Origin of the sequence: Rhodococcus sp. UNC363MFTsu5.1 (assembly GCF_000686785.1) — a bacterium.
In the GTDB taxonomy this organism is placed as follows: domain Bacteria; phylum Actinomycetota; class Actinomycetes; order Mycobacteriales; family Mycobacteriaceae; genus Rhodococcus_G; species Rhodococcus_G maanshanensis.
In genome coordinates this window covers 113033-168785 of record NZ_JMLO01000004.1, presented here as the reverse complement: position 1 = coordinate 168785, position 55753 = coordinate 113033, and the positions used below count along the sequence as shown (strand labels likewise).

Annotated in this window: 65 protein-coding genes and 1 tRNA gene (2 of these 66 cut by a window edge); 51 read left to right on the top strand and 15 right to left on the bottom strand. The window is 68.9% G+C overall.

Going from position 1 to position 55753, the window contains the following annotated elements; genetic code table 11:
• Positions 1–258, bottom strand: partial view of a hypothetical protein gene (locus BR31_RS31430; protein ID WP_156042397.1) — the 5' end (the start) only. It extends 273 nt beyond the left edge of the window; 258 of the gene's 531 nt are visible here — the first part of the coding sequence; its start codon is at positions 256–258; its stop codon lies beyond the left edge, outside the window.
• 501 nt (positions 259–759) lie between these two features.
• Between BR31_RS31430 and BR31_RS31830 the strand changes: the two genes are divergently transcribed.
• The 20 genes from BR31_RS31830 (at position 760) to BR31_RS0107520 (ending at position 11072) form a co-directional block, all read left to right on the top strand.
• Positions 760–1476, top strand: coding sequence for a hypothetical protein (locus tag BR31_RS31830; protein ID WP_051637056.1), 717 nt, complete (start codon positions 760–762; stop codon positions 1474–1476).
• Positions 1473–1664 carry a helix-turn-helix domain-containing protein gene (locus tag BR31_RS32575; protein WP_027500433.1) on the top strand — a complete coding sequence of 64 codons (192 nt, stop codon included), beginning with the start codon at positions 1473–1475 and terminating at the stop codon, positions 1662–1664. The genes BR31_RS31830 and BR31_RS32575 overlap by 4 nt, the downstream gene beginning before the upstream one ends.
• The gene (locus BR31_RS32380; protein ID WP_269321314.1) at positions 1661–1789 is read left to right on the top strand and encodes a hypothetical protein; all 129 of its coding nucleotides are present in this window, start codon (positions 1661–1663) and stop codon (positions 1787–1789) included. The genes BR31_RS32575 and BR31_RS32380 overlap by 4 nt, the downstream gene beginning before the upstream one ends.
• Entirely contained in the window at positions 1786–2175 is a 390-nt protein-coding gene (locus BR31_RS0107605) for a hypothetical protein (protein WP_027500432.1), read from the top strand. Before BR31_RS32380 ends, BR31_RS0107605 begins: the two co-directional genes overlap by 4 nt.
• Before the next feature lie 164 nt (positions 2176–2339).
• Positions 2340–2525: a hypothetical protein gene (locus tag BR31_RS0107595; protein ID WP_027500431.1), complete on the top strand. Its 186-nt coding sequence runs from the start codon at positions 2340–2342 to the stop codon at positions 2523–2525.
• On the top strand, positions 2525–2824 hold the full coding sequence (locus BR31_RS0107590; protein ID WP_027500430.1) for a hypothetical protein: 300 nt from the start codon (positions 2525–2527) through the stop codon (positions 2822–2824). The genes BR31_RS0107595 and BR31_RS0107590 overlap by 1 nt, the downstream gene beginning before the upstream one ends.
• The gene (locus tag BR31_RS0107585; protein ID WP_027500429.1) at positions 2821–3294 is read left to right on the top strand and encodes an RNA methyltransferase; all 474 of its coding nucleotides are present in this window, start codon (positions 2821–2823) and stop codon (positions 3292–3294) included. Before BR31_RS0107590 ends, BR31_RS0107585 begins: the two co-directional genes overlap by 4 nt.
• A complete protein-coding gene (locus tag BR31_RS32375; RefSeq protein WP_269321313.1) occupies positions 3291–3413 on the top strand; it encodes a hypothetical protein in 123 nt (40 codons plus the stop codon). Before BR31_RS0107585 ends, BR31_RS32375 begins: the two co-directional genes overlap by 4 nt.
• Positions 3413–3682: a hypothetical protein gene (locus BR31_RS0107575; protein WP_156042396.1), complete on the top strand. Its 270-nt coding sequence runs from the start codon at positions 3413–3415 to the stop codon at positions 3680–3682. The genes BR31_RS32375 and BR31_RS0107575 overlap by 1 nt, the downstream gene beginning before the upstream one ends.
• Positions 3675–4229 (top strand): hypothetical protein, encoded by a 555-nt coding sequence (locus BR31_RS0107570; protein WP_027500427.1) that lies wholly within the window; start codon positions 3675–3677, stop codon positions 4227–4229. Before BR31_RS0107575 ends, BR31_RS0107570 begins: the two co-directional genes overlap by 8 nt.
• Positions 4226–4525: a hypothetical protein gene (locus BR31_RS32115; RefSeq protein ID WP_231496403.1), complete on the top strand. Its 300-nt coding sequence runs from the start codon at positions 4226–4228 to the stop codon at positions 4523–4525. The genes BR31_RS0107570 and BR31_RS32115 overlap by 4 nt, the downstream gene beginning before the upstream one ends.
• Positions 4522–5433 carry an ATP-binding protein gene (locus BR31_RS0107560; RefSeq protein ID WP_027500425.1) on the top strand — a complete coding sequence of 304 codons (912 nt, stop codon included), beginning with the start codon at positions 4522–4524 and terminating at the stop codon, positions 5431–5433. The genes BR31_RS32115 and BR31_RS0107560 overlap by 4 nt, the downstream gene beginning before the upstream one ends.
• Complete coding sequence (locus tag BR31_RS0107555) at positions 5433–6878, top strand: DNA cytosine methyltransferase (RefSeq protein ID WP_027500424.1); 1446 nt, start codon at positions 5433–5435, stop codon at positions 6876–6878. The genes BR31_RS0107560 and BR31_RS0107555 overlap by 1 nt, the downstream gene beginning before the upstream one ends.
• A complete protein-coding gene (locus BR31_RS0107550; RefSeq protein WP_027500423.1) occupies positions 6878–7078 on the top strand; it encodes a hypothetical protein in 201 nt (66 codons plus the stop codon). Before BR31_RS0107555 ends, BR31_RS0107550 begins: the two co-directional genes overlap by 1 nt.
• Positions 7075–7350: a hypothetical protein gene (locus BR31_RS0107545; RefSeq protein ID WP_027500422.1), complete on the top strand. Its 276-nt coding sequence runs from the start codon at positions 7075–7077 to the stop codon at positions 7348–7350. The genes BR31_RS0107550 and BR31_RS0107545 overlap by 4 nt, the downstream gene beginning before the upstream one ends.
• 1 nt (position 7351) lies before the next feature.
• The gene (locus BR31_RS27820) at positions 7352–8440 is read left to right on the top strand and encodes a DNA translocase FtsK (protein WP_051637055.1); all 1089 of its coding nucleotides are present in this window, start codon (positions 7352–7354) and stop codon (positions 8438–8440) included.
• 48 nt (positions 8441–8488) lie between these two features.
• Positions 8489–9058 (top strand): helix-turn-helix domain-containing protein, encoded by a 570-nt coding sequence (locus BR31_RS31425; protein ID WP_156042395.1) that lies wholly within the window; start codon positions 8489–8491, stop codon positions 9056–9058.
• The gene (locus BR31_RS0107530) at positions 9058–9555 is read left to right on the top strand and encodes a single-stranded DNA-binding protein (protein WP_027500420.1); all 498 of its coding nucleotides are present in this window, start codon (positions 9058–9060) and stop codon (positions 9553–9555) included. Before BR31_RS31425 ends, BR31_RS0107530 begins: the two co-directional genes overlap by 1 nt.
• 28 nt (positions 9556–9583) lie before the next feature.
• Positions 9584–10126: a hypothetical protein gene (locus BR31_RS0107525; RefSeq protein WP_156042394.1), complete on the top strand. Its 543-nt coding sequence runs from the start codon at positions 9584–9586 to the stop codon at positions 10124–10126.
• Between the two features lie 160 nt (positions 10127–10286).
• Positions 10287–11072 carry a hypothetical protein gene (locus tag BR31_RS0107520; protein WP_027500418.1) on the top strand — a complete coding sequence of 262 codons (786 nt, stop codon included), beginning with the start codon at positions 10287–10289 and terminating at the stop codon, positions 11070–11072.
• Between the two features lie 15 nt (positions 11073–11087).
• On the opposite strand, the gene BR31_RS30510 is transcribed toward BR31_RS0107520, so the two are convergent.
• Positions 11088–11999 carry a TIR domain-containing protein gene (locus tag BR31_RS30510; protein ID WP_027500417.1) on the bottom strand — a complete coding sequence of 304 codons (912 nt, stop codon included), beginning with the start codon at positions 11997–11999 and terminating at the stop codon, positions 11088–11090.
• 535 nt (positions 12000–12534) lie between these two features.
• Here BR31_RS30510 and BR31_RS31420 point away from each other — a divergent pair.
• From BR31_RS31420 to BR31_RS32370, 29 genes are all read left to right on the top strand, one after another.
• Positions 12535–12711, top strand: a complete 177-nt coding sequence (locus tag BR31_RS31420; RefSeq protein WP_156042393.1) for a hypothetical protein — start codon at positions 12535–12537, stop codon at positions 12709–12711.
• A gap of 454 nt (positions 12712–13165) precedes the next feature.
• Positions 13166–13492: a hypothetical protein gene (locus BR31_RS0107505; RefSeq protein WP_231496402.1), complete on the top strand. Its 327-nt coding sequence runs from the start codon at positions 13166–13168 to the stop codon at positions 13490–13492.
• Complete coding sequence (locus tag BR31_RS0107500; RefSeq protein WP_027500415.1) at positions 13473–14996, top strand: hypothetical protein; 1524 nt, start codon at positions 13473–13475, stop codon at positions 14994–14996. The genes BR31_RS0107505 and BR31_RS0107500 overlap by 20 nt, the downstream gene beginning before the upstream one ends.
• Before the next feature lie 15 nt (positions 14997–15011).
• A complete protein-coding gene (locus BR31_RS27810) occupies positions 15012–16286 on the top strand; it encodes a phage portal protein family protein (RefSeq protein WP_051637054.1) in 1275 nt (424 codons plus the stop codon).
• Between the two features lie 2 nt (positions 16287–16288).
• A complete protein-coding gene (locus BR31_RS30505; RefSeq protein WP_027500414.1) occupies positions 16289–17749 on the top strand; it encodes a phage protease in 1461 nt (486 codons plus the stop codon).
• The gene (locus BR31_RS0107485; RefSeq protein WP_027500413.1) at positions 17749–18186 is read left to right on the top strand and encodes a hypothetical protein; all 438 of its coding nucleotides are present in this window, start codon (positions 17749–17751) and stop codon (positions 18184–18186) included. The genes BR31_RS30505 and BR31_RS0107485 overlap by 1 nt, the downstream gene beginning before the upstream one ends.
• 21 nt (positions 18187–18207) lie before the next feature.
• Positions 18208–19143: a phage major capsid protein gene (locus tag BR31_RS0107480; RefSeq protein ID WP_027500412.1), complete on the top strand. Its 936-nt coding sequence runs from the start codon at positions 18208–18210 to the stop codon at positions 19141–19143.
• Complete coding sequence (locus tag BR31_RS0107475) at positions 19140–19649, top strand: hypothetical protein (protein ID WP_027500411.1); 510 nt, start codon at positions 19140–19142, stop codon at positions 19647–19649. Before BR31_RS0107480 ends, BR31_RS0107475 begins: the two co-directional genes overlap by 4 nt.
• Positions 19650–19663: 14 nt before the next feature.
• Entirely contained in the window at positions 19664–20035 is a 372-nt protein-coding gene (locus BR31_RS0107470; RefSeq protein ID WP_027500410.1) for a hypothetical protein, read from the top strand.
• Positions 20035–20376 carry a hypothetical protein gene (locus BR31_RS0107465; RefSeq protein ID WP_037175874.1) on the top strand — a complete coding sequence of 114 codons (342 nt, stop codon included), beginning with the start codon at positions 20035–20037 and terminating at the stop codon, positions 20374–20376. Before BR31_RS0107470 ends, BR31_RS0107465 begins: the two co-directional genes overlap by 1 nt.
• Positions 20376–20645: a hypothetical protein gene (locus tag BR31_RS0107460; protein ID WP_027500408.1), complete on the top strand. Its 270-nt coding sequence runs from the start codon at positions 20376–20378 to the stop codon at positions 20643–20645. The genes BR31_RS0107465 and BR31_RS0107460 overlap by 1 nt, the downstream gene beginning before the upstream one ends.
• Before the next feature lie 4 nt (positions 20646–20649).
• Positions 20650–20916 (top strand): hypothetical protein, encoded by a 267-nt coding sequence (locus BR31_RS0107455; protein ID WP_027500407.1) that lies wholly within the window; start codon positions 20650–20652, stop codon positions 20914–20916.
• Positions 20913–21290 carry a hypothetical protein gene (locus tag BR31_RS0107450; protein ID WP_027500406.1) on the top strand — a complete coding sequence of 126 codons (378 nt, stop codon included), beginning with the start codon at positions 20913–20915 and terminating at the stop codon, positions 21288–21290. Before BR31_RS0107455 ends, BR31_RS0107450 begins: the two co-directional genes overlap by 4 nt.
• Positions 21291–21377: 87 nt before the next feature.
• A complete protein-coding gene (locus tag BR31_RS0107445) occupies positions 21378–21944 on the top strand; it encodes a phage tail tube protein (protein WP_027500405.1) in 567 nt (188 codons plus the stop codon).
• Positions 21945–22050: 106 nt separating this feature from the next.
• Positions 22051–22404, top strand: coding sequence for a hypothetical protein (locus tag BR31_RS30500; protein WP_051637053.1), 354 nt, complete (start codon positions 22051–22053; stop codon positions 22402–22404).
• A 71-nt stretch (positions 22405–22475) separates the two neighbouring features.
• Entirely contained in the window at positions 22476–22763 is a 288-nt protein-coding gene (locus tag BR31_RS0107435) for a hypothetical protein (protein ID WP_027500404.1), read from the top strand.
• Entirely contained in the window at positions 22756–26472 is a 3717-nt protein-coding gene (locus tag BR31_RS30495) for a phage tail tape measure protein (RefSeq protein ID WP_156042392.1), read from the top strand. The genes BR31_RS0107435 and BR31_RS30495 overlap by 8 nt, the downstream gene beginning before the upstream one ends.
• On the top strand, positions 26472–27359 hold the full coding sequence (locus tag BR31_RS0107425) for a phage tail family protein (RefSeq protein WP_156042391.1): 888 nt from the start codon (positions 26472–26474) through the stop codon (positions 27357–27359). The genes BR31_RS30495 and BR31_RS0107425 overlap by 1 nt, the downstream gene beginning before the upstream one ends.
• Entirely contained in the window at positions 27356–28945 is a 1590-nt protein-coding gene (locus tag BR31_RS0107420; protein ID WP_027500401.1) for a Gp37-like protein, read from the top strand. The genes BR31_RS0107425 and BR31_RS0107420 overlap by 4 nt, the downstream gene beginning before the upstream one ends.
• A 39-nt stretch (positions 28946–28984) precedes the next feature.
• Positions 28985–30253: a peptidoglycan DD-metalloendopeptidase family protein gene (locus tag BR31_RS30490; protein WP_156042390.1), complete on the top strand. Its 1269-nt coding sequence runs from the start codon at positions 28985–28987 to the stop codon at positions 30251–30253.
• A complete protein-coding gene (locus tag BR31_RS0107405; protein WP_027500400.1) occupies positions 30250–30609 on the top strand; it encodes a hypothetical protein in 360 nt (119 codons plus the stop codon). The genes BR31_RS30490 and BR31_RS0107405 overlap by 4 nt, the downstream gene beginning before the upstream one ends.
• Positions 30610–30612: 3 nt before the next feature.
• Positions 30613–30999: a hypothetical protein gene (locus tag BR31_RS0107400; protein ID WP_027500399.1), complete on the top strand. Its 387-nt coding sequence runs from the start codon at positions 30613–30615 to the stop codon at positions 30997–30999.
• Positions 30996–31361: a hypothetical protein gene (locus BR31_RS0107395; RefSeq protein WP_027500398.1), complete on the top strand. Its 366-nt coding sequence runs from the start codon at positions 30996–30998 to the stop codon at positions 31359–31361. The genes BR31_RS0107400 and BR31_RS0107395 overlap by 4 nt, the downstream gene beginning before the upstream one ends.
• Positions 31354–32421 (top strand): hypothetical protein, encoded by a 1068-nt coding sequence (locus tag BR31_RS0107390; protein ID WP_027500397.1) that lies wholly within the window; start codon positions 31354–31356, stop codon positions 32419–32421. The genes BR31_RS0107395 and BR31_RS0107390 overlap by 8 nt, the downstream gene beginning before the upstream one ends.
• A complete protein-coding gene (locus BR31_RS0107385) occupies positions 32421–33080 on the top strand; it encodes a hypothetical protein (RefSeq protein ID WP_027500396.1) in 660 nt (219 codons plus the stop codon). Before BR31_RS0107390 ends, BR31_RS0107385 begins: the two co-directional genes overlap by 1 nt.
• Before the next feature lie 15 nt (positions 33081–33095).
• Positions 33096–35018, top strand: coding sequence for a hypothetical protein (locus BR31_RS30485; RefSeq protein WP_027500395.1), 1923 nt, complete (start codon positions 33096–33098; stop codon positions 35016–35018).
• A 40-nt stretch (positions 35019–35058) separates the two neighbouring features.
• Positions 35059–35211: a hypothetical protein gene (locus BR31_RS31415; RefSeq protein ID WP_156042389.1), complete on the top strand. Its 153-nt coding sequence runs from the start codon at positions 35059–35061 to the stop codon at positions 35209–35211.
• Positions 35212–36251: 1040 nt separating this feature from the next.
• Positions 36252–36431 (top strand): hypothetical protein, encoded by a 180-nt coding sequence (locus BR31_RS27770; protein ID WP_156042388.1) that lies wholly within the window; start codon positions 36252–36254, stop codon positions 36429–36431.
• A gap of 322 nt (positions 36432–36753) precedes the next feature.
• Entirely contained in the window at positions 36754–38796 is a 2043-nt protein-coding gene (locus BR31_RS32370) for an Ig-like domain repeat protein (RefSeq protein ID WP_051637050.1), read from the top strand.
• 519 nt (positions 38797–39315) lie between these two features.
• Here BR31_RS32370 and BR31_RS0107350 read toward each other — a convergent pair.
• From BR31_RS0107350 to BR31_RS0107330, 5 genes are all read right to left on the bottom strand, one after another.
• Positions 39316–39804 (bottom strand): hypothetical protein, encoded by a 489-nt coding sequence (locus BR31_RS0107350; RefSeq protein WP_027500394.1) that lies wholly within the window; start codon positions 39802–39804, stop codon positions 39316–39318.
• A complete protein-coding gene (locus BR31_RS0107345; protein WP_156042387.1) occupies positions 39794–40303 on the bottom strand; it encodes a hypothetical protein in 510 nt (169 codons plus the stop codon). The genes BR31_RS0107350 and BR31_RS0107345 overlap by 11 nt, the downstream gene beginning before the upstream one ends.
• Positions 40303–40794 (bottom strand): lipoprotein LpqV, encoded by a 492-nt coding sequence (gene lpqV / locus BR31_RS30475; protein ID WP_156042386.1) that lies wholly within the window; start codon positions 40792–40794, stop codon positions 40303–40305. Before lpqV ends, BR31_RS0107345 begins: the two co-directional genes overlap by 1 nt.
• Before the next feature lie 246 nt (positions 40795–41040).
• Positions 41041–41113: transfer RNA gene (locus BR31_RS0107335), tRNA-Thr, on the bottom strand.
• Between the two features lie 69 nt (positions 41114–41182).
• A complete protein-coding gene (locus BR31_RS0107330) occupies positions 41183–42376 on the bottom strand; it encodes a DNA polymerase III subunit delta' (RefSeq protein ID WP_027500392.1) in 1194 nt (397 codons plus the stop codon).
• A gap of 90 nt (positions 42377–42466) precedes the next feature.
• Between BR31_RS0107330 and BR31_RS0107325 the strand changes: the two genes are divergently transcribed.
• Positions 42467–42856 carry a VOC family protein gene (locus BR31_RS0107325; RefSeq protein ID WP_027500391.1) on the top strand — a complete coding sequence of 130 codons (390 nt, stop codon included), beginning with the start codon at positions 42467–42469 and terminating at the stop codon, positions 42854–42856.
• Here the strand turns inward: BR31_RS0107325 and BR31_RS27750 are convergent.
• The 4 genes from BR31_RS27750 to BR31_RS0107305 form a co-directional block, all read right to left on the bottom strand.
• Positions 42793–43536: a helix-turn-helix domain-containing protein gene (locus BR31_RS27750; RefSeq protein WP_037175869.1), complete on the bottom strand. Its 744-nt coding sequence runs from the start codon at positions 43534–43536 to the stop codon at positions 42793–42795. The genes BR31_RS0107325 and BR31_RS27750 overlap by 64 nt on opposite strands.
• Positions 43537–43565: 29 nt before the next feature.
• A complete protein-coding gene (topA, locus tag BR31_RS0107315; protein WP_027500390.1) occupies positions 43566–46481 on the bottom strand; it encodes a type I DNA topoisomerase in 2916 nt (971 codons plus the stop codon).
• 102 nt (positions 46482–46583) lie between these two features.
• Positions 46584–47168: a hypothetical protein gene (locus BR31_RS0107310; protein WP_027500389.1), complete on the bottom strand. Its 585-nt coding sequence runs from the start codon at positions 47166–47168 to the stop codon at positions 46584–46586.
• A gap of 138 nt (positions 47169–47306) precedes the next feature.
• Positions 47307–47510: a cold-shock protein gene (locus BR31_RS0107305; RefSeq protein ID WP_005248460.1), complete on the bottom strand. Its 204-nt coding sequence runs from the start codon at positions 47508–47510 to the stop codon at positions 47307–47309.
• A 388-nt stretch (positions 47511–47898) separates the two neighbouring features.
• On the opposite strand from BR31_RS0107305, the gene BR31_RS0107300 reads away from it, so the two are divergent.
• Positions 47899–50232: a DEAD/DEAH box helicase gene (locus BR31_RS0107300; RefSeq protein WP_027500388.1), complete on the top strand. Its 2334-nt coding sequence runs from the start codon at positions 47899–47901 to the stop codon at positions 50230–50232.
• Here the strand turns inward: BR31_RS0107300 and BR31_RS0107295 are convergent.
• The 4 genes from BR31_RS0107295 to BR31_RS27745 all read right to left on the bottom strand — a co-directional run.
• Entirely contained in the window at positions 50229–52646 is a 2418-nt protein-coding gene (locus tag BR31_RS0107295; RefSeq protein WP_027500387.1) for a lysylphosphatidylglycerol synthase domain-containing protein, read from the bottom strand. The genes BR31_RS0107300 and BR31_RS0107295 overlap by 4 nt on opposite strands.
• A gap of 13 nt (positions 52647–52659) precedes the next feature.
• The gene (locus BR31_RS0107290; protein WP_231496410.1) at positions 52660–54468 is read right to left on the bottom strand and encodes an APC family permease; all 1809 of its coding nucleotides are present in this window, start codon (positions 54466–54468) and stop codon (positions 52660–52662) included.
• 210 nt (positions 54469–54678) lie between these two features.
• The gene (locus BR31_RS0107285; protein WP_027500385.1) at positions 54679–55281 is read right to left on the bottom strand and encodes a peroxidase-related enzyme; all 603 of its coding nucleotides are present in this window, start codon (positions 55279–55281) and stop codon (positions 54679–54681) included.
• Positions 55278–55753, bottom strand: partial view of a hypothetical protein gene (locus tag BR31_RS27745; RefSeq protein WP_156042385.1) — the 3' portion only. 31 nt of this gene lie beyond the right edge of the window; the window shows 476 of its 507 coding nt (coding positions 32–507); the start codon falls outside the window, past its right edge — the gene reads right to left on this strand; it ends in the stop codon at positions 55278–55280. Before BR31_RS27745 ends, BR31_RS0107285 begins: the two co-directional genes overlap by 4 nt.

The following is a 55753-nucleotide window of genomic DNA, read 5'->3' as shown; positions in this document are numbered from 1 at the left end:
GAGGTCAGTCGCGTCCAGCAACGCGGCCTGGACACCGCCACGACTCGCCTCCTCCGCGCTGATGACCCCGAACGCTATGAGTCCGTCGATCGGATCAGCACCGAAGTGGTGCGCAATGTCGACCGCAAGCGCAGGGTCCCTTGCTTCAATCCGCCGCCGAACCGTCACGTGGTTGATCTCTAAGGCTGACGCGAGCGACCGAAGGGATGCCCCGTTGCTGACGGAGTCGACCCATCTCTGCGCGGGGGTGGTTTCCACACTCCCCAGTGTGGTGCAAATTTGCAACACCCGCAACCGCCCTCACCAGCGACTTACGTCCACAGGAGCGACATCCGGGTAATTGCATGTTGCAGATTCTCGCCACGGTGGTTACTGTTGTAACCACGCCGAGGAGGTGAACACCACGACATGCCACGCATCACCCTCAACACAGCGGCGCTCGAAAGGCTGCAAGCCCTACACGCGCTCAATGAATCAACGACCGCCAGAGCCATTGGTTGCGATCGCGCCACGCTCCGGCGCATCAAAGACGGCGCGAGCCCGTCAGCGGCCTTCATAGCCGGAGCGGTCCTCACGTTCCGAGTCCCGTTCGAATCGCTATTCGCCGTTGCCGAATGCGATGCAGTGCCCGCATGAAGAAGCCGTCAGCTGCTGCAACAGCTGACGGCCAGTGACACGAAAGGAATCCACATGTCAGAGGCCAATGGTACGGCAGTCGCACCTACGGGTGGGGCCTCGCCGTTTGACGATGCACGCGAGGTGCGATCCGATGGAACCGAATTCTGGTCGGCCCGCAAGCTCGTACAGCTGACCGAGTACGAGACGTGGCGTAACTTTGCCGCCGCGGTCGAACGCGCCAAGATCGCATGCCAGAACAGCGGATCCGCACCTCAGGATCATTTTGTCGACGCCGTCAAGATGATCGAACTCGGCAAGGGCGGCCGACGGGAGGTTGAGGACTTCGAGCTGTCCCGCTTCGGTGCGTACCTCGTCGTGATGAACGGGGATCCCCGCAAGATGGCGATCGCCGCGGCGCAGGCCTACTTCGCTATCCGCACTCGTCAGGCGGAGGTCGCTGAACGTGGGCTCGCCGATGTGATCGACCTGGCCGCAGCAAGGCTCCGCCTCATCCAGACCGCACAGGGGCTGATCGACCCCGGCCATCTTGAGGCGAAGGCTCGGATCGTCCTGGCCCGCGGTCTCGGCGACGCCCCCGAGTTGGACACGGCAACCACGCCCTTGTATGCGCAGACATACCTCGAGGAGAAGGGGCTCGACCGCACCGAGATCAAGTCGATGTCACCGGTGTTCGGGAAGCGGATCAAAGCCGCGTACGTGCTCGAGTACGGCAAGGACCCAAAGCAGTACCCACTCGAGACGGCGACTGGCCAGGTTCGGAACGTGAACGCTTACACGGAATCCGATCGACCGCTGCTCGATGCAGTGTGGGCCAAGTACTACGGGGGGGCCGCATGAACGTGCGACTGCTGACCGTCGCCCAGGCCGCTGGACACCTCGGGGTATCGACGAAGACGGTGCAGCGCATGTACCGCGCCGGCGAGGTCCCCCACGTCCGGCTCGGAACGCCGCCTCGGTGGGTGCGGATTAGCCAAACAGATCTCGACGCTTTCATCGCTCGACGCCGGATCGAGGTGGCGATGTGACCCGCAGTCCGTGGTTGATCTACCCGGCCGTCATCGTCCTGTCTGCAGCCGACGCAGTCCTCGAGTTCCAGCGGGACGCTGTCGCCGCTGCGACGCGGGCGCTGCTTCGGCTGGTGGCGGCATGACTTCCTACCGGGTCAACGCCAGGCCGGGGCGCGAGGACGCGCACGTGTACATGGTCGAGGAGTTTGTCACCGGCCGGTGGGTCGAGATCGGCGGCCCGTTCACCACATGGTCGGCCGCACAGCAGTGCATGGAGAGGAAGGCCACCGCCGGCGCGCAACGGCCAGTGCCTCTCACGCACGACGATCTGCGCGCCATGGTCTTCGCGACCGTGGCCGCGGTCCAGCGGGCACAGGCTCGCGTCGACCGGGCGCGCGACACCTACGAGGCCGCGATCTCCGATCTCGCTGAGGCCCGACTGCGGTCGGCCCGCGTGGTCGCTGAGCAGATGGCGGCCGACCGGGCGTGCGCAGACGCACAGGCCGCCGTCCGCCACAAGGTCCGGTGATCGTGCGCCGAGTCCTCGTTGCGTCCACCTCCGTCCTGGCGTTCGTCCTCGTCGGTATCGGCTGGATCCTGCAGCACCTGATCCCTTAGCTCCCACCACTTCCCAGTGTCAGCGCAGGCCACCACCTGCGCCGACCCACTGCACCCAAATTCAGGAGACCCACCGTGAAGAACACCATCACCGTCGAATCCATCTACGAGCGCGAAGGTCTCGCGCTCCCCCCGAAGCGCCGCGCCCAGCACCACCGCGGCGTACCGGTCGCGATCTTCATCGCCGCCGACTTCTCGGAGAAGTTCACCAAGCACGCGGAGCGCTCCGGCGTGCGCGCCGGATGGCTGGTGGCCGCGTGATGCGCACTGTGTCGATCCACATGCACCGCGATCCCGAGGAGGGCGTCACCCAGCGCGGCGGGGAGTTCGGCGGCGGCAACCTACTGCTCGGACTGTCCAGCACCGAGGGCGCGCCCGCCGACTTCAACGATCCCGACCAGTGGATCACCACCGGCGACCTGTTCGAGTTGATGGCCGAGACCGAGGTCGACACCGCACGGACGGCCGCCTTCTACCGCGGCTGGTACCCGGCCGTGATCGGGATCAACGGCATCGCGACCGTCCTCATGCCCGTCGATCGGATCGAGGTGGCAGCGTGACCGGGTTCTTCGGCGTCGCCGTCTACCACCCCAAGCACGAGGTCAACGTCGGCACGCTGTGGCGGTCCGCCTTCACCTACAACGCGTCGCTGCTCGCCACCATCGGCGCCCGCTACGAGCCGCAGGCATCCGACACCTGCAAGACGCCGCTGTCGGTGCCGCTGCACCACTACGACGACATCGACGACCTGATCCGCCATGTGCCGCACCGGTGCCCGATCGTCGGCGTCGAGCTCGACGCGCGCGCCGTGCCGCTGACCGACTTCGTGCACCCGGACCGAGCGATGTACCTGCTCGGCGCCGAGGACCACGGGCTGCCCGAGCGAGTGCTCGACCTGTGCCACTACGTCGTGCAGATCCCGACGCCGGCCGACTGGTCGCTGAACGTCTCGGTGGCCGGGTCGATCTTGATGCACGACCGGGTCGCGAAGTCGGCCGCTCTACGCATCGCGGCGGGGGTGGTCGCGTGAACGCCTTCGAGTACTGGCAATGGCTCAAGGTGCACCTGCTGTCCGCCGAGATGCTGTGGATGTACGCCACCGGCGGAACGTTCGGCGCTGCCTTCTATTTCGCGGCCGGGGGTGCGTGATGAGCGAGTTCATCGACGGCCACAACAAGACCGTGATCACGGTCGAGAACGGCCGCCTGTTCATCGACGGCTACCGGCGCGGCACCCGCGACCCCGAGGAGTGGCTGCCCGCCTACCGGGCGTCGCACCCGGTCGACGACATCCGCGAGGACATCGAAGACCTGACCGCCGACCCGGGCACCGACGACGGCGCCGTGGACCGCGCCTACGACCAGCTCCGCGACCACCACCTCATCAATGACCAGAACTTCGGGAGTGACCATGACTGACCAGAAGACCACCGCGCTGCACCTGATCGCGCTCGGCCAGCTGCAGAAGATGATCAAGGCCGAGACCGACGGGCGCCGCGGCGCGCTGCACAGCGGCATGGACGAGGGCGACCGCATCACCGTCCACGTCGAGATCGACGGCGAGAAGGTGAAGCTCGGCGCCGTCATCAAGACCGACCCGACCACCGAACTCGCTGTCGTCGACCGCCTGGCACACGAGGCGTGGGCACTCGAGAACATGGGCGAGAACCACGTCACCGAGTACCAGTTCGGTGACTCGGCCGCGGTCGCCGAGGTGCTGCGCGAGCACGCACCGCACCTGGTCACCGAGGTCCGCAGGCCGTCGCCTCAGTGGCTCAACGAGGTGCTCGTGCTCGCCGGCCGCGGCGAAGGCCCCGTCCCGGACGGTGTCGAGCCGGTGACGGGCACCTCAGTCCTGCAGGTGCGCCCGAATGCGGCCACCGTGCCGACCACGATCCCCGAGCTGTGGCGGCGCGACCTGCTCGACCTCGGCGAGCTCCTCGCGATCGAGGACGGTGGCGCGTGAACGAGTCTCCCCGCGCGCCACTGTCCGGGTCGTGGTCGATGCCCGACACCCTCACTGGGCTCGCCGCGCCGCCGCGACGGCCGACCGGCGTCTACATCCGCCGCACCCGCCCCGGCCGGGTTCACCCGCAGTACATCGACTGCAGCGTCCTCCCCGCTGGGCGCGACGCCGACGGGACGTACTGGTGGGTCCCGGTCCCGGTCGTCGACACGTGGATCGACCCCAAGACCGACCGAATCCTGTACGACCACCTGCCGCCCGACTCGGGCATTCAAGGAATGGAGGTTTCCCCGTGATCGCATTCGAGCCCGCAACGAAGGACGAAGCGAAAGCCCGCATCGCGCTGTGCGGTCCGCCCGGGTCCGGCAAGACGTACACCGGCCTCGCGCTCGCGTTCGGCCTCGGGAAGCGCGTCGTCGTCGTCGACACCGAGCGCGGCACCGCGTCGAAGTACGTCGGTGTCAACGGATGGCAGTTCGACCGCCACAACGCGGTCCGCTACTCGCCTGCCTCGCTGGTCGAGATCCTCGGCTCCGCGGCCGGGCAGTCGTACGACGTGCTGCTCCTCGACTCGTGGTCGCACTACTGGGAGGGCGTCGACGGGATGCTCGAGCAGGTCGACCAGCGCGCCAAGAGCGGCAACAGCTTCTCTGGCTGGAAGGAGGCCCGGCCCGACGAGCGCCGCATGATCGACGCGCTGCTCGCGTACCCCGGGCACGTGATCGTCACGATGCGGTCCAAGGTCGAGTACGTCGTCGAGGTAGACGAGCGCGGGAAGAAGGTGCCGCGCAAGGTCGGGCTGAAACCGATCCAGCGCGACGGCATCGAGTACGAGTTCGACATCGTCGGTGACCTCGACCTCGGCAACACACTGACTGTCAGCAAGACGCGGATGCCGACGCTCGCGCACGCCGTCATCGACGAGCCGGGTTTGGCCCTCGCCGAGCAGGTCCGCGAGTGGCTCGAGGACGGCGTCGAGCGCCCGACCGTCGCCGAGTGCCGGGACCGCGTGCTGGCTGACGACCACACGGCCGCGTCGATGCTCGCCTTGCACCGCGAGCTCGAGGGGCAGCTGATGCTCGGCGCGCCGACGACCAACGCCGAGGGCGAGCCGACGACGCTGCGCGACCTCGTCATGGTGCGCGGTCTAGCGCTGCGCGACGCGGAGAAGGCCGCGGCCGCGCCAGCTGAGGGCGGTGCCTGATGCTGACAATGACCGATCTCTTCTGTGGCGCTGGCGGATCCAGCACCGGCGCCACCGCCGTGCCCGGCGTCTCGGTGCGGATGGCCGCGAACCACTGGCCGCTGGCGATCGAGACCCACAACACCAACCACCCGAACACCGACCACGCGTGTGCCGACATCTCGCAGGTCGACCCGCGGCTGTTCCCGACCACTGACATCCTCTGGGCGTCGCCCGAGTGCACCAACCACTCGCAGGCCAAGGGGCGCAAGCGGAACGCCGACGCCACGCCGGACCTGTTCGGCGAGGTGCTGCCCGACACGGCGGCCGAACGGTCCCGGGCGACGATGTGGGACGTACCGCGGTTCGCCGAGCGGCACCAGTACGCGGCGATCATCACCGAGAACGTGGTCGACGCCGCGAAGTGGATCATGTTCCCGTCCTGGCTCGACGCGATGGATCGCCTCGGCTACGACCACCACATCGTCTACCTGAACTCGATGCACGCGAAGGCGGCCGGCGACCCGGCGCCGCAGTCCCGGGACCGCATGTACGTGGTGTTCTGGCGCAAGGGGAACCGCACGCCGGACCTCGAGCGCTGGACCCGACCGCGCGCCTACTGCCCCTCGTGCGACGAGGTCGTGACCGCGATGCAGGCCTGGAAGAAGCCGACCCGCTGGGGCCGGTACCGCGCCCAGTACGTGTGGCGCTGCCCGAAGGTCGCGTGCCGCAACGGGATCGTCGAGCCGGGCTGGCTGCCCGCGGCGGCCGCGATCGACTGGTCACTGCGCGGCGAGCGGATCGGCGGCCGCGCGAAGCCGCTCGCGCCGAAGACGATGGCGCGCATCGAGGCCGGGCTCGCGAAGTTCGCGGGCCCGTTCACTGCCGAGGTCGCGGGGAACACCTTCGAGCGGCGCCCGGGCGTGCGGACCTGGTCCACCGACGACGTGCTCAAGACGCTGCACACGACGCCGTCCAAGGCGCTGCTCGTCCCGGTCGAGGGCCGCGACGGCAAGGAGGCGCGCACCGCGGGCGAGTCGCTGCGCACCATGACCACCCGGAACGAGACCGCGTTCGTGGTGCCGCTGCGCGCGAACAACACCCCGAAGTCCGTCGGCGACCCGTTCGACACCTTCGCGGCCGCAGGGCTGCACCACGCGATGGTCACGCGCCACAACGGCAGCCGCGGCGACGGCGCCGAGATGTCGACGCCGATCGGCGAGGAGCTACGCACGCTCACCACGACCGGCGGCCAGTCACTCACCACATGGGAGCAGCCGAAGGTCGAAGACTGCCTGTTCCGGATGCTCGAGCCCCACGAGATCGCGGCCGGTATGGCGTTCACCCCGGGATACAAGATCCTCGGCAACAAGCGCGAGCAGGTCCGGCAGGCCGGAAACGCGGTCTGCCCGCCCAACGCCCGCGACCTCGTCGCCGCGGTCGCCGAGTCCCTGGCGGTGGCCTGATGGCCATCACCCTCGCCCAGGCCCGCGACAACCGCGGCGAACTGGTCGCCTACCGCAGCCCCGCCACCCGCGAGATCACCGAGCACGGCCGGATCGCGGGGGTGGCGGGCCGAATGGTGCTCGTGCGCTACAGGTCCAGCCCCGACCCGATCCCCACCCACCCCGACAACCTCGATCTGAGAACGGAGCAGACGCGATGACCACCCGAGCAAGGTTCTGCACCTCCTGCGAGGCGCCGATCTTCTTCGCGACCACCCCGGGCGACGAACAGATGCCCGTCGAAGTCGAGCCCCGCGCCGACGGGAACGTGCACGTCACGTTCTCGGACCCGCCGACCGCCCGCGTCGTTGGCCGCGGCCAGGCCGAGGGCATGCGCGCCGCCGGAATCCAGCTCTACCGCAGCCACTTCGCGAGCTGCCCGAAGGCGAACCAGCACCGCCACAACCCGCGCACCACGAGAAAGGGCCGCTGACATGGCCATCACGATCGGAACGAAGGCGCTCGTCGACCTGCTCACCGACCTCGTCGCAACCGCGTCCGACGTCCGCGGCGTGCACCTGCGCACCGTGCGCGGCCCGGACGGCGACGAGCCCGGCGACACCACCCTGCTCGTCGGAACCTCGACGAACGGCGCCGTGCTCGGCCACACCTGGACCCAGTGCACGGGCGAGCTACCGCCGATGATCTGGCCGACCGCGAGCTGCGACCTCGTGATCGGCGCGCTCAAGCGGCTCGGCAAGGGCGACAAGCTCCACGCGGTCGACGTCTCCCTCGACGGCGACACAGTGACCGTGGTCGAGACGGCGACGCTGTTCGACGACGGCGCCCGCGTCGAGTTCCAGGTCGGCGACCTCGAGCCGTGGCCGGGCGACCGGCTATGGCGGATCCTCGCCGGCCCGCCGTTGCCGACCCCGCGCGATGAGCGGGGCGACGACCTGCCCTCGACGCCGCGGACCACGTGGGCGCCGGGCGCTCTCGCGACGCTGCTGCAGATCGCGACCCGCCGCAAGGAGGCTCTGCACCTGTTCGAGACGCACTCGAACCAGATTCACCGCGCCCAGATCGGGGAGCGGTGGGTCGGGGCGGTCGCTCCGCTGAGGGCGTGGGATCACGACGACCCGGAACAGCCGAACACCGATGTGCACCTCGAGCGGCCGGACGAGCTCGACCTGTCCTGGCTAGCCGAGTACCGGGGTGGCGTGTTCGTCGGCGCCCCGGTGTTTCCGGACGAGAAGAAGGCCGCCAAGTCCGAGCCGGTCGAGCAGCCGCCGCTCGACCCGACCATGGATGCGCCGCCGGCCGCCGAGTCGCGCGACCTGGTGGCCGCGGCCGCCGAGCTGGTCGTCGCCGCTCGGCTCGGATCGGGGTCGATGCTGCAGCGCAAGTTGAACATCGGGTTCGCCCGCGCGCAGGAGCTGCTCGACGACCTCGCCGCGCTCGGGATCGTCGACTCGGGTGCTGGCGGTGTGTCCCGCGCCCGGGAGGTTCTCGTCGATGAGGCCGCTATGCGGGCCCGGCTCGCCGCCCGAGAGGGCCGACCAGGCGAGCACGACAGCGAGTGATGTTGAGGTCAGGCCCAATCGGGGCGAGAAGGAAGGAGGTGCGGCGGCGTGGCGTGGCAGTTGGTGAAGGAAGTGCTCGACGGCGCGCCGCCGCAGCTCGGCCCGTCAGAGCGTCTCGTGCTCGTCGCGCTCGCCGAGTGGGCGGACGTCGATCAGCGGGTGTGCTGGCGGACCTCGGGCGAACTGGCCGCCCGGGTGGGTGTCTCCGAGGACGGTCTGCGGAAGGTTCTGCAGCGCCTCGCGAAGTGCAATCTCGACCCGCGTCTGCCGATCTCGTTCGCCGCGTCGGGATCTCCCGTGTTCGCTCACAAGGGGCGCGCGACGACGTTCCGCGTCCCGTTCATGACGGCATGGACTGACCCGAAAGGCGGGACCGAGGTACCGCCTTTGAATGATCCACAGGCTGTTAGCAATTCATCCACAGGCGGGACGGGAGTACCGGCTTTGTTCGATGCAAAGGCGGTACTCCCGTCCGCAAAGGCGGTACCCCAGTACCTCAAAGGCGGTACTCCAGTACCGCCCAGTCCTTCCGAAACCAATAGAAACCAATCCCTTCCGCGCGAGCAGGGTCCGAGTTATCCACAGCCGCGGGACATCACAGCGAAGGAAGCAATCTGATGGCAGGCGACACCACACTCACGATCATCGGCAATCTGACGGCCGATCCGGAGCTCCGTTTCACCCCGGCCGGGGCCGCGGTCGCGAACTTCACGGTCGCGTCGACCCCGCGGTCGTTCGACAAGAACGCCAACGAGTGGAAGGACGGGGCCGCGCTGTTCATGCGCTGCAACGCGTGGCGTGAGATGGCCGAGAACATCGCTGAGTCCCTCACCCGCGGGTCCCGCGTCATCGTGTCGGGTCGGCTGAAACAGCGGTCGTACGAGACGCGTGAGGGCGAGAAGCGCACCGTCATGGAGTTGGAGGTCGACGAGATCGGCCCCTCGCTCAAGTACGCCACCGCGAAGGTCAACAAGGCCCAGCGCTCCGGCGGCGGCAGCGGCGGCGGGTACGCGGGCAACCAGGACCGCGGAAGCCGCGGCCAGGCAGATGACCCGTGGGGCAGTGCCCCGCAGTCCGGTGGGTTCGGCGGCAGCAACGACGAACCCCCGTTCTGACCCGCCCAGCCGATACCAGGAGACCGACATGCCAAACCCCACACTTACCGTGCTCGGCGTCGACCCGGGCGGCCGCTCGACCGGCCTGTGCCTGATCGACGGCCGAGACGTCATCGCCCACCGCACCGTCGAGAACGCCGCCGAGAAGATGCTGCCGATCGCGCAGCCCTACATCGCCGACGTGCTCAACGCGATCGCCGAGATGTACCCCAGCCCCAACGACAGCCAGATGCACTACTCGCTGCCCGTGCTCGCCGTCGAAGACGTGGTGCGGCCGAGCTGGCACATGAAGGGCCGCGCCGCCGTCGACCCCTCCGCACTCCTCGCCACCGCCGCGGTGCTCGGCGCGGTCCTCGCGTTCGACCCGCACGCCCATCCGGTGCAGGTGCGGCCGAGCCGCAACGGATCCCGCCCACTCGGCGAGTACCCGGCCACGCTCGTCTCCGCGGCCGAACGGCGCGGAGACGGCTGGCAGCACCGCATCGGCAGCGGCCAGCTCCGCCACGCCCGCAGCGCCTACGACGTCGCACTCGCCGGCGCCGCCCAACACCTGAACGGAGCGATCAAATGACCGACACCCCCAAGCCCACGCGCATGCCGTCGCCGATCCCACCCGGCCAGTGCTGGACCCGAAGCGGCCGCCACACCTCGTCGTCCGGCCCGGGCCCCGTCCGTTGTCGGAACTGCGGCGCGAAACTCGACGCCCCCACCCTCCCGAAGGCGGCCGACCGATGATCACCGACACCGACCACTTCTACCTCGACCGCTCCGCCCGCAGCCTGCTCTCGACCCGCCTCGGTGAGATCCGCGACTGGCTCGTCGACGAACTCGACAACGCCATCACGCGGCAGACCGCGTTCGGCAGCGGCCAGGCCACCCGGCACGGCCAGAACGACGACCCGGCCGACGTGTTCGACCTCAACGCATCCGACGTCGCTCACGACCTTTTCGGTACCCTCCGCGCGTGGACCTACCACGTGTGCACAGAGCGGCAGCTGCCGTGGCCGGGCGAAGGCCGCGCCTCACACTTCGCCGGATGGCTCGACGGACACCTCATCGACCTCGCCCTCACAGAGCAGGCCCCAACCGCCGTCGACGAGATCACCGACGCATGGAAGCGCGCCAAGTCTGCCATCGACACCCCCGGCGGCCGAGAGTTCGCCGGACCCTGCCAGAGCCCCGCCCAGCCCACCGTCACCTGCGCTGGCGTCTACGTTCGCCGCGGCACCGACACCTACACCTGCCGCGCCTGCGGCATCGCTTGCGACATCCCCGCGATGAAATCCAAGCTGCACGACGGATTGCTCGAGCGCGCCTACACCGCACGCGAACTCGCGACCGCACTGTCCGTTGAGGTCGGCGACACCGTGCCGTATGAGCGGGTGCGGAACTGGATTCGCCGGGGCAAGCTCGAGGCCGTCGACGACGACCCCGGCACAGGCGCCACCACGTACAGCCTCGCGGCCGCGCTCACTCTCTACAACGCCACACCCCGACGTAGCAGGATGACCGGATGACCGCCGTCGAGGGCCCTACTGCGTCGCGAACTTGACCCCGATCCCCAGCTCCGCCAGGTCGTTCTCCACAGCCCCCAGCTTGGTGACGTACTCATGACTCATCTCGACCGCAGGCAAAGAGACCTTCGCCCGGACTCCCCCGTCTCCGGTGCGCACGAACACAAGGCCGGTGTACTCGATCCCGTAATGCTTCAGAGTCGCTTCGACGTGGGTACGGGCCCGAGCAGACTGCTGTGCAAACAGCTCTTTCGGCGTCGAATCGGCGACGGGATCAGCGACCGGTTCCTGGGGCCTGGTAAACCGCGGGCGGGGCGCTCTCACATGCCGTTCCAGCCCGTCCACCTTGTCGAGGAGTTCTTTGAGCAGGGCGGTGTCAGTCACCTCTGGCGCAGGGGGTTGTACCCCTGCAAGCTTCATCGCCTCCGTGATAGCGGACTCGAAATCTGGCCATGACCACTCGAATCGTGTCTCGACCATGGGCCAGTTGGTCCCGGCGACATCGCTTACGGCCTTGAGGAGTTCGCGGACGCTTTCTTTGTCGACCGCGCGTTCGGCACCGGCTTCCTCCGTCTCGGGCTTCCTAGTCAGCATGATGCCCTGGAACTGACGAATGGGGCCCTCGATCTGGTAGAAGGAGTCGAAGTTGACCAGCACCGGGACCACGCGGGAGGTCCGGCCTTCGAACCGTTTGGACAATGCGCCGGCCTCGAAGTTCAGCCAGGTACTGTGCTGGTTTTCGGTGGTGACGACAATGATGCCGAACTCGCTGTTGTTGAGGCGGTCCTCGATCACCTGCAGCGCTCTGGTGCCTGCCTGGATGTCAGTGTCGGACATCCAGGGGTCCACTCGGTCGAGCATCTGGGGAAGCCAGTCACGGATCACGCGTGTGACCTCTCGCGCGAAGTCGCCCGACCAGCTGGTGAACACTTTCAAATCGCCGTCTGCCGTGCGGGGGAGCGTACAGCCGCAATCGCTCAGACCAGGCTCAGCCGAGGCGATCGCCGCCGCCTACTCCGATCACCCCGACTACCAGCAGGCGTGGCGTCAACCAACGGACTGACCAAGCCCGGATGCTAGGCTGGCGCCGGCAGGAGCGAGAGTTGTACCCACAACTCCGCTCCTTTCGGCATTCTTGCCCACCATCCACCCCACGCCCTGCGCTGAGCCGCCCAGCACCCCGCACACCCGGGTGCGGAGCCTCGCGCACCGCGAGGGGAGCCCCAGGCCGCTCGCCAGCGCCGGGGCGGCCCGGTCACCCTTCCTCGCGCTCACGGCGCGGGTGACCGGGCTCCGAACCTCCCCCACCCCAGGGGATCAGACTTCGCCCACGTCAACGTCACCCTGGCACACGAAGCCCAACACCTGGCTTACGGAACGTGCGACCGGGACCGAAGCGCCCCCCACGACCCCACCGTTCGGGTGAGGTGCAGCTGCGCAGGCGAACCCAACCTCAGGAGGTCACATGGACCCACTCGTCCGATGGATCACCGGCATCACCGGCCAGGTGCTCCGCGAGATCGCCGACGCCATCGACAGCCGCGGCCCGGCCACCACCGAACAGCCGGTCGTCGTGCACATCGCACATCTGACCATCAACGAAGCGCCGACGCGGAAGCTGTTCGGGCGCAACCCCACGTAGATGGCCGGCAACACCACTGCGAAGGGCCTCGGGTGGGAACACCAGAAGCAACGCGACCGACTACTCCGCGCGCACACCGACGGCACGCTGTGCTGGTGGTGCGACCAACAGATGTACCGCGACGCTGCCCGCAACTGGGACGAGCGACCACTAGCCGCCGACCACTCACTCGCACGAGCACACGGCGGCACCAAGGCTGACCGACTACTCCACTCGACCTGCAACAACCAGCGCGGAGACGGCGCGAGAGACCACCTACGCCCCGCGGCCACAGGCCAACCCGTCGAGGACGCAAAGACCGCGCACGAGGCCCTCGGGACCCGCGCAATGCCCTGGCCATGACCCACCCCCAATATTCCTGAGGGGGTGGGGTCCCTGACTGCCATTCCGGTAGTCAGGAGTTTTTTTACAGGGGGCCGGAAACGCTACGAGCAATCGCGGGGAGGTGGCCCCAGTGACAGAGACATTCGGCGCCGCCGGGACGCGGCTGCATGAGGCACTCACCGACGACGGGGATTCGTTCGCGATCGGCGTGCTGGTCATCGAGGCCAGCCGGATCGCTGACCGTCTTGCCGAACTCGAGCGTGTCCTGTCGGGCGACAACGAGCTCTGGATGCGGCTGACGGCTGGGCGCGACGGCGTGCTCGAGGTCCGGGTCGATTCGCCGCTGCAGGAGGCCCGGCAGCAGGCGAGCGTGCTGCGGCAGTTGATCGCGGAGGTTCGCAGGCAGAAGGGTTTGGCCGGACCGGAGCAGGGCCCCGATGGTCTCGACGATCTGTGACGATTTCCCCACGCTGACCGGCCGCCAGGAGCCCCACCACCTTTCGGTATTCGACGGCGACGCCACGCACGGTGAGAAAGCCGTCGAACTGGGGCGACGAGCCGGGTCGATCGCGATGCCGTGGCAGGTCGATGCCCAGCACGCGATCCTGTCGAAGACGCCGGCCGGTCGCTGGACCCACCCCACGTGCTGCCTGATCTGCCCGCGACAGAATGGCAAGTCGGAGATCCTGATTCAGCGGTGCCTGTACGGGCTGTTCAAGCTCGACGAGACGATCATCTACACGGCGCAGCGGTGGAAGACCGCTCGCGACGCGTGGCGCCGGATGAGGTCCCTGATCAAGGGCCGCCCCTGGCTGGAGAAGCGTGTCGTCAAGGCGAACTGCTCGCAGGGCGAGGGAATCATCGAACTCGCGTCCGGCGCGGTGATTTCGTTCGGCACCCGCTCGAACGACACCGGCCGCGGCCTGACGGACGTCGACCTGATCGTCTACGACGAGTCGTACAACCTCACCGACGGCGAGCTGGCGGCGATGGCCTTCGTGCAGATGGCTGCGACGAACCCGCAACGGATCTTCGCGTCCAGCGCAGTGAACCAGGAACAGCACGCGAACGGCGAGGTCCTCGCATCGGTCCGCGTGCGCGGGCTCGCGCGAGAACCGAAGCTGTACTTCGCCGAGTACATGGCGCCCGAGGAGATGCCGCGCGACGCCGAGGAGACCTGGCGCTACGCCAACCCGTCCTACGGGGTGATCCAGACCGCCGACAAGATCCTCGACATCATGAACAACCTGGCGACCCCGGCGGGCCGCAAGGGATTCGACGTCGAGGCGCTAGGTCGCGGAGACTGGCCCGTCCTGAAAACCGAGACCGAGCTGTTCTCGGTGATCAAGCAAGACCACTGGGAAGCGACGACCGACGTCGCGCCGCAGCTCGTCGGACCGATCGGGATCGGCATCGACCGCACCATGGATCGAAAGTGGTGGATCCTCGCCGCGGCACAACGCACGACCGCCGGCCGGATCCATGTCGAAATCGGCTACTACCGCGCAACGTCGCAATCCGAATTCATCGACTACACCGTCGATCTCGTGACGCTGTGGGATCCATGCGCGTTGGCCATCAACAAGAAGTCGCCGGCCAATGTGCTCGAGGCGCCGCTACTCGACGCACTGATCGAGCCCGTCATGACGTCGGCGCCGCAGATGGTCACCGCGTGCGGCGACTTCCTCGACGCCACCGTCGACGGATCGCTCAGCCACACCGGGCAGCCGATCCTGACGGAGGCGGTGGCCGGCGCGGTGAAGCGGACACTGCCGGCCGGCGACTGGGCGTGGAGCGTTCACGACAACCTCGCGGCGCTCATCGCCGCGACGCTCGCGAGATGGGCGCTGGTCACTTACGGCGCGGCCGCGATCACCGCACCGGCGGCCGCGCCGGTCGCGGGCACGCGCGACCAACAGGACTACGACGACAGTTTCGACGCGCTGACTGCCGCGTTCTAGAGACAGGGGTGAGCTATGGCCGACACCAACCACGCTGCACCCACCGCGGAGATCGGCTACGTCAACGGCAGCGCTGACGGCTGGCTGCAGTGGGACGACGACGAGCGCGTGCCCGAACTGCAGTGGCCGCAGGCGGTGCACACGTATTCGCGGATGCTCAAGGAGGACGGCCGGGTCTCGTCCGTGATCCAGGCGATCGGCCTGCCGATCCGGCGCACCGCGTGGCGCATCGACCCGAACGGGGCCCGCGACGAGGTCACCGCCTTCGTCGCCGACAACCTCGGTTTGCCGATCGCCTCGGCTGAGCCCGTGGGTCGCCCACGATCGAAAGGCCGGTTCTCCTGGGGTCAACACCTGCAGGCGGCACTGCTGATGCTGCCCTACGGGCACAGCTATTTCGAGCAGCGCTATCGCGTCGTCGGCGAGGGCCGCACAGCAAGGTTCCACCTGCACAAGCTCGCGCCGCGGCCGCAGAAGACGATCGCCAAGATCACCGTCGCGCTCGACGGCGGGCTCGAGTCGATCACGCAGAATCCGCCAGCTCGGGCCGGGACGGTGGTCGCCGGTATCGAGGAACGCGAGATTCCGGTGTCGCGCCTCGTGGCCTACGTCCGTGACCCCGAGCCCGGAGTATGGACCGGAAGTTCGCTGCTCCGTCCGGCCTACAAGCACTGGCTGCTCAAGGACGAGATGATGCGGATTCAGGCCGCCACCGCTCGGCGGAACGGCATGGGTATCCCGGTCGGCACCGCGGCAAACGAGGGCGACCAGGTCGAGGTCAATCAGATGCAGAAACTCGCGTCGGGCCTGCGCGGCGGCATGGCCTCGGGCGTTGGACTGGCCAAGGGTCAAGAGCTCGCACTGCTCGGCGTGCAGGGAAACCTGCCCGACATGCAGCAGTCGATCGAGTACCACGACAAGCAGATCGCGCTCGCCGGTCTCGCGCACTTCCTGAACCTCGACCGCGGCGGAAGCTACTCCCTCGCTTCGGTGCTCAATGACACGTTCGTGCAGTCCGTGCAGACATTCGCCGAGTCGATCAGCGACATCGCGAACGCGCACATCGTAGAGGACCTCGTCGACATCAATTTCAGACCGGACGAGCCAGCACCGCGGATCGTGTTCGACGAGATCGGATCTCGCCAGGATGCGACCGCGGCGGCGCTCGCCATGCTCGTGCAGGCCGGACTGCTCGAGCCCGACGAGGCCCTCAAGATCAGCGTCCGTCAGATGATCGGCGTCCCCGCCGCGCGGCCCGACCCGCCAGCTGCCGAGGAAGGAGTCGCGTGAGCATGACGGACACTGAACCACCCCTCCCCGTCCCAGCGGCACCGCCGCTCTCACACCTGCCGAATGTCGAGCTGATGCACGCCGGAACGTGGTCGGCGAGCACCGGCGTCCACACGTTCACCGCCGACGACTTCGCGTACGCGGTCGCTGCGCTGGACTGTCCCGCGGTGCGGCGGCCGATCATCAAGCTCGGCCACACCGACCCGCGATTCGACGGCGAGCCCGCCGTCGGGTGGATCGACAACCTCGCGGCCGTGAGCGAAGGCCGCGCGCTCAAGGGTGACCTCGTCGGTATGCCGGGCTGGCTTGCCACCCCGGACGCGAACGGGCACACCGTGATCGCGTCCGCGTTCCCCGACCGGTCGATCGAGGGCCGCTGGAACAGCACGTGCGCGCTCGGCCACGTGCACCCGTTCGTCCTGACCGGTCTCGCGTTGCTCGGTGTCGAGCATCCCGCGATCGGCACTCTCGAGTCCCTGCAGGACGTCGGCGTCATGTACGGCGTCGTCGCTGCCAGTAGCGAGCACAGCGGGATCGCTGTCTCCGTCCAGATGAAGGGGTCAGCAATGCCCAATCCGAACCCGACAACCGTCGCGGCTGGCGTCACCACTGAGGACGTCCGCCGCGCCTACTACGACGAAGCGCCCTGGTCGGTGTGGATCGAGGAGATGCAGCTCGAGCCGCTCGAGCTGATCGTGCTCGACGACTCGACCGGCCAGCGTTCGCGTGTTCCGATCACTGTCTCGGGCGATGGCACCGATGGCGTCATGTTCGGTGACGCGGTCCCGGTCGTAGTCCGGTACGAGGACGTCCCCGCCGACCCCGCGGCAGATGCGGCGGTCGCAGCGTCTGCCGCTCACACCATTCGGTACGCCAGCCGTACCGAGTCCCGCCTCGGCGTCGCGCCGACGGCATCCACCACAACCCGAGTCGCTGCGGCGGCCGGGACACCCGAAGGAGGTTCTGCCGTGGAACTCACCGACGAGCAGATCACCGCCCTCCGCGAGGCTCTCGGTCTCGCTGAGGACGCCGACGCCGCCGCGATCGTGACGGCCGTCGAGGAGCTCGCCACCGCGCCCGACGCCGCCGCTGGCGCTGGCGCTGGCACCGCGGCCGCCGCGTCGCGTCTGCCCGACGGCGTCGTCGTCATCGAGCGCGACGTGCTCGCTTCGCTCGAAACCCGTGCGTCCCGTGGCGATGCCGCAGCCGCGCGGCAGGAGCGTGAAGACCGCGAACGCGCCGTCGACGCCGCACTCGGCCGCGGAGCGATCACCCCGGCCCGCCGCGATCACTGGCTGACCCTGATGTCAGCCGACCCCGAGGGCACCACCGCCCTGCTCGAGGGCCTGCCGTCCGAGCTGGCTGTGCCGCTCGCCGAGGTCGGTCACGGCCAGGGCGATGACGTTTCCGCCTCTGCGGCCGCCGTCCGCGAGTCCGCCGTCTACCAGAACTGGAGCCTGTAATGAGCGCCATTCCCCAGGTCACCAAGGCCGGTCCGAAGTCGTTCACCCCCGCGGAGCTGATCCTCGGCGGCCAGCTGGTCGAGGCGCGAGCCGCGAGCCGGATCGGCGTCGCCGCGGCCGGAAGCACGAAGGTGCTCGGCGTCGCGCTGACCGACGCGCAGAACCCCGACACGTTCACCGGTGAGCCGGTGCTCGTCAACGGCCGCCCGGTGCTCAACGCCGCGGTGCTGCCCGGCGTTGTCGCTGTCGCGTACGGCGGGATCGAAACGCCCGTCGTCTACGCCGCGGCCGCGGTGTTCGGCGACCGCCTGATCGCCGCGGCAGGCGGCAAGGTCACACCCGCCGGCGCCACCCCCGACGCTCGCACGATCGTCGGTATCTGCACCGCCCCGACCGGAGTTGCGGCCAACGCCACCGGTCTCATGCGGACCCTCTGAGCTCACCCGAAAGGACAACAGATGACTACCAGCGTGCTGAGCATCAGCGACGGCCCCGCGATCACCGTGTCGCAGCTCGTCGGCAATCCGATGATGATTCCGACGAAGATCATGGACCTGCTCAAGAACAAGTTCATCTCCGAGACGCTGCTGCGCAACGCCGGATCCAACGGCAGCAGCCTCGTCGGATACAGCGAGTCCACCCCGCTGTACCTCGGCAGCGACGTCGAGGAAATCGCCGAGTTCTCCGAGATCCCCGTCGGCGCCGGCCAGGTTGGCACCCCGCGGATCGCCGTCGCCGTCAAGAAGGGCAAGGGCGTTCGCGTCTCCCGTGAGATGAAGGACGAGAACCGCGTCGACGACGTGAACCGTCAGATCACGCAGCTGACGAACACCATGATCCGGGCGGACGAGCGCGCACTGCGCGCGCTGCTGATGAACCCCGCAATCCCGTCCATCGCCGCGTCGGCTGCGTGGAACACCGCGAACGGCAAGCCGCGCCACGACATCGCCAACGCGATGGAGGTCGTCGGCTCGGCCTCGCGCACCGGCGTCCAGGATGACGACGAGGCGTACGGGTTCGAGCCCGACACCGTCGCCCTGCCGTCCTCCATCGCGCCCGTGCTCATGGACAACGACGATTTCCTCAAGGTGTACACCGATTCGCTCGCCCCCGAGTCGATCGCGTACACCGGCCGTCTACCGAAGGACGTCCTCGGCATGGCCGCGCTCAGCTCACGGGCGTGGGCCAAGGACCGCGTGCTGGTCATCCAGCGCGGAGTCGCCGGCTTCTACAGCGACACCCGGCGCCTCGAGTCCACCGGGCTCTACGCCGAGGGCAACGGCCCCAACGGCGGCCCGACCGAGTCGTGGCGCTCGGACACCACCCGCAAGCGCGCGATGGGCCTCGACGAGCCGCTCGCCGCCTGCTGGATCACCGGGGTGACCACACCGTGACCGCACACGAAGCCGTACACGAAGCAACCGCCGGCGAATACCTGCTCGTCGCACTGCAATGGGACCAGATCACCTCAAAGCCCGGTCAACCCACGGACTTCCGCCGGTTTCGCCGCGGCGACGTTGTCGAGCTCACCGCGGCCGAGGCGCAGCGCCTGCTCAAGGCGGGCGCCGTCCGGCACATCGTGCAGCCCGAGGTCGGGCCCGACGAGATCGTCGTCGACCCCGGCGACGATGGTGCCGACGACGATCAGCGCGGCAGCACCCCTGACGAGGGCGACGGCAGTCAGGGCGGCATCCCGGCGGGCGGTGTCGAGGGCACCGCCGGCGACGACAACGCGCCGCCCGCGTCGGCGGCCGCACAGATGACGCGCCCGGCCAACGTCGCGCCGAAGCCCGTGTGGGTCGACTACGCCGTCGCCAACGGCATCGACCGCGCGGCGGCCGAGGACATGACGAAGGCCGAGATCGACGCGGAAGTCACCTCCCGCATCGGTCAGGCCTGACGGGAAGGGGCGCCATGGCACACGCGGACCACTCCGAAGTCGCTGGACAGTGGCGCCCCCTCTCGCCTGTCGAGCAGACCCGCGCAACCGCGCTGCTCGAGATGGCCGAGATCCTGATCCGCCGGAATGTCCCGGCGGATCAGGTGGCCAGCACCGAAGGGCAGAAGATCGCCAAGCAGGTTTCGGTCGAGATGGTGATCGACGCGCTCACGCCCGGCATCCACCGCGGCAAGTCGTCGTACGCGATGACCGTCGGAGGGATCGCTGACTCGGCGACTCTCCTCAACCCTGCCGCGACGATCGTGTTCTCGGAGGCACAGCGCGCACTGTTCGGCATCGCCACGCGCGCCGAACCGCGCTGGTACTTCGGTGACGGGGAGGTCTGATGTACACCGAGACCATCGTCATCCTGCGGGCACCGACCATCACCGACCGCTACAACAGCACCATCGCGGACTGGGCGAACGCAGCCGAGATCGACGTTCCGTTCCTCGTCTCGGTGCAGCCTGCCGGGTCCACCGAAGGTGGCGCCCGCCCGGTCACCGTCACCACGAACTGGCGGATCTTCACCCCGGCCGGAACGGATCTCGACCTGCTCTCGACCGACCGCGTGAAGTGGGCCGCCCGCACGCTCGAGGTCGTCGGCGACATCGGCCGCTGGCCGCATCCGATCGTGCCGGGCGCGGTGCACCACGTCGAGGTCGAGGTGCAGAAGGTGTCGGGCTAATGGCGCGGCTACCGAAGGGCGTGTTCGAGCAGGTGATGGCGAACCGTCTCGTGCAGCAGCGGATCCGCGAGGTCGCCAGCCGCAAGGCGGCGGCCGCGCGCCGGATCACCGAGGACGAGGGCGGATCCGCCGAGATCACCGTGCACTCCGGGGTTCGGCCGAAGGGCCGCGCCTACACCAACATCCAATCCAGCAGCGGTGCCGAGGAATACGGCACCGCGGAGACCACGCGGCGCCGAGCTCTCGGCCGGGCCGTGCGAGAGGGGTAGACCCATGCGCAAGATCACGTACGCGAACATGCGGGATTCGAGCCTGAACGGCACCACCGCCCGCGTGTCGGACGAGGAGGCCGCGCGCCTGGTGCAGTCCGGGCAGGCCCGGTACGAGACCGCCGACACGGTCGCATCGCAGACGGCCACGACCGCCGAGCTGGCACCCACGACCAGCGGCACCGAGTCGGCCGACGATACGGCGACCGGTGCCGACACCGCGGCCGACGAGGCGCCGGCCAGCGGACGCGGGCGCGGCACCAAGCCGTGACGCACCGCGACGTCGAGGCGATGCTGTGCGCGCACCTACCGGCCGCGCTCAGCATCCGCACTGTCGTCGAGCTCCCCCCGCGATTCGATGAGTCGCTGCCGATCATCCTGATTCAGCGGCTCCCCAGTCCTGCCACGAACCGGCCGTTCAACGGGCTGCCACTCACCGACTCGGCCGATCTCGACATCGAGTTGTACGAGACGACGATCGAGCGGATCCGCGACCTCGCCGCGCTGGTGCGCGACGAGCTGCTCGCCTGGCAGCCCGGCGGCGTGAGCGTGTCCGAGAAGGCCGCGTTCGCCAAGCGCCCCGACTACAACCCGGGCGTGCGCAAGTTCGGCGGCGTGTACACCGCGCTGGTGACACGCACCTAGGCCCACCACCACCCCACCACTGACAGCACCCCGCCCGCACCGCGCGGCGCCGGGGCGCTTCCGCATGCCCATGAAAGGGGCACCGTAATGACGAATTACGACAACGCACTCGTGCGCCTGGGCGTAACCGGCGCGCTCCGGGTCGCACCGTTCGGCAGCACCGCACCCATCGGGATGGCCGCCTACGCGGCGCCATGGGTGGACACCGGCTACATCAGCGACGAGGGCATCACCGAGAACCGCGAGACCGACACCACCCCGTTCACGCCCTGGCAGGCGAACGGCCCGGTCCGGGTCGCCACCACGAGCGAGATCATCACGTTCGAGACCGTCCTGTGGTCGACCAGCTTCGACACCATCAGCCTCTACTTCAAGACGCTGCGGGCGGCCATGACCGAGACCGCCGGCGTGGTCGAGTTCGTCGATGGCGACATCAAGCCGCAGGACCGCCGCGCGTTCGGAATCGACGTGATCGACGGCGTGTACGCCCGCCGCGCGATCGTCCCGAACGGTGAGGTCACCGAACGCCAGGGCTTGACCTACAAGAAGGACGAGCTGATCGGGATGGGCATCACCATCACCGCGTACCCGGGCGCCGAGGGCTGGTCAGTCAAGCGGTTCTTCAAGGAGGGCTGGGCCCTCCCGACCCCGTAACCCAGGGTCTCTCAGACGGCGACGGCGCGGGCGGCTCTGGTGGGTCTACGCCCGCGCCGTCGCCTTTCCAGTACCCACCGCAGGCCCACCAGATTGGTTGCAACTCATGGCTATCGACATCGACCTCGACGCGATCCTCGCCAAGCGCGAGGAGGTCACCGGATCCAAGGACCGGTTCACGTTCACCTTCGCCGGCCAGACCTGGTCGGCGATCGACCCGATCGTCGCCGACGACGACTGGAAGGACGAGCTCGCCGAGTGCGAGAGCGACCCCGACGTCGCTGAGCACTACCTCGGCACCGAGCAGTACGAGCAGTTCCTCGCCGCGGGCGGCCGCGCCGGGTACCTCGTGCTCGCCGTCCGCCAGTTCATGGAGGAGGCGACCGCTGAGACGGACGCGGGCCCTACACGGTCCTCTCGGTCCTCGGCTCGGCGCCAGAAGCGATCGAAGCGGCGCTGATCGCCGAGTACCACAAGGACTACGTCGCGGAGTTCTGGCGTCGCAAGATCACGCTGCGCCAGCTCCGCGTCTTGGTCGAACACCTGCCACCGGGCAGCGCGCTGCACCGCGTCCAGAACGAAGGCCACCAGTGGACCAACGTCGAGGCGCTGCTGTGGTCGATCGCCCACAAGCTCGACTGGCTCGACCAACGCATCGTGTGGTCGCGGCGCGTGAAGCCGAAATGGCCGAAGTGGCGGGTGTTCCCGTGGACGCGGGACGCCGTGAAGATCGGTGATCTCGGTGAAGCCACGCCCGAGCAGGCGCTCGCCTATCTCAAGTCCCAGAGTCCCCCGAAGGTGGTGAGTGACGTTGGCTGACGAAGACGTCGTGTGGGTTCCGGTACTGCCGTCGATGGACAAGTTCGGCGCCGCCTTCCTCAAGGGCGCCGGGGGTGTTGGCCGGTCCGCTGGTCAGCAGATCAGTCGAGACCTGTCCGACGGCATCGCGTCGGGCAAAGCCTCGGTGGAGAAGGCGACGGACGTGCTGGCGAAGGCGACCGACAAGGTCGCCGACGCCGCCGGGCGGGCCCGCGTCGCTGAGGCCCAGTATCAGGCGCTGCTCAACAAGGGCGTCACCGATGCTGGGCGGCTGGCGGCGGCGAAGGAGAAGGTCGCGGCGGCGCAGCGCAAGGAGATCGCGGCGCTGCGCGACGCGGACAAGGCGACCAGCGCGCTCGCCACCGCGCAGGAGCGCGCCGCCGCCGCCACCGATGAGGTCGCCGCGTCGACGACCCGCGCGGGTGGCGGGTTCAAGTCGATGTTCGCTGGCCTCGACACCGGTGCGAAGAAGCTCGCCGCGTTCACGGCGGGCGCTGCCGGGGTGGCGGGAGCCGCGGACCTGATCGGCAAGTCGATGAGCCGCGAGGCGGACATCTCCAAGATGAACGCCGCGATGGGCGCGACCGGCGCCATCGCCAAGGAGCACGGCGACGCCGCCGGAAAGCTGTACGCGGCCGGGCTCGGCGCGTCGATGTCGGACGTCACCCGCGCCGTCGACGTCGTCGGATCCTCGTTCGACACCCTCGGATTCGAAGGTGAGGCGTCCCTCGAGCAGGCCACCTCGCGGGCGATGAACTTCTCGAAGGTCTTCGACACCGACATCGCCTCGTCGGTGCAGACCGCCTCGCAGCTCGTGCAGGACGGCCTCGCGAAGGACTCGACCGAGGCGTTCGACCTGATGACCAAGAGCTTCCAATCGGTGCCCGCCGCGATGCGCGACGAGCTGCCCGAGATCCTGCAGGAGTACGGCACGAACTTCCGGGCCCTCGGGTTCGAGGGTCCGGAGACGTTCAACCTGCTCGCCTCGGCGGCGGAGAAGGGCAAGTTCGCGCTCGACAAGACCGGCGACGCATTGAAGGAATTCACGATCCGCGGCTCCGACATGTCGAAGACGTCGGTCGACGCCTACAAGCTCGCCGGTGTCGGCGCGGAGGACATGGCCGCGAAGATCGCCCAGGGCGGCGACGCGGCGCAGCAGGCGCTGCAGCAGACCGCGACCGGGCTGCTCAGCATCGAGGACCCGGTCGAGCGGTCCAACGCGGCGATCGCGCTGTTCGGCACGCCGCTCGAGGATCTGTCGGTCGACCAGATCCCCCAGTTCCTGTCGGCGCTCACCGGCGCCGACAACATCATGGGCGACTTCGCCGGGTCCACCGACCGCATGGGCGAGACCCTCAACGACAACGCGCTCTCGAAGATGGAGACCTTCAAGCGCGGACTCGAGTCGAAGGTCGTCGGCGTGCTCGGTGACGACGTGCTGCCGATGCTCGGCGAGTTCTCCACCGCGCTCAAGGGCAACGAGGGATCGCTGCTCGGCGCGCTCGCCGCGACGACCGGATTCGGTGGCGCGTTCGCCGGGCTCGAGCAGGCCAAGAGCGTGCTCGGCTCCGTCCGCGATGGCGTCGGCAGCGTCCGCGACGGGCTCGTCTCCACGAAGGACACCGCCGTCGCCACATGGTCGAAGGTCAGCGACGCCGGATCTTGGGTTGCCACGCAGGCGAAGGCGACCGGATCGTTCGTCGCGACGTCCGCGTCGGCCACCACCGAGGCGGCGAAGACGTCCGCGTCATGGGTCGGCTCGCAGGCGAAGGCCGGCGCAGGATGGGCTGCCACGCAGGCCAAGGCCGCGGGCTCGTTCGTCGCGACCTCGGCGTCCGCGACGGTCGAGGCTGTGAAGTCGTCGGCCGCGTGGGTCGCATCGAACACCCGGACCGCGGTGTCCTTCGTCGCGACGAAGGGCGCGATGGCTGCGACGACGATCGCGACCGGTGCGATGACCGCGGCGCAGTGGCTGCTGAATGCGGCCCTGAACGCGAACCCGATCGGTCTGATCATCGTCGCGATCACCGCGCTCGTCGCCGCGGTCGTGCTCGCGTACAAGAAGAGCGAGACCTTCCGGAACATCGTCCAGGGGGCCTGGCAAGGCATCCAAGCGGCGGTGTCGTTCGCCTGGGACAACGTGCTGCGGCCCGCGCTCGAGAGCTTCACCGGGTTCCTCGTCGGGGTCGGCGAGAAGGCAACGTGGCTGTACAACAACGCGATCAAGCCAGCGTTCGACGGGATCAGCTCGACCGTGTCGTGGGTCTACGACAACGTGCTCTCGCCGATCCTCGGCAAGGCGGGCGACGCCTTCTCCGGACTGGGCGCAGCGGCCGGCGGTGTCGCCGACGCGATCCGCGGCTCGTTCTCCGGAATCGTCGACATCCTCAAGGCGCCGATCCGCATGATCGGCCAGCTGCTCGCAGCATTGCCCGACAAGATCGGTCCGTTCTCCGTCCCTGGTGTCAGCTCGCTCAAGTCGTGGGGGCAGACCCTGCAGGCGCTGCGCTCCGGTGGCCCGGTCGCCGGCCGCCGCGCGAACGGCCTTCTGTTCGGCCCGGGTACCGGAACATCCGACTCGGTGGTCGGGCTCGATGCCGCAGGTGTGCCGACCGCTCGTGTGTCGGCTGGCGAATGGGTCACCCCAGAGCACGCCGTCAACGCGAAGACCATCCCCTTCCTCGAGGCGCTGCGCAACGGGTGGGTGCCGTCGGCGGACTTCCTGCGCGCGATGGTCGCCGGGGACCTGGTCGCACGGCTCCCCGGCCGTGCTGAGGGTGGCCGTATCGACGAGGCGATGGCCTACGCGCACAGCATGGATCCGACCCCGTACCTGATGGGCGGGTTCGGTCCGGGCGGTATCGACTGCTCGGCGTTCGTGGCCGCTGTGGTGAACACCGCGATGGGGCTGGATCCGTACGACTCGCGGATGAGCACGGTCAACGAGGGTGACTGGCTGACCGCCAAGGGCGCTCAGATCGGCCGCGGCGGTGACGGTGACCTTCGGATCGGCTGGTACGACAACGGCGGTGGCGCCTACGGGCACACGGCCGGGACGTTCCCGGACGGGACGAACTTTGAATCGAACGGGTCCGACGGTGTGATCATCGGCGGCCCGACCGGTTGGGACGATCCGATGTTCACCGATCACGCGTTCTTCCCGGGCTCGATGTTCCTCGGCGGTGACCCGGGTCTCGACGGGAACATCTTCGGCGGCGAGGGCGGCACGGGCGGCGGGACCGCGATCGGGACCAACACCAGCCCGTCGACGAGTGGCGGCACCACCTCTCCGATCGGCACTGCGACGTCGCCGAGCACATCGGGCGGCACCACGTCACCGAGCACGGCCATGCCGTCGTCGACGTCGAGCGGGGTGGAGTCGCTGACGCTCAAGGACCAGATCGGTAAGACCGCAGCGGGTTTCGCGACCGAGACGACGGGCGACGTGCTCGAGTTCTTCGGCCTCGGGAAGCTGATGGATCTGCCGATCATGCCGGTGTCACAACCGGCGCCGGAGATCGCTCCGAATGCCACCGGTGGACCGGGTCAGAACGAGCCAGCCCCGCCGCCTGCGGCGCCCCCGCAGGGCCCGCTGGTGTGGATCGAAAACCTGATGGCTCGAGACGACGAGGACGCGGCCAACGCGATGGGCCGCGAGGCTCGCCGCCTCGTACGTTCCGACGCGCTTCTCGGCGGATGGGGGGACTGATGCGCGACTACGGGCTCATCCCCGGCGCGGCGACGATCGTCCAGTACGTCTCGCCGGACGGGGTCGTGTTGACCCTGTCCGGCGGGCTGATGGCTGGCATCCAGGGTTTCGTGCTCGGCGACGGCCCCGAGGGGCTGGGCTCGGCTGAGGCGAAGGCGATCTTCGATGGCGCCGCCCGCCAGATCGGCGAGGACTACGTCGATTCCACCTACGAGCACGGCACCATCGACATCCCGATCCACGTGTTCGGCGACACGGTCGACGAGTTCCGTCGACGCCGCGAATGGCTGCGCACGCTGATCCCGCGCGAGCGGCAGGGGTGGCTGTGCGGCTACACCTCGGCGACCGGGTGGCGAATGATCGCCACGCGCCGCGGGTCGATCAAACCGGCGTACACGCGCGACCCGGCGGGCGCGCGAGGCGCGACATTCGACGTGCTGCTCTACGCCGACAACCCGCTCGCCCGCGCCGCCAACCACGTGCCCCGCGAGTGGGTCAACATCACGGGCGCCAGCACCAGCAGCGGATCAATGGGCCTCTACCCCGGCCCGGAAGTCCCCGCGTGGCCGGCGTTCATCTTCACCGGGCCCGGCGAGCTGCACCTGCACTACGACACCGTCGAGGCCGCCCCGGTCGACGTGGCGATCCCGTACCTCGAGCCGAACGAGGTAGTGCAGATCGACACCGAGTACGGGGCGCAGTCCCTGCGGGCGAAGAACCGGCACACCGGTGCGCGTCGGAACCTGTGGCCCCTGATGAAGGGGCAGCAGTTCCACGCCCCCGTCGGCCCGAACCGGGTCACCCGCGTCGCGTTCACCGTCAAGCGCGCCAGCGCGGCGACTCGACTGTGGGCGACGGTCGCGCAGCGACAGGAGGGACTGTTGTGAGCCGCGAGGCGTACGCGGAGTTTCAGCACGAGGCCGAGCAGGACCGCCGCACCTACGCGCACCCGCGGGCGCGGGTGAGGTTCCTGTACAAAGACCTTCGGCTGTTCGGCCCGTGCGGCGACTTCCGTGAGCTCAAGTTCTCCGACAAGAACAACGCGGCCGGCGGGCTGTCGATGAAGCTGCCCGACACCGAACACTGGCGGGAGTACTTCTACGGCCAGCCCAAGGGCGCGATGCGGCCGATCGTGGTCGACCTGCCGGGCGGGTACCGCACCCTGTGGTTCACAGTGACGTTCGGGCGGATCCGCGAGGGCCGCAAATGGTGGATCCAGGTCGAGGCCGTGCACGCGCTCGAGCACTTCAACTGGATTCGGATCTGGCCGCTGTGGTGGTCGCTGCCCGAGCTGCAGCCGAAGGAGCACATCGGTATCGGCGGCTCGGTGACCGTGCTCAAGGAGGCGCTGCAGGGCAACCTGTTCCGGCTCCAAGGGTCGCTGTGGTCGATCCCCACCGGCGACCTGTTCAAGCCGTCCACGTGGAACCTCGCCCGCAACGCGTTGTGGCCGATGATGGTCAACCCCCGCCGCATGGGGTTCCGAGACGCTTCGAAGTGGACGACGATCGCGTGCCGCATGGACGCGTTCATGGACATTGCCCAGGACGTGTGCAAGTCCGAGAACATCAGCATGACCGTCGACATCGTGTTCCCCGACGAGGATCCGCAACCTTTCCCCGAGCTCTACCACCTCGACCGGCCGACGATCATCTTCGACTTCGTCGAGAAGGGATCGCGGTTCGCGTTCAGCGGCACGATCGTCGACGGCTTCCTGCGGACCGTGCACGAGATGGTCGAGGACGCCCTCGCCTGGATCACCTACCCGATCCTCGGCGACAAGGGCTGGGAGGCGTACCAGCAGAAGAAGGAAGGCACCCTTCGCGGGCTGCCGATCGCTGTGTACCGGACCGGGAAGTGGTCGACCACGAACCGGGTCGAGCAGACCACGCACATCCCGATGGCCTCGCGGGTCACCGGCGGTGGGAAGTCACCCGGCTGGATCAACGACCTCGTCGTCAACGCCGGCAACGCGATCACCGGGTGGATCGGTCTCGCGATCGGGTTCCCGGGCCTGCAGCTGGGCGTGCTGACCGACCAGCTGCGCAACACCGTGATGGCGTTCCACTCGCAGGAGGATCTCGCCCGCGCGAACGAGGCCGGACCGACACGCTTCAAGGAGGCGTTCGTCGAGTCGCAGGGAACCGGGCTCTCGCTCAACACCTTCGCGGCGATGCAGGCCAAGCACCACGAGGTGCGCGGCTACACCTCGCAGTCGATCGACGTCAGCAACGGCGCTCCCTACTTCGTCGGGCGTGACGTCAACAAGGGCGACCCGATCGGCTACGAGCTGCCCGACGGCACCGTGCACGTCGATCACATCGAGTCGATCGACTACGAGGAGACCCCGACCACGCGGCGGCTGAGCCTGCAGATCGGCTCAGGCGAAGCCGAGCGGGAGCCCGGAGCGATCGCGCTCGGCAAGTTCCGCAAGCTCGCGAGCACCATCACGCGGGTCGCGCTCGGCGGCTGACCGCCCGCCTCACACCACAACTCGACAGAGGAGCAGCACGTGAGCAGATATTGGCCACTCGAACGGGGCCACATCGTCACCTCGGCCTATGGCCCGCGGTGGGGCGCCATGCACTACGGCATGGACTTCGGCTGGCCCGGCGGGTCGGCCGACCGACCGGTGCACGCCGTGCAGGCGGGCACCATCGTCCAAGTCGGTTGGGATCCGGGCGGCTTCGGCTGGTTCCTCGACATCGACTCCGACGACTCGCAGGGCTCGAACCTGTGGGTGTACGGGCACATCAAGCCTGAGGTCACCCTCGGCGACCGCGTCTCCGCGGGCCAGCGAATCGCGCACATCAACGGCGACAGGACGACCAACGGCGGCGTCGACCCGCACTGCCACATCGAGGTGCACCAGTGGAGCAGGCAGCCCGCTGGCCCCGGCCGGATGGATCCGGCGCCGTTCCTGGACGGCGCTGCCTACCCGGGCGAGGCACCACCGCCGCCACCCCCGCCGCGCCGCGGGATGGACGCGCAGACCCTCGCGCGCGCGATGGGCAACTCGGTGTCACCGGAGCGGTACTCCGCACTGCTGCCCGCGTTCACCGCGGCGATGCGTGAGGCCGGGTGCGCCACCGTCGAGCGCGCAGCGATGTGGTGCGCGCAGCTCGGCCACGAGTCCGCTGGACTGCTCTACATGGAGGAGATCGCCGACGGCTCCGACTACGAGGGCCGCGCCGACCTCGGCAACACCCACCCCGGCGACGGCCGCCGGTTCAAGGGGCGCGGCCCGATTCAGGTCACCGGCCGTCACAACTACACCGAGTGCTCACGGTGGGCGTACGGCCGCGGCCTCGTCCCGTCGCCGACGTACTTCGTCGACAACCCGGCCGAGCTCGCCTCTGATCGGTACGGGTTCCTCGGTCCGGTTTGGTACTGGACCGTGGCCCGGCCGCGACTCAATGCGTTCGCCGATGCCCGCAACCTCGAGGACGCCACCCGCGCGATCAACGGCGGCCTCAACGGCATCGCCGACCGCAGCACCCGCTATCAACGGTGTCTCGACATGGGCGCCGCACTACTCCCGACCGGAGGTTTCCTCATGGCCCTGACCGACCAGCAGCAACAGGAGATGTACGAGGCGATCTGCTCGCCGCAGCGTTCGCTCGTCGAACCCGAGCACCTCGACGGCGAAGAGCCCGGCGCGTTCAACTCTCCGACCTACGCGCGCACCGCGGACTACCACGCATTCCATGCGCACCGGCTCGCACAGCAGAACGCGGCCGACATCGCGCAGATCAAGCGGCAGATGGAGGCGCGGCGATGATCAAGAACGACAACGTCCGCAAGGGCCTGTACGTCGCTGCGGTCGCCATCGGTGCAGCTCTCATGGTGTTCGGGTTCATCGACCAGGACACCGCCGACCAGATGGTCAGGATCGCTGCGGGCGCGCTGCTCGGTGGTATCGGGGAGCTCGCGCGTCGCAACGTCAGGCCGCGACCTGCCGGTGTCTCGGCCGATGGGCTCGCCCAGGTCGTGACCGACGCGGTCGAACGCGCAGTGGCCGACCGAAACGGCATGGGGATCCCGGCCATCCTCACCAATTCGGCTGTGCCGGACGGCGTCAGCGTCGAGGCGATCCGCCGTTCGATCGAGCGGCAGCTCGGCCAGAGCAAGGGGTGACTGATGGCCGACGGTGACGTCGACACTGTGGAGATCCCCGACGAGGCGCTGAGGCACCCGGTCGTCATCGCGGTGATGGTGCTGTTCGTCGTGCTGGTGGTGGCTGCGCGCGCGATCCCGTACGCGCAGCGGACCATCGGTCCGGCGTGGCGGTGGGCAACCGGCCGGGACACCCGTGCGTACTCCGAACTCCTGGGCGAGGTCGAGCTGCTGCGCCAGCAGCTCGAGGCGTCGCGCACCGAGCGGGCGCTCGCCGACGAGCGGCACTCACTGGAGATCGCGGGCCTGCGCACCCAGTACGAGTCCGACATGCGCCTGATCCAAGAGCAGCTGCAGGAGACCCGCCGTCAGCTGCTCGACGCGCTGACGAAGGGGGCCCCCACACCATGAGCGAGTCCCCAGAGATCTTCGAGCTCGACGACCCGATGGTCGTCGAGCTCGGTCGGTTCCTGCGTCGGGCGCGGCTGTCCAACGGCGGCGAGACCGGCATCCCCGAGGGGCATTCCGAGCTGCTCGCCCAGGCGTGCCTGAACTGGCTCAACAACCTCGTCTTCGACGACGGCGAATGGGTGACCCGCGCCGCGATCGAGGCCACCCCGGAACTCGGTGCCGTGGAGGTGACGGTGATCGGCGACAACGAGGCGGTCAAGATGCGGCACGCCCCGACCGGGATCACCGTCGTCAACCTGACCCACGAACTCGCGTGGGCCGAGCTCAAGCAGAAGGTGAGGGAGGTGGGCGTCGATGCCTAGCGATCCGATCGAACGGCTCTCGGTGGACCTTGAGGTGTTCGGTATCCCGCAGACCCCGGGTATGCCGCCGATGACCGAGACGTACCTGCATGTGCGTCGGCGGCAGGACGGCGCCGCGGAGTCCGCGGTGCTGGGCCTGCCCGTGTACGAGGGCAAGCCGGGCCCGGCCGGGCCCGCGGGGATGATCCACCAGGGGCAGCGGACGACCGCCGAGCTCGACGGTCTGGCCCTGGTGCTCAGTCCGGCGGAGCTGAACTACACCTACCGCAACACCGACAACAACAGCCAGTGGATCTGGAACGGCACCACGTTCCAGGTGTACGCGAACGCGTATGGCGCGCAGGGTAACCGCGGGCCCGCGCCGGTGATGAACGGCGGCAACGTCACGATCGACGGCGAGGCGCAGCCGGCACCGGCCGGTGTGCATGTCGACGGCGCGGACGGCGGGCCGTACACGGTGTCGGTCGCGCTGCCCGCGCTCCCTCCGGGCCCACCCGGGCCGCCCGGACTGGCGGGCCCGATCTACACCTCGGTGGACGTCTCGCAGACCACCCCGCCGGTCGACGGCCAGATGCTCGTGCACAGCCAGGCGCTCGGCAAGTTGGTGTGGGCCACCCCGATGGTGCCGTACCTCGAGTACGTCGTGTCATCCGAATCGTTCCCCGACGCCACCAAGAACTCGGGCGACGTGCGGCACACGCTGCTCGCGTTCGAGATGCCTGCACAGCCATTCGATTGGGAGGCAGAGATCCTCGGCGGCGTCGACGTCTTCCGAGAGATCGGGCACCGGATCGACATCGAGGTGCGGCTGTCATCGGACACCAGCGGTGCGCTGATCGGCTATGGCCGCGGCTCCGACGGGAACGGCTGGGAACGGCTCGTACTCAACCCGTACTCGGCAGTGCCTCTCAACCCTGGTGTCCCGCGGACCTCGATCATCCCGGCTGGAGTGAACAACTCGATCTGGGTGACCGCGATCAAGAAGGGCGGCACCACGAAGGCGTGGGGTGTTCGCAAGGACTTCGCGAACCTGCGGATCCGCGTGAACCGGGTGTTGTGATGGCCGCGTCACTGCTGAACTTCCCGCAGCCCAACAGACTCCGACATTTCCAGCCGCCGCTCGGCGGAAACAGCCCCGATCTCGATGCGGGCCGGGAGCTGCTGCGCAGGTTCGGGCAGTCGGTCGAGGATGTTCGCGCGCGGACCGGCCTGCTCGAGGGCGTCGTCGCCTACGGGAACGTGTCGATGACCCGCAACGAGTGGGTGGTCGGCGCCCGCCCGATCTTGCGTTTCGGCCACCAGGTCGGGGAGATGAAAGGCGTCTCTATCACCCCGGCCGGTGACGGCCTGATCCTCGAGTCCGAGGGATGCTGGCGCGTCGACTGCTATTCGACCGCCGCGGGAACTGGGTTCACGGGAGATCCGTGGGTGGATCTCGACGTCGAAGTCCAAAAGCCGGTCGGCGTCCCCGGCGACCCGGTCTACGACAGGAGGCGATACACCGTATGGCTGGGCGATGGTCAGGGGTCGGTGGGTGGCCCGGTCTCGTTCGTGGTCCCCGGACCCGGGTATCGCGTGTTCGCATTCGCGGCGTCGGCCCGCTGGCGCCGGATGCTCGGCGGCACCTTGTACTCGCAGATGTCAGTCAACAAGTGGGACAACAGGACAACGCACGCGGACGCGCCCCGCGAGGTCGGCGACGGCCCCGGCGCGCCGTAGGAAGGAGGTCGAGGTATGTCGATCGAGTACCAGCACATCACGGGCGGGTGGAAGATCACCGACTACGACAGTCGCGATGACCCGGACGCGCTGCCCGAACAACTGACGCTCAAGGGCAAGGTCACGTTCCGAGCGAAGTTCGACGCATTCGACCGGTTCGAGGCGATCCGGGTTCCCGGTGCCGGGTCGGTGCCGTCGTACCTGCTGTCGCTGCGCGACATGGTGTTCCCCGTGGTCGGGGGCCGACTGCAGGACCGGCAGGCGCGAGACGGCGTGTTGCTGCCGGTCGTGGTGGCGGGCGTCTCTGTCCAGTGGACCGCGACACCCGAGCTGACCGAGGACCCCGGCCGCGGCGTCAACGGGTCGCCGGTGAGCGCGAACGAAGTCACGTTCGGACCTGTCGCGCCAGGCGGCGACGGGCAGCGCCGACTGAACCTCGCGGACGTGGTCGACACGAATGTCGAGTACCCCGAGCCTGTCGTGTCCCGCGTGGCCGAGCTGGTCCGCGAGGCCGAGGCACTGGTCGTCGAATCACGTGCGCTCGATGCGAGTTCCCGCGATGCGGCCACCCGCGCCGAGGCTGCGCAAGGAGTGACCGAGGGCGCACGCGATGCGGCGGTCCTCGCGAAGAACGCGGCGGGCGCGTCGGCGATCCAGGCCGCGGCCGAGGCCGACGACGCGCTCGAGCAGGCGGGCCTGGCCAGCCAGTCCGCCGTCGCGGCGGGCCAGTCCGCCGGGGCCGCGGCCACTGCGAAGGGGCAAGTCGACGCGACGAAGGGGCAGATCGACACCATCAAGGTGCAGATCGACACCGCGCGCGATCAGTCGGTCACCGCCGCAGGACAGTCCCAGGGATTCCGAAACGAAGCCGAGCAGATCGTTGCCGATGCGGCCGCCGGGATCGTCCCCGACGGTGGTGTCACGACACCGAAGATCGTCGACGGTGCCGTCACGAACCCCAAGCTGGGGGGCCCGGTGCAATCCAGCCTCGCCAAGGCGGAAACTGCATCGCAGCCAGGCCACACCCACGCGATCGCGGACGTCACCGGGCTGTCCACATCGCTGGGCAACAAGGAGGACAAGGCTGCGAAGGGTGCGGCCAACGGGTACGCGCCGCTCGACGCGAGCGGATTCGTCCCCGCCACGAACCTCCCGTCGTACGTCGATGACGTCCTCGAATACGCGAACCTCGCCGCCCTCCCCGGCACCGGCCTCACCGGGAAGATCTATGTCGCCCTCGACACCGGCAAGATCTATCGGTGGTCCGGTTCGGCGTACGTCGAGATCTCGCCCTCACCGGGCAGCACCGACTCGGTCACCGAGGGTACGACGAACAAGTACTTCACCGATGCCCGCGCTCAGGCTGCGCTCGCGGGCCAGCTCGCCGCCAAGCTGCCAGCGACAAACCCGACAGTGACCGGCCTGCTGACCACTCAATCGCTCAAGGTCACCGGCGGCACTCCAGGGGTGGGCAAGATCTGGACCGGCACCGATGGCGCCGGAAGTGGGTCCTGGCAGAATCCACCCGCGACCGCCATCTCGGCGACCATCACCTGCTCGGGCACGAACCCTGACAACAACAACAACACGACCCCGTTCTTCTTCACCGACACGACGAACGCGGCCTTTTGGACGAGCGCGAACGACGATCGCATCCTCATCCCCGCCACCGGGGTGTACCTGATCACGGTGATTAAGGCGCAATCGGGAGGCTCGGACCAGTTCCGACTCTCGAAGAATGGCACCGCGACCATCCAGGCCATCGGGATGTCCCACACCGTCAACGCCGGCAACGCCTACAACAGCAAGTACTGGGCACAGCTCGACTGGTCAGGTCTGCTGATTGCGGGCGACTACCTGCACCTGATCACCAATGCGAGCGGCGGTGAGGCCGTGGCCGCCAACAGCCTGATCGTCACCATCACGAAGATCGGGTGACCGAGGGAACCTGACCGGCCCCGGCCGCGTCCAACCCTGCATGACCCCGGTCGAGCTCGTCCAGCTCGCGGAGCTGCACGCCACCGACCACCCTGCGGCACTCGCAGTGGCTCGGCGCGACCCCGAGTGTGCTCGGGTGCTGGCCGCGCTCGACCTCGTCGTGTGGGAGCTGCGCCAGCTCGGCACGAAATAGCGCCGCCCTCATTCCGAGGGCGGGGCTATTCGTCGTTTTGGCGATCTACTTCACCTCAAAATCGAGCGGGATCGTCTCGTCGTACGTGGGGTGGATCCGGTCGAGATTGCGCTTGAAGGTGTCCCAATCAGGGCTCATCTTCATGCGCGCCTAGAATCGGCATATGGACCGCTACGTCAGGCAGGAGCCGATCCCGGATCCGCGGCTTGAACAGCCTGTGGTTCGTCCTCGGCTGTGGTGGATCCGGGCAATTGGCGATTTCCTTCGCCCTGGAAATCTGCTTCACGACCGGGCTGCCAGCGGGTACTCATCGGTGGCACCTCGCCGTCCTGACGGGACGCGTACCAAGATCTTCCCGTTCAATGGCAACGGCTGGGGACGGTAGGCAGTTCAACCGCCGACTGTCAGGCCCGCTTCTGACGCGAGAATGACGCGGGCCGATGCTTCCCGAGCTGGCCGCTCCACCGGCCCGCGGCCTCGACCCTAGCAACTATCGAACGAATGTACGAATAGTTCTAGGCTGATGGCATGGCCGTGCACGTCGAGCCCGCGCCGACCCACTGCCCGAATGGGCACCGCCTCGGCCCGCGCCGATGCCTCGTCGGCTGGGAACAATGCGGATGCATTGATGCTCGGCGTGGCGGGCACCGAACCCACTACTGCCGCACCTGCGGAGTCATCATCCGCACGCCGCCGTGTGCCGGGCCTCGGCCGCAAGGCGCGCGATGGAATGCGGAGTAGGGCCGGCCGCCCGGCGCCGGGCGTGGGGTGCGGCACACATCACGCCGGTATGAGAATGGCCTCGCCGCCCCAGGGTGGACGGGCGGCGAGGCCATCGCCGCTGAGAGCCGGTGCGGCGAGGCAGAACGATAGGCGGCCCCCGCGCCGGGCCGCCACGATACTCAGTGAATTCTCAGAAAGCGCCCCACGGCGGACGTCAGGCGCTCCGAGCTGGCGGCCCATCGACGGGCCGTCTTCCGTTACCGCTCGGTATGGCTCTGGGAGATGTGCACCAGTAGGCGGTGCAGAAACCTCTCGCGATGCCGGTGGAGCAGTTCCGCCTCGGCCGCATCGATGGCTTCTTCGTGCTGCTCGACTCGGCGCAGTTCGAGCGCGCGTGTGACGCGCGCCGGGGCGGTCTGCTCGCGCAGTCGACTGGCTCGAGCAGCGGCCGACTCGGCATTGAGCAAATAGGCGGCCGCACGATTCGCAGTCGATGAGGATTCGCTCGTATCCCAGACGCAGCGCCGAGAAGCAGGGGAATCGCACGTCAGCGGCCGTGGCAGCTATCGCGTCCGACTTGCCGATTTGTGGGGTGACACACCGCCCTCGGTATGACCAGCGGCGCCCTTCAACCGCCGACGAACGCGGCACTCGGCCTCGACCCGCAGAGTCGGGCCACCGACAGGCGCCACTGAGCCCAGTATTCATCCCACCAATTTTCGGTAGTCAGCGGCGGACATCACCCCTACAGTCCCCGCAACCGACTCAGCCCCAACACCGTGGTCATACCCCCACACACGCTCACACCGAAAGGTCCCCATGCGTAGTATCCGCGCCCGCCGTGCCGCGATGATCGGCACCGCGGCACTCCTGCTGGTCGCGCCGTGCGCGACCCTTGCCCAAGCGCAACCCACAGCCCCGGCACCCGCGCTGCCCGAGGACCTGGTGGCCGCGGTCCAACGCGACCTCGGACTCAGTCCCGACCAGTACCTCGACAGGGCCAAAACCGGGCAGGAACTGGCGGCGTTCGCCGACACACTGCGCGGCAAGTTCCCCACCGCCTTCTCCGGCGCCTGGCTCGACAAAGCCGGCACCCCGCTGGTCGGCCTTGCTGACGGACCGGACAAGGCCTCCGCCCGCACCGCCGTCGAGGCCGCCGGTTACAAGGTCAAGGACCAGGCGCGCAGCGAGCAAACCCTCAACGACCTGTCCGACCAGCTCAACACCTGGATCCAGCAGCTCCCCCCGCCGCTGGCCGGCCTGGTCACCGGCACCAAGATCAACACGGTCAACAACGACATCGCGCTGGGCGTCCACGACATCGCCGCGGGTCAGGGCCTGCAACTGCCGGACTTCCTCAAGTTCGTGCGCGTGGTGCAGGGGCCGGCTCCCGCCGCGTCCGAACCACCGGCACTCGGCTCGCTCGGCTCGTCCGACCCGAAACCCACCACCGAACCCACCAAACCGACCGAACCGACCAAGCCCACCGAACCCACTACCACCGCACCCACCACCACGAAGCCCACCGATCCGGCCGCCTCCACCATCACCTTTAGCCCGGTCACCGGTGCCACCGTCGGCAAGCCGGTCACCCTCACCGTGAAGGTCAGCCCCGCAGCAGCGGGCGGCGACCTCAGGTTCGAGGAGGCTGTCAACGGCGGCAAATTTGACGAGTTCGCCTCCGCCGTATCGGTCGGCGCCGACGGCACCGCCACCACGGACTGGCTTCCCGAGACCGCGGGCAAGGTGACCATTAAGGTCACCTTCTCCGGCCGCGACGGCGTCAAGGGTTCCACCACCACCCGGGAAGTCACCGTCGCCAAGGCTGACAGCAGCACCACCGCCTCCACCACAACCCTCGATCCCATCACCGGAGCCACCGTCGGCAAGCTCACCACCCTGAAGGCGAAGATCACCCCCGCGGCAGCGGGCGGCAACGTCGTGTTCGAGGACGGTACAGACAGCTACGAAGAAGTACCGGTCGGCGCCGACGGCACCGCCACCATGGAATGGGTCCCCGAGCACGCCGGCAAGCGCACCATCAAGGCCATCTTCTCCGGCCGCGACGGCGTCACCGGATCCACCACCACCGGGCAGGTCACCGTCGCAGGGGCCCCCCAGCCCACCACCAAGCCCAAGCCGCCAGCCGCCGACGCCATCATGGGCGGCGACCCCTACGTCGTCACGGACGCCTGGGGCGTATCCCACACTTGCACGCTCGGGTTCAACGGCACCGACGGAGCCGGCCGCACTGTGGTCATCACGGCCGGCCACTGCGACGGGAACCCCGCAGCCGCAGGCACTCCTAACGCCACCACCGCATACGAGGGGGCCAACCGCGGCGGCGTTCGGATCGGCGCCTTCGCCAAGTCGGTCGATGGAACCAACGGACCAAATGGAACCGGCGGACCACTTGACCACGGACTGGTCAAGATCGACGACAACGTCGCCAAGCGCTTCCAGAACAACTACGTTCGCGCCCGCGGCAAGGCCCCGGTAGCGATCACCGGCACCGCCACTCCCACCGCGGGGGCGCCGGTGTGCATGGCCGGCAAAGTTACCGGCTACCAGTGCGGCACGATCCTAGATTCCGGCAAAAGCCACGGACCCGGCAATCGCTTCAATGGCAAATTCACCGCGCGTCTCTGTGGGCTGAGCGGCGACAGCGGCGGCGCCCTGATCACCGGCACCCAGGCACTGGGCATCACGAGCGTGTCCAACATGGCTCCCTTGAGCCAGGCGATGTGCGATACGTTCGCCGCAGATCCGGACATTAGTGATTTCGACAAGCCCACCGTGTGGGCGACACCGATCGTGGACATCCTCACCGACAACCCCGGCCTCAAGGTCCGCACCAACTAAGCCGCACAAAACTCCCCGAAAAGGGGCCTCGGACGTGAGCTTTCGCGCCCGGGGCCCCTTTCGCTTTGCGTGGCCCAGCCCCGCCCCGCAGGTCTGGGCCTCGGCGCGATCTTCGTCAACCGGCGGCCAGTTGGACACCGGCACATGCGAACAAACGGCGGAGATAGGCCCCACCGGTGATGGCGTGCCCTTGACGCGGCATCAGCGATCATATGGCCAAAGGCAAGCCCCGCGCCGACCGGCAAGGCAGGGCAGGTCACGACCGCCAGATGCCTCGAAAGCACCACAATAGTCAGTGGTTTCGCATGGAGTAGACCGCCTCGCGGCGGTTGATGGCGCGGGCCGGTGCTTCCCGGACAAACTGCCCCACCGACCCGCGCCAAGACCCAAGCGGCCCTCCGTGTTCGAACAGCTCGCGCTTGACAGAACACACAGGAACCCTCCGCCCTGCCACTCGGTGTCACCGTAACAGGTATCGAACGCCTGTGCGAAAGATCTGGAGCTGGGTGCGCCGACCCACTAGCTGGCGGCAGCCGCTGCCAGTGTCTTGGTTCGGGCCATGGCGACGGCCTCGGAGACTGAACGCGTGTCCGCACTGAGCGCTCCCGCCCTCCGGAGGTCGATCATCGGTTTCACGGCTTCCGCGGCCGACCAGATCGCTTCTGCGAACTGGGGCTCACTGCCCCGCTTCGGGATCCGGTACGGCGCGGCCCCCATGTGCTGATGATCCTTGCGCCAAACGTAGGCGACGCGATCCCTCAGCCGGGTCCTGATTCCTTCGAGCAACCCAACGTCGTTGGGGGTCTCGAACACCGACTGGGCCTCGTCTGTCGTGAGGTGGACGAAGACGCCAAACTGCTCTGGAAAGTCCTCGTGGAAGATCCAAAGGAGCCGGGCACCCGAAGTGATTTTCGACAGGGTCACCGACGGAATGCCATCCCAATGCTGGAGGATTGTCGGCCGCTGTTTGGCAGGTTCGCCCACCCAGCGCGCAATCTCAGGCAGCATCTTCGATTCCCACTCGCTCGAGTTCGATTTCTTCCAGTCTGACACGGGTGGGCTCTGACCACCAGGAACGATGTGCCTGCTCGAAAATCAGCATGTCTTTCCTGTCGGGGTACGGTGCGGAAATCTCTTCCATGTCCCCGTAGACACTGACGTGCTCCGGGATATTCGCGGTGGGCGTCCGCATCGCGAAGTAGTTGTTTTCGTAGAGGTGGTCCGCGAGGAAGTACCGAGCAGCGTCGCGCAAACGCTTAGCCGCCGGTGCGGTCATACGGCGAACTCGCCGCCAAGCATCCTCGACCTCAAGGCGGCCTTCGATCATCGACACGTCCACCTCGACCCACGGGTCATGTGACATCGAGCGCCATTTGGGTGTCTCGGCGAACTTGAAGGTGCCGTCAGCGCGCCTGGTCCCGACGTGCGTGACGATCGTCCCTAGCGGGACGATCGTCACACTGCGAACCTGCGGGTCGTCCCAGCGGGGCTGCTGTTCCTCTGACATCAGCATTCCCCGCGCGCAGCCGCGTTGACAGCAGCAATCACGTCCGCGTGCATCTGCGGCGTCCCGTTTGCCCACACCTCGGGCGAGTTGGGATCCATGCCGAACTCGGACGGGTCCGACTGCAGCACCTGCAGCATGCTCTCGGCGTTCAACTCGGGGGTGCCACCCTCGAGCATCGCGAGCCACACCGCGGCCTCCTGGCACGTCTGGTTGAACTCGGGCCCCGAAATGTTCGGCGGCACGTTGACCGACGTAGTCACCCCGGCGGGTGACACCCCGTACAGGCCGCCTGCGGCCTCTGGCTTGACGGTCATCGTGGCGTCCCCTTCGACCTCGCGCTGCAGCTTCGCGCGCGCCTCGTCGACGCCTGGCATCGCGGCGGTCGGCGTCGCGCCTTGGGTACTGACAACCTCTGTCGGGCCGTCCCCGCCCGACGAGCACCCGACGAGCAAGACGGCCGCAGCCGCGGCGACAAGGACGGTTCTCTTCATGCTCGTATCCATACCAGACGAGACCGGTCGGATTCTGTAGGTTCATCCCCTGTGCGGCCAGCTCCCAGAGTGCCCGTCACCTGGCATCCGCAGTTTCCGCATGTCAGCCCAGCCGAATCTGTTCCGGATCCGTTCCGCCGCAGCTCCGGAGCACGGTTCCCCACCTGGGCGTTTGTGTCCCCACCCTCCCTGCCCCGGAATGCAGAAATCCCCAGGTGATTCATGCTCTCACCTGGGGATTCGCCGAGCCGCCTAAGAGAATCGAACTCTTGACCTTTTCATTACGAGTGAAATGCTCTACCGACTGAGCTAAGGCGGCGTGCCCGACCTCGCGGTCGAGCCAGAGGGAGTCTAGCGGCTCACCCCGCGGATGCGAAAACGGCCCCCACTACTTCAGCTCGGCACCCAGCTTGGCGACCATCGCGGCCACCGCGAACCGGGGCTTGACGTTGATCGAGAGCGCCTCGCGGCACTCGAGCACCGCCTCCACACACCGCAGCAGCGCCTCGGGGCTGCCCGCCGCGGCCATCTTCCTGACCTGGTCCGCCTTGTCCGGGTGGTTCGGCTGCGCCCCCGACCCGAGCGCGACCGCCAGCGCGTCCCGGTACAGCCCCGCCAGGTCCATCAGGGCACGATCGAGGCTGTCTCGGCCGGTCCTGGTGGCCCGCGACTTCTGCCTGCGCTCGAGGTCCTTGAGCGCCCCGGCCGACCCGCGCAGCGCGCCGGCAGCCCCCTTGCCGGTCCCGCCCGCGCCGAGAGCGGTGCGCAGTTCCTCGGTCTCGCGTTCGTCGCGGGCCGCGCTCATCTCCTTGGCCTCGGCCTCCGCGGCCCGGACCAGCTCGTCGGCCGCGGCGTATCCGGTGGCCGGGCGGGTCGCCGCGGAGGCGATGCCCAGTGCCTGGCCGCGCCGCGTTCGGGCCTCCTCGTCCGTCGCCAGCCGTCGGGCCCTGCCGACGTGGCCGCCGCTGATCGAGGCGGCCAGCAGCGCGGTCTCGGCGTCGAGCTGATCGCGCTCGCGCAGCACCCCGGCGATCGCCTCCACAGAAGGAGTCACCAGCGCCACGTGCCTGCACCGGGACCGCAACGTCACCGAGATGTCCTGCGGGTCCACCGAGGGCGCGCACAGCAGGAACACGGTCCGCGCCGGCGGCTCCTCGACGACCTTGAGCAGCGCGTTGGCCGCGCCCTCGGTCAGCCGGTCCGCGTCCTCGATCACCACCACCTGCCAGCGCCCGGTACTGGGGCGACGCGACGCGGTCTGCACGATGCCGCGCATCTCCGCGACGCTGATGCTCAGCCCCTCGGGGATCACCCGGCGCACGTCGCCGTGGGTGCCTGCCATCGTGGTGGTGCAGGCGTGGCATCGCCCGCATCCGGGTTCGCCCTCGTCAGTGCACTGCAGCGCGGCCGCAAAACACAGCGCCGCGACGGAGCGGCCGGAGCCGGGCGGCCCGGTGAACAGCCAGGAGTGCGTCATCAGCGAACCCGCCGATTCGGCGCCGCCCCTTGCCGCCCTCGCGGCACCGGTCAGCTCCACCTCGACGTGCTCCTGGCCGACCAGTCGATCGAATACTCCCGCCACGGGCCGAGCCTATCGGGCGGGGCCGACGCCTCCGGGCGGGCGTCCGAAACGTTCAAGACGGTCCGGGCCGCAGGGAACTACCGTCGCGGCATGACACCTCAGCTCTCGATGATCGGTCTCGCCGTCGCGGACCTGTCCCGATCCTTCGACATCTACCGGCGGCTCGGCTTCGACCTGCCCGCCGATCCCGGCCAGGAGCAACACCACGAGATCACCCTGCCTGGCGGACTGCGGGTGGCCTGGGACACCCTCGAGGTCATCCGTGGCTTCTCCCCCGAATTCGCACCGGGGACCGGTGGCCCCTCGATGGCCTTCGACTGCGGCACGCCCGAGGCGGTCGACGCCAAGTACAGCGAGCTCACCGAGGCCGGCTGCGCCGCGGAGTCCAAGCCGTGGGACGCGTTCTGGGGACAGCGCTACGCGGTCGTCAGGGACCCGGACGGCCACGGTATCGAACTGTTCTCGGCCCTGCCCGGCTGACCGAGGAGCCCGGTCATGGAGGCCCCGGCCAGCGCCCGGACCTCCCTGGCCAGGTGTGCATGATCGCTGAAGCCCGCCTCGGCCGCGACCCTGGCGAGCGGGACGCCCGCGCGGGCGAGCCCGAGTGCGCGGTCGAAGCGGAGCACCCTGGCCAGCGTCTTCGGGCCGTACCCGAATGCGGACAAGGACTTTCGGTGCAGGCGGCGTTCGCTCCAGCCCACGTCCGCGGCGACCTGCGCCACCGGGACACCGCGGGCCAGCCGCGCCGCGATCGCGGTCTCGACGGGTCGCCCGACCCCGTCGAGACGGTCGCGTGCCACCGTACTGATCGCCCGCAGCGGATCCGCCTCGGCGGCATGGAAGAGCCTGCGCACCATCGCATCCGGCCACAGCTGCTCCAACGGCACCCGAATGTCGCGCAGCTCGTCGGCGCGGACGCCGAACACGTGCGGACCGACGCCTGGCGCGAACCGCAGTCCGATCGCCCTGGCACCAGCGGCGGTGGTGCGGTGCGCCCGGGTGTCCGGGCCTGCCACCAGCAGCCCGCCGCAGTGCCAGATCAGATCCATGCACCCGTCGGGCAGGACCAGGGTGCCCTCGTCCTGCTGCGGGTGGGGCCCGGCGATCACCGACCAGGCGACCGCCCCCGGAACCTCCGCGCGCAGTTCCCGATACGCCACCTCGGCTACACCACCTCAGCGCCGGCCGGTCAGGACTTCTTCGCTGCAGCCTTCTTCGCGACCGCCTTGGCCGGCGCCTTCTTGGCCGCGGTCTTCTTCGCAGCGGCCTTCTTGGCGGGCGCCTTCTTCGCGGCCGCCTTCTTCTTCACCGGCCCACGCGCGCGCCGGTCGGCGAGCAGCTCCGAGGCGCGCTCGTCGGTGATGGTCGCGACATCGTCGTCCTTGCGCAGGCTCGCGTTCGTCTCGCCGTCGGTGACGTACGGACCGAAGCGGCCGTCCTTGATCACCATCGGCTTGTCCGTCGCCGAGTCCTTGCCGAGCTCACGCAGCGGCGGGGTCGCCGCACCCGTGCGGCCCCGGCGCTTGGGCTCCGCGTAGATCTTCAGCGCCTCCTCGAGGGTCACCGTGAACATCTGCTCCTCGTTCTCCAGCGAACGAGAATCGGTGCCCTTCTTCAGGTACGGGCCGTAACGCCCGTTCTGCGCGGTGATCTCTTCCTTCGACTCCGGGTCGACGCCGACCACGCGCGGCAGCGAGAGCAGCCGCAGCGCGTCCTCGAGCGTCACCGTCGCCACGTCCATGCTCTTGAGCAGCGAGCCGGTCCGCGGCTTCGGGCCCGCGGCCTTCTTGGCGGTCTTCTTCGCGGCGGCCTTCTTCGCGGGCGCCTTGGTCGTGACGGCGCCCTCCCCCTCGGCCGTGACCGGCACGATATCCGGCTCGGGTTCGGGTTCCGGCTCGGGCAGGATCTCGGTCACGTACGGACCGAAACGCCCCTCCTTCGCGACGATCTCGTGCCCGGTGAGCGGGTCGACGCCGAGCTTGCGACCGTCCTGCGGGGTGGCGAACAGCTTCTCCGCGTACTCGGGCGACAGCTCGTCCGGGGGCAGGTCGTCGGGCAGATTCGCGCGCTGCGAGACCGGATCCCCATCGGGGTCATCGGGATTGACGACCATGCGCTCGAGGTACGGCCCGAACCGGCCGACCCGCACCACGACGTCGCGGCCCTCGGAATCGGCGAACAACCGGATCGAGTTCACCTCGCGGGCATCGATGTCCTCGAGATTGGTACCGACCATCTTCTTCAGTCCGCCGGAGCGCGCGACCGAACCCTCGGCGCCGCGCTCGCCACCGAAGTAGAAGCTGGACAACCAGTTTCCGCGCTGCTCGCGACCACCGGCGATCTCGTCGAGGTCGTCCTCCATGCCCGCCGTGAAGTCGAAGTCGACCAGCCTGCCGAAATGCGCCTCCAGCAGCCCGATCACGGCGAACGCCACCCAGGACGGCACAAGGGCACTGCCGCGCTTGTAGACGTAGCCGCGGTCCAGGATCGTCTTGATGATCGACGAGTACGTCGACGGGCGACCGATGCCCAGCTCCTCGAGGGCCTTGATCAGGCTGGCCTCGGTGTAGCGGGCGGGCGGGTTCGTCGTGTGACCGTCCGGATCCAGCTTGGTGGCGGTGACCGCCTGCCCGGCGACGAGCACCGGCAGCCGCGACTCGGCGTCGTCGGACTGGCCGCCCGCCTCCTCGTCGACGCTCTCGACGTATGCCTTGAGGAAGCCCGCGAAGGTGATGGTGCGGCCGGACGCGGAGAAGGTGCACTCCTCGCCGGTGCCTGCGGTGCCGGTGATCCGCAGCGTCAGGGTGGTGCCGCGCGCGTCGGCCATCTGCGAGGCCACGGTGCGCTGCCAGATCAGCTCGTAGAGCTTGAACTCGTCGGCGGCCAGCTGCGAGTGCAGCTGCCCCGGGGTGGCGAAGACGTCGCCTGCGGGGCGGATCGCCTCGTGCGCCTCCTGCGCGTTCTTGACCTTGCGGGTGTACTGCCGCGGCGACGGGCTGACGTACTCGGCGCCGTACAGCTCGGTGGCCTGCGCCCTCGCCGCGGAGATCGCCGACGCCGACAGCGTGGTCGAGTCGGTACGCATGTAGGTGATGTGGCCGTTCTCGTACAGCCGCTGCGCGGTCCGCATGGTGCGCTCGGAAGTGAAGCGCAGTTTGCGTGCCGCCTCCTGCTGCAGCGTCGAGGTCATGAACGGCGCGTACGGCTTGCGGGTGTACGGCTTGTCCTCGGCGGACGAGACGGTGAGGTCGGTGCCGTGCAGCGCCTCGGCGAGGCGGCGGGCGTAGCCCTCGTCCAGCACCGTGACGCCGGTCGACTTCAGCTGGCCGTCGGCCCCGAAATCGCGGCCGGCGGCCACGCGGCTGCCGTCGACACTGACCAGGCGCGCGCCGAAGCTGCGCGGGTTCGCCTCGGCGCCCGCGTCGAGGGTGGCGGAGATGTCCCAGTACTCGGCGGACCGGAAGGCCATCCGCTCGCGTTCGCGCTGCACGATGACGCGGGTCGCCACCGACTGCACGCGGCCTGCCGACAGCTTCGGCATGACCTTCTTCCACAGCACCGGGCTGACCTCGTAGCCGTAGAGGCGGTCGAGGATGCGCCGGGTCTCCTGCGCGTCCACCAGGTCCTGGTCGAGGTCGCGGGTGTCCTGCGCCGCGGCCAGGATGGCGGGCTTGGTGATCTCGTGGAAGACCATCCGGCGGACCGGGATCTTCGGCTTCAGTGTCTCGAGCAGGTGCCAGGCGATGGCCTCGCCCTCGCGGTCGGGGTCGGTGGCGAGGTAGAGCTCGTCGGCGTCCTTGAGCAGGCTCTTGAGCTCGGCGACCTTGGTCTTCTTGTCCGGGCTCACCACGTACAGCGGCTCGAAGTCGTGGTCGACGTTGACGCCGAGCCGGGCCCACGGCTCACCCTTGTACTTGGCAGGCACGTCCGCCGCGCCCCGCGGGAGGTCGCGAATATGGCCGACCGAGGCCTCGACGACGTAGTTCTTGCCCAGGTAGGGGGCAATTTTCCTGGCCTTGGTCGGCGACTCGACGATCACGAGACGGCGCGTCTGGTCGGCTGTGGCGGGGCTGTCGCCCGCCGTGTCCTTCTCCCGAGCTGCCACCTTGCTGCCTGCACCTTCCTCGACTCGAAACGGCGATCACTTCAGTAACAGAGTGACACATCCGCGAGACCATCCTTGCAGATCAATCCCGTGTCGACTGTTCTACACCTGCGGCCAGGCCTCGCGCGCCTCCTGCCGGTCAGGGGCCTGGCCGATGTTCTCGACCAGCCGCATCAGCCGCTTGTGCCCGACGATCCTGAGCCCGGGGCCCGCTCCGCGGGTGCCGATGAGGGTGGGGGCGATCCCGGCCCGCATCAGCGATTGGGCGAGCACCGGGTGGGTGTCGGGGGCGTGCGGGTCGAGCCCGAGCACGAACCGATCGCCCTCACCCTCGGACCTGCCCGCGGCCAGTACCCAGGCCCGCAGGGCGCGCGAGTCCGGGATCCAGCCGACGGGCACCGCCTTGACCGCACCCTTGGTCCATTGGGCCGCGAGCGCGGCCAGCTCGGGCACCGATGCGGTGCGGACCAGCGGGCTGCCCTCATCGGATCGGGTGATCTCGGCGGCCAGCCCGGTCTCCTCGATCAGCTCGGCGACGGCGTCGGCCCGCCACGAGGCGTCGACCACGACCGAGACCCTGGCCCGGCCGGCGGCGACGGAGACCTGCCCCTGCGCGGCCAGCAGCCCGCTCAGGTCCGATACCGCGGGCGGCACCGCCTCCGCGGAGAAGAAGGACAGCTGGTTCACAAGAGGGACAGTAGGACAATCCGGCCGCCCCGCCCGCGCTGACACGGCAGGCCGCGCGGAGCCCGGCGGGAAACGACTCGTCCCCCACCACCTCACGGCGCTGGGGGACGAGATGATCCGTCTCGAGGAACGAATGAATCAGACCGCGCGAACGCCGGTGGCCTGGGGACCCTTGGTGCCCTGACCGACCTCGAACTCGACGCGCTGGTTCTCCTCGAGCGTGCGGAAACCGCTGCCCTGAATCTCGGAGTAGTGGACGAAGACGTCAGCGGAGCCGTCCTCGGGGGCGATGAAGCCAAAGCCCTTCTCCGCGTTGAACCACTTCACAGTGCCCTGTGCCATACTTTTCCTTCACTTTCTAACACCGGATTCGGTGAACAGCAGTCAACAGTCCACCGGGCCGGTTCCGACCGCTGTACCGCTGATTTCCCCCTCAGGAAAAGCATCGCCACCGCGCTCGCAACATCGATCCTGCGAGCGCGTACACGAACACAGAAGCTGCGACCACTTATAAGTCAATCATGGTTCGCGCGATGGCAACAGTCGAAATCCAAACAATGGTCGTAAAGAAATGATCTTGTATCCGACGGCGCGTCGGTAACCACTCTATTGGACGCTCGTCAAGTATTGGTAAGGGCCGCACAGTGTTAAACACATCCCGGCAAGTACCATCAAAACCGCAGGTGAACGGGCACGTGTACGCGGCCGACCAACGAACTCGGAGTTATCAGTGAGCCAACCGGCCGCCGCAGCAAGCTACGGGCAGTCGCTGCTCGATCGGGTGCTCGCAGGCACCCCGCACGGCGAAGATCCGCTAACGCACGTGGCGGAACTGCCCGCCCGCGAGTCCCGGTTCACGCAATGGCCATCGTGGATTCACCCCGATGTCGTCGATGCCATGCGCGGCAACGGAATCCCGCTGCCGTGGACACACCAGGAGGCCGCCGCCTCGCTCGCCGTGGCAGGCACGCACGTGGTGGTCGCCACCGGCACCGCATCCGGCAAATCACTGGCATACCAGCTGCCCATCCTCACCGCCCTCGCCGAGGACCCGCGCGCAACCGCCCTCTACCTCGCCCCGACCAAGGCCCTCGGGGCCGACCAGATCCGGTCCACCATCGCGCTGACCGAGCAGGCCGAATCGCTCGCGACCGTCTACCCCAACGCTTTTGACGGCGACACCCCGACAGAGGTGCGTCAGTGGGTGCGGGCCAACTCGCGCTGGATCTTCACCAACCCGGACATGCTGCACATCGGCATGCTGCGCTCACACCAGCGCTGGGCCCATTTCTTCCGGAACCTGCGCTACGTCGTGATCGACGAATGTCACTCCTACCGAGGAGTTTTCGGCTCGAACGTGGCACTGGTCCTGCGCAGGCTGAAGCGGATCGCCCGTCGCTACGCCGCCGACCCGGTGTTCATCCTCGCCAGCGCCACCACCGCGGCGCCCGGAGCCGCGGCGTCCCGGCTGATCGGCGCGCCCTGCGAGGAGGTCACCGCCGACGGCTCCCCGCACGGCCCGCGGACGGTCGCGCTGTGGGAGCCCCCGCTGATGGCCGAGGTGACCGGCGAGAACGGCGCCCCGGTCCGCCGCGCCGCCGGGTCGGAGGCCGCCCGGATCATGGCCGACCTGATGATCGAGGGCGCCCGCACCCTGACCTTCGTCCGCTCGCGCCGCGGCGCCGAGTTGACCGCGATGGGCACGAAAAGGCTGCTCGCGGAGTCCGCCCCGGACCTGACCGAACGGGTCGCCGCCTACCGGGCCGGCTACCTGGCCGAGGACCGACGCGAGCTGGAGGCCTCGCTCGCGGACGGGACCCTGCTCGGCGCCGCGACCACCAATGCCCTCGAACTCGGGGTCGACATCGCAGGCCTGGACGCGGTGGTGGTCGCGGGATTCCCCGGCACCGTCGCGTCGTTCTGGCAGCAGGCCGGGCGGTCCGGCCGCCGCGGCGAGGGCTCGCTGGTGGTGCTGGTCGCCCGCGACGATCCGCTCGACACGTACCTGGTCCACCACCCGGCCGCGCTGCTGGAGAAACCGGTCGAGGCCACCGTCACCGATCCGTCCAACCCGTACGTGCTCGGCCCCCAGCTGCTGTGTGCGGCGATGGAGCTGCCGCTCAGCGACGCCGAGGTCGAGCAGTTCGGCGCCGTGGACCTGCTCAACGGGCTCGCCGAGCAGGGGCTCATCCGGCGTCGCGCGCACGGCTGGTTCGTCACCGCGGAGTCCAACCCCCATGCGTCGGTGGACATCCGCGGCGGCATCGGCAAGCAGGTCGCCATCGTCGACGCCGAGTCCGGCCGCCTGCTCGGCACCGTCGACGGCGGCCGCGCCCCCGCGACCGCGCACCCGGGGGCAGTGCACCTGCACCAGGGCGAGTCCTTCGTGGTGGACATGCTCGACCTGGAGGAAGGGCTGGCGCTGGTGCACGCCGAGACCCCGGAGTGGAGCACCTCGGCGCGCGAGACCACCGAGATCGTCGTCACCTCCCTCCTCGAGCACGCCGAGCACGGCCCGGTCACGGTGGCGCTGACCGAGGTCGAGGTCACCCACCAGGTGGTCGGCTACCTTCGGCGGCTGCCCTCCGGCGAGGTCCTCGACTCCATCGAGCTCGACATGCCGCCCCAGCGCCTGAACACGCGCGCGGTGATGTACACGGTGACACCGGAACTGATGGAACGGGCAGGCATCACGGCTGACCGGTTCCCTGGCTCGCTGCACGCCGCCGAGCACGCCGCCATCGGACTGCTGCCCCTGGTGGCGACCTGCGACCGCGGCGACATCGGCGGGGTGTCGACGGCGCTGCACCAGGACACCGGGTTGCCGACGGTGTTCGTCTACGACGGCCATCAGGGCGGCGCCGGGTTCGCGGACCGCGGGCACGCCGAGCTGCTGCGCTGGTTGCGCGCCACCAGGGACGCGATCGGGTCCTGCGAGTGCACGGCCGGGTGCCCGTCCTGCGTGCAGTCCCCCAAGTGCGGCAACGGGAACGACCCCCTCGACAAGGACGGCGCGGTCCGGCTGCTGACGGCGGTGGTCGAGGCGCTGAGGGGAACGCGCTAGATGAGGTCGGTCTTCTGCATCCAACGCAGGATCGGCCAGCCGGCGAACACCGGCAACCAGCAGGTGAGCACCCGGTACAGCAGCACCGACGGCACCGCGACGGCGGCTGGCACGCCGAAGGCCGCGAGCCCACCGATCAGCGCCGCCTCGACCGCGCCGACACCGCCTGGGGTCGGGGCGGCGGACGCCAGCGTGCCGCCGATCATCGTCACGATCGTGACGGTGACGAAGCCGACCTCGCCGCCGAACGCCTCGACGCTCGCCCAGAGGGCAAGCGCGGCACCGAGAGTGGTGCCCGCACACCCGCCGACGATCAGCAGGAACCGGCCCGGATCACGGGCGAGGTCGAGCAACTCGGTGCTCACGTCGGCGATCTGGGGGCGCAGCTCGTCGATCAGCCAGCGCCGCAACCTCGGCACGATCATGAAGGCGCCGACCACGCCGAGCAGGACACCGACCACCAGGTAGATGACCGTGGCGTTCGGGATGAAGCCGGACAGGTCCGCGCTCCTGCCCGCCGCGATGCTGAAGAGGATCAGCAGCCCGATGTGGGTGACCACCTGGACGGTCTGCTGCAGCGCGACGGCCGCGGTCGCCCGCACCCCGCCGAGCCCGTTGTGTTGCAGGAACCGCACGCTCAGCGCCAGACCTCCGACCCCAGCAGGCGTGGTGGTGGCCGCGAAGGTGTTGGCGAACTGCATGATCACCAGGTTCTTGAGCCGGACCGACTCCGAGGCGCAGGCCCACAGCGCCACCGCCGTCCCGATGTACTTCGACACCGACACCACAAGGCCGAACAGCGCCCACCACCAGTTCGCGGTCTTCAGCTCGGTGAGGAAGGCCGGTACCTGGCTGACGAACGGGTACGCGACATAGACCAGTCCGATCAGCAGCACCAGCTGGATGATCTGATTCCGGCTGAAGCGGGTGACCTGCTCGGTCTTGATCACCTCGGAGTCGGTCTGGGTCCGGACCTGGTGCCGGGTGGCCGACATCAGTTCGTCCGCGTCCGGCAGCACCCGGCGCAGCCGTTTGGGCATCGCGGACTTGGTCAACCGGCCCGACGCCGCGAGGACCGCGTCCTCGCCCAGCGTCGCGAGCGCCGCCCGCACCGAGGGTTCCGCCCCGAACCGTGCCCCGGTGGTCAGCAGCAACTGGGCGATGTCCGACTCGAGCTGCGCGTCCGACGCACCGACCTCCGCGTGCGCGAAGCCCTCGAAATGCACTCGGTCTCCGCTGATCCGGAGGTTGTCCGGGCGCAGGTCACCGTGTGCGACCTGATTCGCGTGCAGTATCCGGAGGCCGGACCAGGCGGCCTCGAGGTGCTCGGGCTCCGCCTGCTCGAGCGGGGTCCCCGCGGGCACCGAATGCGCGTAGAGCATCCAGCCCCGCTCGAGTGGGGACACCGCGACGGCCAGGCTGGACGAGAGCCCCATCCGTGCCACCGCGGTCGACATCAGCGCCCGGTGCTCGACCGCCCGCCGCAGCGACGCGTACGGCGCAGGCGTCTCCGAGCTCCGGAAGGTGAGCCAGTGCCAGAGCTGGCGGAGGGCGCCCTCGCTGCGCTGGTGCGGCCCGAAGAGCTCGAGGATCACCGCGTCGTCCGCACCCGCCTTCCGGAGATCGACGCCGAGATCGACCTTGCGCCACCCGGGACTGCAGTCCGCGGCGAGCACGAGCGGGCCCGATCCGGTGGGGCTCAGCACCGACAACGCGTCCACCCGCAGACCGCGCCTGCCGAGGATCCGGACCGCGAGATCGACGGGGACCTCCAGCGCGGGCGTGCCGACGAACAGCACCACCAGCGCGCCGATCAGCCACCCGGCGGTCAGCCCCAGCATCGACCGCGCGGGGACGACGGCACTGACGAACAGGTGGATCGGCACGAAGGCCAGCAGCAGCAGCCACCAGATCCGACGCCAGCGGGCGGGCAGCCACGGACCGGACACGGTCAGCATGGCGGCCAGCATGGCGATCCACCGCGGGTCGTCGAGGAACTGCGACACGAAGGTGTCGAGGTGCCCGTCCAGGTCGAGGTGCCACTTCGGCGCGGACACCCCCGTGCCGGTGATGGACAGCGCGACGACGGCGAGCAGTCCCGCGGTTGCGTACCCCGCGAGCAGCTTCCAGCGCCTGCCAAGGACGAGGCCGACCAGAATCGCGAACGGGAGGATCACGATCGCGGCGCCGTACAGCAGGTAGATCCGGGTCGACACCTCCGGCGAGGCGACCCCGATCAGGTCCGACACCGAGTTCTCCACGGCCTCCCAGCGGCCGCGGGTGATCAGCGACGTGGCGATCACCGCGCCCATGCACAGCGCCGCCAGCACGACACGCAGCTGATCATTGGTACGCCGACGCAACGGCTGCAGGAGGCTGCCCTGGACCGGGATCTCTCGTCCGTCGACTCGCATGGGGTGATCGAGCCTATCCGACGTGCACGCGCGGTCTGCGAGACACATCGGGCTCGGCGCGGCGCAGCACCTCCCGGGTCACGGACGCCACCTCGCCGTGCCCGAAGAACAGGAACTGCAGAAGGTTGCGGACCGGATTTCCCTCCGTCCACTCGAAGTACACGTTCGGGACCGTCCCGGTCCGGTCCCGGATGTCGAGCAGGATCGCGGCGATGGAGTTGGGGATGGCCGCGCTGCGAACCGTCAGCACCCGGAACCCCTCGCGGTGATGTCCGTGCACCCGCAGGTCGGTGGCGAACTCCGACGCATCGGTGACGCTCACCTCGAGGAACAGGAGGTGCTCGGCGGCCGGGATCCGGCTGACCCGCCGCCGAGCGGACTCCTTCGCCCGATACGCCTCCGGGTCCGGGCGGTCGGCGTCGTGGGCGACGATCCGGATGACCCCCCGCGCGGCCTCGTCGATCAGCTCCCGTGCGGTGGCGTCGTAACTCACCGAGTAGGCACGCAGTTCGTAGGCCCGCGTGAAGCGGGACGCGAACGAGACGGTCAGGATCGCGAGGATGAACAGGATCGCCAGGTGCAGGCCCTCCGGGCGTTCGACGATGTTGACGACGGTCGTGTAGACGAAGATGACCGCGACCACCGCGAAACCGATCGCCTTGCGACGCTGACCCCGCCGGTACGCGGACAGCGCGACGGCGACGGCGGCCGAGGTGATCAGCACCAGGACCCCGGTGGCGTAGGCCGAGCCCTGGGCGTCGACGCTCGCGTCGAAATACCAGGTGACGCCGAACGCGATCGCGGCGAACACCAGCACCAGCGGCCGCACCGCCCGCGCCCAGTCCGGGGCCATGCCGAACCGGGGCAGGTACCGCGGGACCAGGTTGAGCAGGCCGGCCATGGCCGAGGCACCGGCGAACCAGAGGATCGCGATGGTGCTCACGTCGTACACGGTCCCGAAGACGTTGCCGAGGTATTCGTGGGCCAGGTAGGCCAGCGCACGCCCGTTGGCCTGTCCCCCGGCCTTGAACTCGTCCGCCGGGATCAGCACGGTGGTCAGGAAGCTGGTCACGATGAGGAATGCGCTCATGATCAGCGCGGCGGTGGTCAGCAGGTGCCGCGCCCCGCGGATCCGGCCGCGCGGCGCGGACCTGGTGTCGCTCGGATCGCCCTCGATCTGGGGCATCACCGCGACCCCCGTCTCGAAGCCGGACAGGCCGAGCGCGAGCTTCGGGAACACCAGCAGCGAGATCGCGACCATCATCCAGGGGCTGCCGTGCTCGGCCGTCAGTGCCGCGGTCCAGTCCGTGACCACGGAGGGCGCGGTCGCCACGTGCCACAGTCCGGCGGCCACCACCACGAGGTTCAGCGTCAGGTAGGCCCCGACGAGCGCGACCGCGATCCCGATCGCCTCCGCGAAACCCTTGAGGAAGACGGCCGCGAGCAGACCCAGCAGGACCAGCGTGACCAGCAAGTTCTCCCCACGCAGGGCCGCGGGCGCGAACGGGTTCTGCACGACATGGGCCGCACCGTCGGCGGCGGACAGCGTCATGGTGATGATGAAGTCGGTCGCCGCGAACCCCAGCAGGACCAGGACGAAGATCTTGCCGCCCCATTTCGGCAGCAGCCGGGCCAGCATGGCGATCGAGCCCTCGCCGCGCGGGCTCTCCTGCGCGACACGGCGATACACCGGCAGCGCGCCGAGCAGCGTCAGCCCGACGAGGACCAGGGTCGCCATCGGCGAGAGCACGCCCGCGGCCAGGGCGGCGATGCCCGGCTGGTACCCGAGCGAGGAGAAATAGTCGACGCCCGTCAGGCACATGACCTTCCACCACGGGTGCTTGTGCTCCGGCTTCGACACCACCCGGAACGGACCCTGGTGTCCCGACGGTTCCTCGGTGATGTTCTCGAACAGCCAGGACCGCAACCGCGACGGCGATCGATCCCTGGTGGTCACAAGCCGATACTGCCACCGGCCAGGGGTCTCACCCCGCGAAACGCGGCCGATGAGGCCGCGAGCGCGCCCCGGCCCTCACGCCGCCCGCGCGGGGACCTCCGGTTCGCCGAGGCTGAGCATCAGCCGGTTCGCCCAGGAGAACGACGCAGTGGCCAGCACGAGGTCGCCGATCTCCTCGGCGGTGAACCCGACGGCGCGAAGCCGCGCCAGGTGATCCGTGTCCGCGCGCGGTGGCTGGGCGGCGAGCGCGGCGGCGAAGTCGACGACGGCGTCCCACCGCTCGTCGACGCGGGCCGTGACGCCCTCGTCCAGGATCTTCTGCACATCGGCAGGCCGCTTGGACAGCTCGGCCGTGAAGCGTGCGTGCACTGAGGTGCAGTACACGCAGCCGTTGTGCCGCGAGGTTGCCGTCGCCGCGAGCTCTCGCTCGATACGGGAGAGCCCGCCGCGCCCGTAGAAGATCTCCTTGTCGTTCGCGCTGCGCTCGCCGAGCACCTCCGGATCGCGGGCCAGCAGACGGAAGTACGGGCTCTCGCCGCGGAAGCCCTCCAGATGGGACCGCTGCTCCTCGGTCGCGTCCTCGAGCCGGATCGGCTCCAGCCAGGGCACCCAGTCCAGCTGCTCCTGGGTGAAACCGCCTGGGCGGCGGTGCTGTTCGACCTCACGTACCTCGGTCATGCCGATTCTCCGATCAGGGTGTACCCGGCGACGAGCCGGATCTGGTAGTTGACGAAGCCGATCGCCTGGGACACGGTCACGATCGCGGCCTCCGACAGCCCGACCGCACGCAGTGTCTCGATCGCGGACCGGGCGGCCGACGAGGGATCGACGGTGACCAGCGCGGCATGACTCAGCAATGCCGCGAGCACCGGGTCGTGGACGGCACCCGTCGCCACCGCCTCGGCGAGGTCCTCGGGCAGCAGCGCCGAATAGTGCTCGGCGAGTGCGGGTTGCCGAGCGAGCACCGCGACCCGCAGCGCGACGGCGACGAGTTGCTCGCGGGTCGGCAGATCGGCGGACGGCGCGACGAAGAGCGCGTCGTGCAGCCGCTGGGTGTGCTCCGCTACCGCGGGCCGCACCGACCTGAGCGGGGACACGGCGCCCGCCAGCCGGGCGCCGAGCACCCCGTCGAGCACATCCGCCGTCGAGT

Bases quoted from the DNA above. Each gene is read 5' to 3' on its own strand.
- BR31_RS32575 (WP_027500433.1), top strand. From the start codon at position 1,473: ATGAACGTGCGACTGCTGACCGTCGCCCAGGCCGCTGGACACCTCGGG.
- BR31_RS0107605 (WP_027500432.1), top strand. From the start codon at position 1,786: ATGACTTCCTACCGGGTCAACGCCAGGCCGGGGCGCGAGGACGCGCAC.
- BR31_RS0107590 (WP_027500430.1), top strand. From the start codon at position 2,525: ATGCGCACTGTGTCGATCCACATGCACCGCGATCCCGAGGAGGGCGTC.
- BR31_RS0107575 (WP_156042396.1), top strand. From the start codon at position 3,413: ATGAGCGAGTTCATCGACGGCCACAACAAGACCGTGATCACGGTCGAG.
- BR31_RS0107570 (WP_027500427.1), top strand. From the start codon at position 3,675: ATGACTGACCAGAAGACCACCGCGCTGCACCTGATCGCGCTCGGCCAG.
- BR31_RS0107555 (WP_027500424.1), top strand. From the start codon at position 5,433: ATGCTGACAATGACCGATCTCTTCTGTGGCGCTGGCGGATCCAGCACC.
- BR31_RS0107550 (WP_027500423.1), top strand. From the start codon at position 6,878: ATGGCCATCACCCTCGCCCAGGCCCGCGACAACCGCGGCGAACTGGTC.
- BR31_RS0107545 (WP_027500422.1), top strand. From the start codon at position 7,075: ATGACCACCCGAGCAAGGTTCTGCACCTCCTGCGAGGCGCCGATCTTC.
- BR31_RS27820 (WP_051637055.1), top strand. From the start codon at position 7,352: ATGGCCATCACGATCGGAACGAAGGCGCTCGTCGACCTGCTCACCGAC.
- BR31_RS0107530 (WP_027500420.1), top strand. From the start codon at position 9,058: ATGGCAGGCGACACCACACTCACGATCATCGGCAATCTGACGGCCGAT.
- BR31_RS0107525 (WP_156042394.1), top strand. From the start codon at position 9,584: ATGCCAAACCCCACACTTACCGTGCTCGGCGTCGACCCGGGCGGCCGC.
- BR31_RS0107520 (WP_027500418.1), top strand. From the start codon at position 10,287: ATGATCACCGACACCGACCACTTCTACCTCGACCGCTCCGCCCGCAGC.
- BR31_RS31420 (WP_156042393.1), top strand. From the start codon at position 12,535: ATGGACCCACTCGTCCGATGGATCACCGGCATCACCGGCCAGGTGCTC.
- BR31_RS0107500 (WP_027500415.1), top strand. From the start codon at position 13,473: ATGGTCTCGACGATCTGTGACGATTTCCCCACGCTGACCGGCCGCCAG.
- BR31_RS27810 (WP_051637054.1), top strand. From the start codon at position 15,012: ATGGCCGACACCAACCACGCTGCACCCACCGCGGAGATCGGCTACGTC.
- BR31_RS30505 (WP_027500414.1), top strand. From the start codon at position 16,289: ATGACGGACACTGAACCACCCCTCCCCGTCCCAGCGGCACCGCCGCTC.
- BR31_RS0107485 (WP_027500413.1), top strand. From the start codon at position 17,749: ATGAGCGCCATTCCCCAGGTCACCAAGGCCGGTCCGAAGTCGTTCACC.
- BR31_RS0107480 (WP_027500412.1), top strand. From the start codon at position 18,208: ATGACTACCAGCGTGCTGAGCATCAGCGACGGCCCCGCGATCACCGTG.
- BR31_RS0107470 (WP_027500410.1), top strand. From the start codon at position 19,664: ATGGCACACGCGGACCACTCCGAAGTCGCTGGACAGTGGCGCCCCCTC.
- BR31_RS0107465 (WP_037175874.1), top strand. From the start codon at position 20,035: ATGTACACCGAGACCATCGTCATCCTGCGGGCACCGACCATCACCGAC.
- BR31_RS0107460 (WP_027500408.1), top strand. From the start codon at position 20,376: ATGGCGCGGCTACCGAAGGGCGTGTTCGAGCAGGTGATGGCGAACCGT.
- BR31_RS0107455 (WP_027500407.1), top strand. From the start codon at position 20,650: ATGCGCAAGATCACGTACGCGAACATGCGGGATTCGAGCCTGAACGGC.
- BR31_RS0107445 (WP_027500405.1), top strand. From the start codon at position 21,378: ATGACGAATTACGACAACGCACTCGTGCGCCTGGGCGTAACCGGCGCG.
- BR31_RS30500 (WP_051637053.1), top strand. From the start codon at position 22,051: ATGGCTATCGACATCGACCTCGACGCGATCCTCGCCAAGCGCGAGGAG.
- BR31_RS0107425 (WP_156042391.1), top strand. From the start codon at position 26,472: ATGCGCGACTACGGGCTCATCCCCGGCGCGGCGACGATCGTCCAGTAC.
- BR31_RS0107405 (WP_027500400.1), top strand. From the start codon at position 30,250: ATGATCAAGAACGACAACGTCCGCAAGGGCCTGTACGTCGCTGCGGTC.
- BR31_RS0107400 (WP_027500399.1), top strand. From the start codon at position 30,613: ATGGCCGACGGTGACGTCGACACTGTGGAGATCCCCGACGAGGCGCTG.
- BR31_RS0107395 (WP_027500398.1), top strand. From the start codon at position 30,996: ATGAGCGAGTCCCCAGAGATCTTCGAGCTCGACGACCCGATGGTCGTC.
- BR31_RS0107390 (WP_027500397.1), top strand. From the start codon at position 31,354: ATGCCTAGCGATCCGATCGAACGGCTCTCGGTGGACCTTGAGGTGTTC.
- BR31_RS0107385 (WP_027500396.1), top strand. From the start codon at position 32,421: ATGGCCGCGTCACTGCTGAACTTCCCGCAGCCCAACAGACTCCGACAT.
- BR31_RS30485 (WP_027500395.1), top strand. From the start codon at position 33,096: ATGTCGATCGAGTACCAGCACATCACGGGCGGGTGGAAGATCACCGAC.
- BR31_RS31415 (WP_156042389.1), top strand. From the start codon at position 35,059: ATGACCCCGGTCGAGCTCGTCCAGCTCGCGGAGCTGCACGCCACCGAC.
- BR31_RS27770 (WP_156042388.1), top strand. From the start codon at position 36,252: ATGCCGGTGGAGCAGTTCCGCCTCGGCCGCATCGATGGCTTCTTCGTG.
- BR31_RS32370 (WP_051637050.1), top strand. From the start codon at position 36,754: ATGCGTAGTATCCGCGCCCGCCGTGCCGCGATGATCGGCACCGCGGCA.
- BR31_RS0107350 (WP_027500394.1), bottom strand. From the start codon at position 39,804: ATGCTGCCTGAGATTGCGCGCTGGGTGGGCGAACCTGCCAAACAGCGG.
- BR31_RS0107345 (WP_156042387.1), bottom strand. From the start codon at position 40,303: ATGTCAGAGGAACAGCAGCCCCGCTGGGACGACCCGCAGGTTCGCAGT.
- lpqV (WP_156042386.1), bottom strand. From the start codon at position 40,794: ATGAAGAGAACCGTCCTTGTCGCCGCGGCTGCGGCCGTCTTGCTCGTC.
- BR31_RS0107325 (WP_027500391.1), top strand. From the start codon at position 42,467: ATGACACCTCAGCTCTCGATGATCGGTCTCGCCGTCGCGGACCTGTCC.
- BR31_RS0107305 (WP_005248460.1), bottom strand. From the start codon at position 47,510: ATGGCACAGGGCACTGTGAAGTGGTTCAACGCGGAGAAGGGCTTTGGC.
- BR31_RS0107295 (WP_027500387.1), bottom strand. From the start codon at position 52,646: ATGCGAGTCGACGGACGAGAGATCCCGGTCCAGGGCAGCCTCCTGCAG.
- BR31_RS0107290 (WP_231496410.1), bottom strand. From the start codon at position 54,468: ATGTGCCTGACGGGCGTCGACTATTTCTCCTCGCTCGGGTACCAGCCG.
- BR31_RS0107285 (WP_027500385.1), bottom strand. From the start codon at position 55,281: ATGACCGAGGTACGTGAGGTCGAACAGCACCGCCGCCCAGGCGGTTTC.